Origin of the sequence: Pseudomonas sp. Pf153 (genome assembly GCF_001269775.1) — a bacterium.
GTDB lineage: Bacteria > Pseudomonadota > Gammaproteobacteria > Pseudomonadales > Pseudomonadaceae > Aquipseudomonas > Aquipseudomonas uvaldensis.
The window spans coordinates 286,877-344,547 of record NZ_LHVL01000025.1 but is presented as its reverse complement, the minus strand read 5'-3'; the positions used below and the strand labels follow the sequence as shown (position 1 = coordinate 344,547).

The 57,671-nt window shown below is 61.6% G+C and carries 31 protein-coding genes (1 of these 31 cut by a window edge); 12 read left to right on the top strand and 19 right to left on the bottom strand.

Annotation, left to right across the window (positions count from 1 at the left end; genetic code table 11):
- Positions 1 to 102: 102 nt before the first annotated feature.
- A complete protein-coding gene (locus AD666_RS16745) occupies positions 103 to 2,208 on the bottom strand; it encodes a TonB-dependent siderophore receptor (RefSeq protein ID WP_256222684.1) in 2,106 nt (701 codons plus the stop codon).
- 403 nt (positions 2,209 to 2,611) lie between these two features.
- Here AD666_RS16745 and AD666_RS16740 point away from each other — a divergent pair, with 403 nt between their 5' ends.
- From AD666_RS16740 to AD666_RS16695, 10 genes are all read left to right on the top strand, one after another.
- A complete protein-coding gene (locus AD666_RS16740) occupies positions 2,612 to 3,415 on the top strand; it encodes an ABC transporter ATP-binding protein (protein ID WP_053154155.1) in 804 nt (267 codons plus the stop codon).
- A complete protein-coding gene (locus AD666_RS16735; protein ID WP_053154152.1) occupies positions 3,412 to 4,395 on the top strand; it encodes an iron ABC transporter permease in 984 nt (327 codons plus the stop codon). Before AD666_RS16740 ends, AD666_RS16735 begins: the two co-directional genes overlap by 4 nt.
- Positions 4,392 to 5,441, top strand: a complete 1,050-nt coding sequence (locus AD666_RS16730) for an iron ABC transporter permease (protein ID WP_053154147.1) — start codon at positions 4,392 to 4,394, stop codon at positions 5,439 to 5,441. Before AD666_RS16735 ends, AD666_RS16730 begins: the two co-directional genes overlap by 4 nt.
- Positions 5,442 to 5,492: 51 nt before the next feature.
- Entirely contained in the window at positions 5,493 to 6,431 is a 939-nt protein-coding gene (locus AD666_RS16725) for an ABC transporter substrate-binding protein (RefSeq protein WP_256222683.1), read from the top strand.
- A 155-nt stretch (positions 6,432 to 6,586) separates the two neighbouring features.
- Positions 6,587 to 7,540, top strand: a complete 954-nt coding sequence (locus AD666_RS16720; protein WP_256222682.1) for a TauD/TfdA family dioxygenase — start codon at positions 6,587 to 6,589, stop codon at positions 7,538 to 7,540.
- A 70-nt stretch (positions 7,541 to 7,610) separates the two neighbouring features.
- Positions 7,611 to 12,428 (top strand): non-ribosomal peptide synthetase, encoded by a 4,818-nt coding sequence (locus AD666_RS16715; protein ID WP_053154142.1) that lies wholly within the window; start codon positions 7,611 to 7,613, stop codon positions 12,426 to 12,428.
- A 67-nt stretch (positions 12,429 to 12,495) separates the two neighbouring features.
- On the top strand, positions 12,496 to 21,960 hold the full coding sequence (locus AD666_RS16710; RefSeq protein ID WP_053154139.1) for a non-ribosomal peptide synthetase: 9,465 nt from the start codon (positions 12,496 to 12,498) through the stop codon (positions 21,958 to 21,960).
- Between the two features lie 11 nt (positions 21,961 to 21,971).
- A complete protein-coding gene (locus AD666_RS16705) occupies positions 21,972 to 30,992 on the top strand; it encodes a non-ribosomal peptide synthetase (protein WP_172679640.1) in 9,021 nt (3,006 codons plus the stop codon).
- Positions 30,992 to 34,774, top strand: a complete 3,783-nt coding sequence (locus AD666_RS16700) for an amino acid adenylation domain-containing protein (RefSeq protein ID WP_256222681.1) — start codon at positions 30,992 to 30,994, stop codon at positions 34,772 to 34,774. The genes AD666_RS16705 and AD666_RS16700 overlap by 1 nt, the downstream gene beginning before the upstream one ends.
- On the top strand, positions 34,771 to 36,414 hold the full coding sequence (locus AD666_RS16695; protein ID WP_053154130.1) for a cyclic peptide export ABC transporter: 1,644 nt from the start codon (positions 34,771 to 34,773) through the stop codon (positions 36,412 to 36,414). Before AD666_RS16700 ends, AD666_RS16695 begins: the two co-directional genes overlap by 4 nt.
- A gap of 7 nt (positions 36,415 to 36,421) precedes the next feature.
- On the opposite strand, the gene fhuF is transcribed toward AD666_RS16695, so the two are convergent.
- Entirely contained in the window at positions 36,422 to 37,159 is a 738-nt protein-coding gene (gene fhuF, locus AD666_RS16690) for a siderophore-iron reductase FhuF (protein WP_053154127.1), read from the bottom strand.
- 200 nt (positions 37,160 to 37,359) lie between these two features.
- Between fhuF and AD666_RS16685 the strand changes: the two genes are divergently transcribed.
- Together AD666_RS16685 and AD666_RS16680 are read left to right on the top strand one after the other, a co-directional pair.
- Complete coding sequence (locus tag AD666_RS16685; protein WP_053154124.1) at positions 37,360 to 37,575, top strand: MbtH family NRPS accessory protein; 216 nt, start codon at positions 37,360 to 37,362, stop codon at positions 37,573 to 37,575.
- Between the two features lie 37 nt (positions 37,576 to 37,612).
- Positions 37,613 to 39,043: a diaminobutyrate--2-oxoglutarate transaminase gene (locus tag AD666_RS16680; RefSeq protein ID WP_053154121.1), complete on the top strand. Its 1,431-nt coding sequence runs from the start codon at positions 37,613 to 37,615 to the stop codon at positions 39,041 to 39,043.
- 70 nt (positions 39,044 to 39,113) lie between these two features.
- Here the strand turns inward: AD666_RS16680 and AD666_RS16675 are convergent, their stop codons facing one another.
- The 17 genes from AD666_RS16675 to AD666_RS16595 all read right to left on the bottom strand — a co-directional run.
- The gene (locus tag AD666_RS16675; protein WP_053154120.1) at positions 39,114 to 39,506 is read right to left on the bottom strand and encodes an ester cyclase; all 393 of its coding nucleotides are present in this window, start codon (positions 39,504 to 39,506) and stop codon (positions 39,114 to 39,116) included.
- 96 nt (positions 39,507 to 39,602) lie between these two features.
- Complete coding sequence (locus AD666_RS16670; RefSeq protein WP_053154117.1) at positions 39,603 to 40,481, bottom strand: DUF6282 family protein; 879 nt, start codon at positions 40,479 to 40,481, stop codon at positions 39,603 to 39,605.
- On the bottom strand, positions 40,478 to 41,254 hold the full coding sequence (locus tag AD666_RS16665) for a hypothetical protein (RefSeq protein WP_053154114.1): 777 nt from the start codon (positions 41,252 to 41,254) through the stop codon (positions 40,478 to 40,480). The genes AD666_RS16670 and AD666_RS16665 overlap by 4 nt, the downstream gene beginning before the upstream one ends.
- A gap of 18 nt (positions 41,255 to 41,272) precedes the next feature.
- The gene (locus tag AD666_RS16660; protein ID WP_053154111.1) at positions 41,273 to 42,262 is read right to left on the bottom strand and encodes a nitronate monooxygenase family protein; all 990 of its coding nucleotides are present in this window, start codon (positions 42,260 to 42,262) and stop codon (positions 41,273 to 41,275) included.
- Between the two features lie 62 nt (positions 42,263 to 42,324).
- Complete coding sequence (locus AD666_RS16655; protein ID WP_053154108.1) at positions 42,325 to 42,693, bottom strand: antibiotic biosynthesis monooxygenase; 369 nt, start codon at positions 42,691 to 42,693, stop codon at positions 42,325 to 42,327.
- A gap of 28 nt (positions 42,694 to 42,721) precedes the next feature.
- Complete coding sequence (locus tag AD666_RS16650; RefSeq protein ID WP_082339818.1) at positions 42,722 to 43,282, bottom strand: flavin reductase family protein; 561 nt, start codon at positions 43,280 to 43,282, stop codon at positions 42,722 to 42,724.
- Positions 43,279 to 44,448 (bottom strand): LLM class flavin-dependent oxidoreductase, encoded by a 1,170-nt coding sequence (locus AD666_RS16645; protein ID WP_053154105.1) that lies wholly within the window; start codon positions 44,446 to 44,448, stop codon positions 43,279 to 43,281. Before AD666_RS16645 ends, AD666_RS16650 begins: the two co-directional genes overlap by 4 nt.
- 39 nt (positions 44,449 to 44,487) lie before the next feature.
- Positions 44,488 to 45,195 carry an RraA family protein gene (locus AD666_RS16640; protein ID WP_053154102.1) on the bottom strand — a complete coding sequence of 236 codons (708 nt, stop codon included), beginning with the start codon at positions 45,193 to 45,195 and terminating at the stop codon, positions 44,488 to 44,490.
- Entirely contained in the window at positions 45,192 to 46,382 is a 1,191-nt protein-coding gene (locus AD666_RS16635; protein ID WP_053154099.1) for an isocitrate/isopropylmalate dehydrogenase family protein, read from the bottom strand. Before AD666_RS16635 ends, AD666_RS16640 begins: the two co-directional genes overlap by 4 nt.
- Positions 46,382 to 47,404, bottom strand: coding sequence for a nucleoid-structuring protein H-NS (locus AD666_RS16630; protein ID WP_053154096.1), 1,023 nt, complete (start codon positions 47,402 to 47,404; stop codon positions 46,382 to 46,384). The genes AD666_RS16635 and AD666_RS16630 overlap by 1 nt, the downstream gene beginning before the upstream one ends.
- Positions 47,405 to 47,725: 321 nt before the next feature.
- Positions 47,726 to 48,646 carry a LysR family transcriptional regulator gene (locus AD666_RS16625; RefSeq protein ID WP_082339817.1) on the bottom strand — a complete coding sequence of 307 codons (921 nt, stop codon included), beginning with the start codon at positions 48,644 to 48,646 and terminating at the stop codon, positions 47,726 to 47,728.
- A gap of 90 nt (positions 48,647 to 48,736) precedes the next feature.
- Positions 48,737 to 49,927, bottom strand: coding sequence for an MFS transporter (locus AD666_RS16620; RefSeq protein ID WP_053154093.1), 1,191 nt, complete (start codon positions 49,925 to 49,927; stop codon positions 48,737 to 48,739).
- The gene (locus AD666_RS16615; protein WP_053154090.1) at positions 49,924 to 50,925 is read right to left on the bottom strand and encodes a zinc-dependent alcohol dehydrogenase family protein; all 1,002 of its coding nucleotides are present in this window, start codon (positions 50,923 to 50,925) and stop codon (positions 49,924 to 49,926) included. Before AD666_RS16615 ends, AD666_RS16620 begins: the two co-directional genes overlap by 4 nt.
- 78 nt (positions 50,926 to 51,003) lie before the next feature.
- Positions 51,004 to 54,177 (bottom strand): efflux RND transporter permease subunit, encoded by a 3,174-nt coding sequence (locus AD666_RS16610; RefSeq protein ID WP_053154087.1) that lies wholly within the window; start codon positions 54,175 to 54,177, stop codon positions 51,004 to 51,006.
- Positions 54,177 to 55,343, bottom strand: a complete 1,167-nt coding sequence (locus AD666_RS16605) for an efflux RND transporter periplasmic adaptor subunit (protein WP_053154086.1) — start codon at positions 55,341 to 55,343, stop codon at positions 54,177 to 54,179. The genes AD666_RS16610 and AD666_RS16605 overlap by 1 nt, the downstream gene beginning before the upstream one ends.
- A 26-nt stretch (positions 55,344 to 55,369) precedes the next feature.
- Positions 55,370 to 56,518 (bottom strand): acyltransferase, encoded by a 1,149-nt coding sequence (locus AD666_RS16600; protein ID WP_053154085.1) that lies wholly within the window; start codon positions 56,516 to 56,518, stop codon positions 55,370 to 55,372.
- 178 nt (positions 56,519 to 56,696) lie between these two features.
- A protein-coding gene (locus tag AD666_RS16595; RefSeq protein WP_371259603.1) for a serine hydrolase domain-containing protein crosses the window boundary here: on the bottom strand, positions 56,697 to 57,671 show its 3' portion. Its footprint extends 156 nt past the window's final position; the window shows 975 of its 1,131 coding nt (coding positions 157-1,131); its start codon lies beyond the right edge, outside the window; the stop codon is at positions 56,697 to 56,699.

Genomic DNA, 57,671 nt, shown 5'->3' with positions numbered 1-57,671 from the left:
TTTCAGCTATCCATGACCATGCACCACCCGTATTGGCTGTCGCGTCTGCTACCTGCTCGATACTGCCGGTTCAGGCGCATTGGTCCGACACTGGTAGGCTGGTTACCACCTGTAGTTAACGGACGTCACCAACTCACGCTCGTCACCGTAGCGGCAGATCGCAAATTCACAATAGGTGTACTTTTTGTTGGTCACGTTGTTTGCGTTGACGGAAACATCCCAGTTTTTGTCGATCTGGTAGCTGGCCATGGCATCGAACAGGGTATAGGCCGGCATCTGCGAGTCGATACCCGAGGCCTGGGTCGTTCCCTTGTAGCGAGCACCGCCACCGACCTTCAACTGCGGCAAACCGAACAAGGCGAAGTTGTAGTCTGCCCAGATGGCGGCCTGATGGTAGGGCGTGTCTTCGCTGCGCTGGCCTACTTCGCTCTGGACCTGGCTTTTGGTAATGCGTGCATCGGTGTAGGCGTAGGTCGCGATGACACTCAGTTGAGGCGTCACGTCCGTCTTGGCTTCCAGCTCCAGGCCACGGGAGCGCTGTTCGCCAATCTGCTGGGGATTGAGGCCCGCCAAGTCGCGCTTCACTACGTTTTTTTGCGTCAGCTCATAGACCGCTGCGCTCAACAGCGTGTTGCTGCCAGGGGGCTGGTAGCGGATACCGATTTCGTACTGCTTGCCTTCGGTGGGATCGAAGGTCTGGCCAGATGCTTCAGACACCGCGACGGGGAAGAACGACTCGCTGTAGCTGATATACGGCGCCAGGCCGTTATCCGCCTGGTACACAAGGCCCGCACGCCAGGTGGTGGCTTCGTTGCTTTGATGAGTCGGGTCCTGACCAGGAGCAGAAGCTTTTTGATCCTGGTTGGCCCAGTCATGTCGGCCACCGAGCAACAGCAACCAGTGATCGTCGAACTTGATCTGGTCTTGCAGGTATATGCCTGTTTGCAGGGTGTCGATTTGCGAACCACGATCACGGACTGGGCGATCGTCCACCACGACCGGCTGACCGTAGTTGTAGTCGCCGAGGTTGATAGACGGCGCGTTGCCTCGGAAGTTATGTGAATCATACGAGGCATCGTAAGTATCGGCGCCCACCAGGAAAGTGTTTTCCACACCACCGATGTTCCAACGGGTTTCAACATTGGTGTCGCTGGCCAGGGCTCTGGAGCGTTCATGTCGATCGCTGTACTGCCGACGCAGGATACCCGTATTGGCAGCGCCATTGATGGCTGTGGGGCTGGTTTGGGCCTGCAGATACTTCCATTTCACATCCGCTTCGTAGTAACGCAATTTGTTGCTGATGCGGGTGTGCTCGTCGAAGCGGTGTTCGAACTCGTAGCCGATGGCGGACATCTCGCCATTCATATCGTCGTAATCAGGCTCGCCGATGAAATCGTGGCGGCCGATGGTGAACGGGCCGTTGCCGACACCTTTGACGAGTTGGTAGGGCAGCGGGGCGGAGAAACGTGTGTCACTCTTTTGATAGAAGGACAGCAGGGTCAGCGACGTGTCATCGTTGGGGCGCCAGGTCAGGGCCGGGGCGATGTAGGTCTTGTCGTCGTTGATGTAGTCCTGCTGGGTGTCACTGTCGCGCTTGAGCATGGTCAAGCGATAGCTAAGCGTCTCGCTGTCGCCCAGGGGGCCGCTGAAGTCCGCGGTCAGTTGCTTGCGATCGTGATTGCCGTATTGCAGGCCCAACTCGTGCAGCGGTGCCTCCGTCGGGCGCTTGCTGACGCCGTTGACGAATCCACCCGGTGACAGCTGCCCGTACAGGACCGAGGCCGCGCCGCGAATCACTTCCACGCGCTCCATGCCGTAGGGTTCCTGGACGCCTTCATAGGAGTTGTTTTGCAGGCGCAAGCCGTCGCGCAGCGAGCCCCCGGTGGCGGACTCAACGTCGAAACCACGAATGCGGAACCGGTCGGACGTGCGATTGAAGCTGCTGGGCTGGCTGGTGAAACCCGGTGTGTAGCTCAGGGCGTCAGCCATGGTGTCGGATTTGCGATCACGCATTTCATCGGCGGTCACCACGGACAACGATTGTGGCGTTTCGGTAATGGCCGCGTTGGTCTTGGTGGCGCTGGTATTACGCAGTGCGACTTTGCCGGCGAGCGGAGCTGTCGGATTTTCAACGGCGGTGGCATTGATGTTGGTTTCACCCAGTTGAATGGCCGTACCTTTGTCGGAAGCCTCATCCTGTGCGGCCATCGCCTGCGCCGAGAAAATGCTCCCCAAAGCCAGCGCAAGGGTGCTCAGGTGAAAAGCTGTATGACGCGTGCCGTAACGTTTTTCGGTGCCAACTGTTGTTTTTTTTTCGAGCATCGACGAAGTCCTTGAGTTTACATTTTGCTCTTGGGGAGCCTTTTGCCCCTGATTCTGTTCTACCAGGCGGACCTTAAGGGTGGGTGTCTACTGGCCATATGTTAGCTGCAAATGATAAAGGTTTGCATTAATATTGTGAGGCTTGTAGGCAATAATTTTATTTTCGACTTATCCTGTCGCCCACTTTAATAGCCCTCAGTGGATTACCGGCGTCACACAGGACGTAGGACACTGCGGGGCAAGCTCGATAACCTATTCGGTCAGGCCTTTTGGGCGTGGAGGGACGGACATGCTGAAAGCCACCGACGTACGGCTGAGCTATGGCGAACAGCAGATTCTCAACGGGGTCAGCCTGGATATACCTGAAGGTTGTTTCACGGCATTGATCGGGGCCAATGGCTGCGGCAAGACCACACTGTTGAACGTGCTGGCGCATATGCTACGGCCAAGCGCCGGCAGTGTGCAGTTGTCGGGGAAACCACTGGGGCAGCATTCGCGTCGAGCCCTGGCGCAACGAATGGCGTTATTGCCCCAGCGCACCACATCGCCAGCCGGCATGAGTGTGCGTGAGCTGGTAATGCAGGGACGCTTCCCCTGGCAAAGCTGGTGGCGCCAATGGTCCGAGCAGGATCAACAGGCCATTGACCGCGCCATTGAGTTGGCCGGTATCGCTCCTTTGCTCGATCGCTCGTTGGCCACCCTGTCGGGGGGGCAATTGCAGCGCTGCTGGATCGCCATGACCCTGGCCCAGGATACCCCGGTGATTTTGCTGGACGAACCCACGACCTTTCTCGACATTGCCCATCAGATCACGCTGCTTGAATTGCTGGTGGATCTGCGTGACCAAGGCAAGACCATCGTGGCGGTCCTTCACGATCTGAACCAGGCCGCGCGTTATGCCGACCATCTGGTGATGATGCGCCAAGGACGCTTGGTCGCCCAGGGCGCGCCGGCCGAGGTTTTCACGCGGGAAAATCTCAAGGCCGTGTTCGATCTGGATGCGCACATCATTACTGACCCTTATTCGGGCGATCCATTGTGTGTGCCCAGGACGAATCGTATCCAGCCGCTGGCCGTGCGGGAGGCGATGTGAGTCACGGTTTGCGGTTACCGGTCTGGTTGGGTTTATTGCTGGCGATTGGCCTGACGGGATTGCTTCACCTGGCCGTCGGCGCAAAGGACATACCCTGGCATGAGGCCTGGCAGGCCTTGGTCGCCTATGCGCCAGACAATCCAGACCAGAGTGTCATTCGCGGCAGTCGCCTGCCGCGCCTGCTGGTCGCGATGCTGGTGGGCGCCAGCCTGGGGCTCGCCGGGGTCATCATGCAGGCGGTGGGCGACAACCCGCTGGCCGATCCGGGCATTCTCGGCATCAACAGCGGGGCCGCGTTATTCGTCGTGTTCGGCTTGCTGGTGATGCCGGGCAACGATATGTCGATGATTCCCTTGTTTGCATTCGCGGGCGCGTTGGTGGCTTCCATCGGCGTCCTGATGTTGGCGGGGCGGGGGCACAATCCGATTCGACTGACCTTGTCCGGGGCGATGATCGCGGCGTTATTCAGCGCGATCACCTCGATCCTGTTGCTGCTCGACCAGCAGGGGCTCGACAGTCTGCGTCGCTGGCTGACCGGTTCCATCGGCGTGACCGGGGGCTCGATGCAGGCCTGGGTCTGGCCCTATGTCTTGCTGGGCATGTGCCTGTGCCTGGTAAACGTCCGTGCTTTGAACGCCCATCGCCTGGGGCCTCAGGCCGCGGCCGGCATGGGGGTCAACCTGTTGAAGATGCGGGTGCTGGGCCTGGCCTCGGTGGTGTTGTTGTCCGGGGGCGCGGTAGCCCTGGCCGGGCCCATTGGGTTTGTCGGTCTGGTGGTGCCGCATGCGGCGCGTTTGCTGTTTGGCGATGACTACCGCCGTCTGTTATTGGCCGCCCCTTTGTTGGGAGCGTTGCTGCTGATTCTGGCGGATATCGCGGCAAGGACCGTGGTGCGCCCGTTCGAGCTCAACACCGGTATCGTGACCGCCCTGATTGGCGGCCCCATTTTTGTTGTGTTGGTATTGAGGAAGGTCCGATGATGCGAGCCGGATTGACCTTGCCCCGAACCTATCCATTGCTGCCCTGGGTGGCCAGACCGATCGACTTGATCTCCGTGCTGGTGCTGATGGCTGCCGTTGTTGCACTAGCGTCGTATGCATTGACCGTCGGCAGTTATTCATTGGACGTTGCCCAGGCATGGCAAGCATTACTGGCGCCTGAGCAGGTCGATTCGACGACGCGCAATCTACTCTGGGAGCTGCGGCTGCCCCGTGTCTTGCTGGCGATACTGGCGGGCGCCGCCATGTCCCTGGCCGGTCTGTTGATGCAGTCGTTGACACGTAATCCTCTGGCGGCGCCGGGCCTGGTGGGCGTGGAGTCGGGCGCGAGTGTCACCATGTTGCTGATTATCGTGCTCTGGCCGACGCTGCTTCCCCTGGAGCTCTATCCATTGGCTGCACTGGCCGGCGGGTTGGCGGTGGCTTTCTTCGTTGCGCTGCTGTCCTGGCGCCAGGGTATCTCGCCGTTGCGCCTGATCCTGGTGGGCGTGGGGCTTACCGCGATGCTCAGTGCGGTAGCCGATCTGTTGATTACTTACGGCAACATCGATCAGGTGGAGTCGGCCCTGATGTGGCTGGGTGGTAGTCTGCACCGGGCGGGCTGGGCCCAGGTCCGAAGCCTTGGCGCTTGGCTGATGCTGGCGGGGATGCCGTTGCTGTTCTGCCATCGCCAGTTGAACCTGTTGCAGTTGGGCGAAAAAGTCGCCCTCAGCCGCGGTCTGCATGTCAGCTGGATCATGGCCTCCTTGCTGCTGTGCAGTGTCATGTTGACGGCTGCGGCAGTGGCCAATGTCGGCACCATGACATTTGTCGGGCTGGTGGCTCCGCACCTGGCGCGACAAATGGCTGGGGATCGCCATGGCGCGTTGATCCCCTTGTCGGCCTTGGTCGGCGCGCTGCTTGTGCTGGCCGGCGACACGCTGGGGAGGGGGTTTTTACCGCCTTTGCAGTTGCCAGCGGGACTGGTGGTCGCAATCATCGGCGCGCCTTATTTGATTGTTTTGCTGGCGCGTCAGCGCAGTCGCTGAAACGCAGCGGTGTTCATTGAATTGTCTGGAGGTAAGTGCGTGCGGGAACGGGTGAAAGGTTTTTTTCGAGGTTGGGTCGGCCTGCTCTGTGTGCCGTTGGTATTGGTGGCGGTACCGGCCAGCGCCGCTGAAACCAAAGTGTTCGAAAACAGTTTTGGTCGGGTTGAGGTTCCTGTCGCTCCGCACTGCATTGTGTCTTTGCATGACTTCAGCCTGACGGCTCAGTTGCTCGAGCTGGGGATCAAGCCTTGTGGTTCGACAGGGCGCAAGAAGCTGTTCTCGGATGTGCTGTTTCGCGGAACGCAGCAGCGATTCAATACGACGGGAATCCAGTACATCGGCTCGCACCAGTCACCCGATCTGGAGGCTATCGCAGCCTTGAAACCTGACTTGATCGTGGGGTTGTCATACCACGCTGATATTAAGGACAAGCTCAGCAAGATCGCACCGGTCGTACTGCTGCCGGCACGGGAAAGCGACATCAAGACCTACGCCAAGGAGCTTGCCGACCTGGTCGGCAAGCAGCAACGCTATGAAGAAATGCTCAACGAATATCAGTGGGTTGTCGGCGAATTCAAGAAGCGCGTGAAAGACCCTTCGCGCATCACCGTTACGACGCTGGAAGTCTACAGCGATGGCTTCCAACTGATCGGTCGCGGTGGCATGGACGACGTTATCGGCGACTTTGGCCTGGGGCGTGTCGCCGCGTACCGCGAGGCGCGGCAGAACGTGCCTTACAGCCTGGAACGCATCGGCGACTTCGACAGCGATTTCATTATCGACACCTATGAAGAACTGCTCGACTCGGAGGCCAGCACAGCGGCGTTTCGCCAGTCCCCCCAGTGGCAGAATCTATTCGCAGTGAAGAATCGCCAGTTTCTGTACCTCAATCGTAGTCGTTATGCCGATACGATGCAGGGGCTGCTGGGGTCTGCCTATCTGTTGATGTCGCACATCGCTGAGCGGGAGAACGTGCTGCGGGAAAAATAATCCATTTCTGTAATACGATTGACATTAATGACAATGATTCTCTATTGCACCTGTTAGTCGTTTGTATTAGTTTGTGCTCTCGAAAAATACGCTGATCGGAATGGCGGGGGGGCTTCAATATGGAAAGTGGTTGGGTGCACGCACAGGTTCAAACCATGGATGATGTACCGGGTAACGAGCAGACCCTGCCGTTCATATTCCAGGCTCCGCTTGCCGGCGATGCCTGGCAAGCCAGTCGAGAGCGGATCCTGCAGGCAGTAGAGGCCGAGTTGCCTCGTGCCGGTGGTATTTTATTTCGCGGTTTCGCATTCAAGGGGGAGGCGGACTTCGAGGAATTCGCGCGCAGCTTCGGTCATGAGCTGCTGACCTACGACTATGCCTCTACCCCGCGCACCAAGCTCAACAACCGGGTGTATACCTCCACCGAGTACCCTGCCCACCAGGTTATCCCGCTGCACAATGAGCAGTCCTATTCGCTGAACTGGCCGATGAAGATCTGGTTTCATTGTGTGCAGGCTGCGCAGGTCGGCGGTGAAACGCCCATTGCTGACAGCCGTCTCGTCTATCAGCGAATCGACCCTGCTATCCGCCAGCGTTTTGCCGAGAAGCGCCTGATGTATGTGCGCAATTACGGCAACGGCCTGGACTTGCCTTGGCAACAGGCTTTCAGCACCGAGGATCGCTCACAGGTCGAGCAATTCTGTCGCGCCAGCAACATTGAGTTCCAGTGGAAGGACGACGGTGAGCTTTCCACTCGCCAGGTCTGCCAGGCTGTGGCTCAGCATCCGGTGACGGGTGAGTGGGTGTGGTTCAATCAGGCGCATCTATTCCATATCTCCAACCTTGCAGCGCCGGTACGCGAGACACTGATCTCCATCGTCGGCGAGCAGGGTGTGCCGCGTAACGTGTTTTATGGCGACGGCTCGCCAATTGAATTGCACGCGTTGGAGCACATTCGCGAAGTCCTGCAGCGCTGTCAGGTGAGCTTTCCGTGGCAGACGGGTGACGTCTTGATGCTCGACAACATGCTGGTTGCACACGGTCGTTCCACTTTCCAGGGGGCGCGCAAGGTCGTGGTCGCCATGGCGGAACCTGCCTCGGCAGGCTGATCGCCTCTTTCTTTCAGAAGGCCGTTGCAATGGGCGGCCTATTTCGAACAAGCACAATGAAGGACATCAAATGCTCGATCGCCTGATGCATCGCTGCTGGCTGCGTGGAATTCGCCTATCGATAGCCGAAGGTCGTTTGATCGTGACACACGGATCGTCAAGTGCACTGGATGAAGAACTCAGTGCCCAGCTCCAGGCGCACGACGCCGAAGTGCGGCAATGGCTGCAACGGCATCCCGACTATTTCGACGCCCGCCCGCTGACGGACAACGAGCAGGCGCTCTGGTTTCTCCAGCGTCTGGAGCCCGACAGCTGCGCCTACAACATTGCCTATGCCGGACGAATCAAACCACGGTTCGTTACCGAGGACTTGCCCCGGCGTCTGCAAGACGCCTGGGCAACCGTACAACAGCGCTATCCGTTGTTGTGCACGCCCTATGCCGAGCGCGACGGCGACTTGCTGCAGTGGTACCACCGCGAGCGTGTTCAGCCGTTGCAGCGTGTGGCATTGCAGAATGCGGACGCGCAAATGTTGCAGCAACGCATCACCGAGGCGGCCGATCTTCCGTTCAAGCTGGAAGACGCAGACGTCAGCCGGGTTGTCCTCTTCAGCAATGCGCGCGACGGCCATGTCGAGTACTCCGTGCTGCTGGTGATTCATCACATCGCGGCGGACCTGGCCACGTTCTACATCGTGCTCAACGAGCTGTTCGCGCTGATCAACGATCAGCCGCTGCCCGCCGTGAACCCCGATGCCTACCGCGATTATTGCAGCGACTTGCACATCCGCAGTGAAGCGGCCGAGCCCGTGGAGCTGGCATGGTGGCAGGCACAACTGACCGAAGCCCCGGCCTTGGAGCTGCCCACGGATTTCCCCTATGGCAGCAACCAGGCATTCAAGGGTGGTGAGTTGTCGGTCCGCTTTGACCCGGCCACCACGGCACGGTTTCGCGCCGTCGCCCGAGAGTGGGGGGTGACGCCCTATGTGTTGTGGTTCTCGCTGTTCCAGCAGTTTCTCGGCGTGCTGTCGGGCCAGGACGACTTCGTCCTGGGAACGCCCAGCGGTTGGCGCTTGCGCCGTGAACACGTCAACTTGCCGGGGTATCTGGTCAACCCGCTGCCCATTCGTTGCCGTCTGCGTCGGGAGTTGTCCAGCGGCGAATGGGCCAGGCAGGTCGACGCCACCGTCAAGCAAGCCCTGCAGCACCGTCATTATCCGTTCTCGCGTCTGGTCAAGCAGTTGGATCTACCGCGCCAGGCGGGCAGGGCACCGCTGTTCCAGCACATGTTCACGTTGAACAAGGAACGCATTGCGCCCTTCGAACAATATGTCGACCGCTTATTGTCGGAGCAGCGAGGCGCGGCCCACGAGTTGAACATGGTGATCATCGACGAAGAAGAGGGATTTCTATGTCGGTGGCGCTACAGCAAGGCGTTGTATCGCCACGAAACGATCGAACGCTATCGCGATCAGTTCGTCGCCCTGGCCCTGGCGGCGATCGAACGGCCCCAGGTGCCGTTTGCCGAGCTTGACTGGCTGGCGCCCGAGCAGCAGTCGTTCCTCAAAGGGGAAGACATGCCGGTTCCCTTCAGCAACGCCTGGCAGGCGTTCGCTGAACAGTGTGGGCGCAAGCCCCAGTCGATAGCCCTTCAGGATGAACAGGGTACGCTCAGCTATGCCGAGCTGGGCCGTGCCGTGGTCGCCCGTGGCGAACGTTTGCAGCAGGATTCGAGCCTGGTCGGTGAGCACATTGCCCTGTGTTTGCCGCGCAGTCGTGAGTTGGTGATGCACATGCTCGCAGCCTGGCAATGCGGCGCGACTTACCTGGCGCTCGATCCGCAGTGGCCGGCGTCGCGTTTGCAGAACATCTGCCAGGACGCCATGCCCAAGGTCTGGATCAGTGAAGGCGAGCGCCCCGAGTGGCTGCCCGAGCAGGTCCGGTGGCTGGCGCTGCCGCCCGCACCCTTGTTCAGTGAGTCGCCTTTGCGGGCTTCCCTGGCGGCCGACCTTGCGGCGTACGTGGTCTACACCTCGGGCTCCAGTGGACGGCCCAAGGGCGTTGAAGTCAGCCAGGGCAACCTGATTCATTACGTGACCGGTTGCCTTGAGCGCCTGGGCCTGCCGGACGATGCGAGCCTGGCCAGTCTGGCCAGTTGCGCGACGGACCTGGGGCACACCGCGTTGTTCGGCGCACTGCTGAGCGGTCGCTGTCTGCGCCTGCTGGACGAAGACCTGGCCTTCGATGCCGAGGAGCTGGCAGCGGTACTGGCCCGCCAACCCGTGGATCTGTTGAAGATCGTGCCGTCGCACCTCAATGCCTTGTTGATCGCCAAGGACCCGCAGCGGTTGTTGCCACGACAGTGCCTGGTGGTCGGTGGCGAAGCCTTGGGCCACGATCTGGTGACACGCTTGCGTGCGTTGAAGGCCGATTTGCGCATTGTCAACCACTATGGCCCCAGCGAAACCACGGTCGGAGTGTTGACCCATGAGGTGGATGCCGGTGGCGCCGCGCCACTGGGACGGCCGCTGCCCAACGTCCAGGTCAGCGTGCGTGGCCCTGACGGTAGCCTGTTGCCGACAGGCGTCAGCGGCGAACTGTACGTTCAAGGAGCGACCGTGGCCCTGGGTTATCTGAGTGCCAGCGACGATGACCGTGCACGTTTCGGTGAGCACGGTTATCGCACCGGTGACCGGGTACGGCTCAATCACCAGGGGCAGATGGAGTTTCTCGGCCGCCTCGATGAGCAGGTCAAGATCCGCGGTTACCGGGTGGAGCCCGCCGAAGTTGCGGCCCAATTGCGCGCCATGCCGCAGGTCAGCGACGTCAGGGTGCTGAACTGCCCGACGCCGTTGTCTGGCAATCGCCTGGTCGCCTTCCTGATTGCGCCGCCGGCCGCGCTGGCCGACATCCAGGCCGTCCTGCAACGGCAACTGCCGGATTACATGCAACCGGCGCAATGGCATTGTCTCGACGCTTTCGCCTTGTTGCCCAACGGCAAGGTCGACCGTCAGGCGTTGTTGCGCCTGGCTGAGCAAGTGACTGCGCCGGCCCATGAGGCAGGGCCGTCGGACGACCAGCCCCTGAACGCCGTGGAAACCGCGTTACTGGACATCTGGCGCGCCATGCTCGGCAACCCCGAGGTCGGGCCCGATGACAACTTCTTTGCACTGGGCGGCGATTCCATTCTCGGCTTGCAGATCATTGCCCTGGCGCGCCAGCAACAGATCCTGATGACGCCCAAGCAATTGTTCGCCGAACAGACGGTGCGTGCCCTGGCGCGAGTGGTGCAGACACCACGGCGCACCCTGGAGCTACGCCTGTTGGAGATCGCCCGGGAGATTCTCAATAACCCGGATCTGCAGGTCGACGACAACTTTTTCTCGGTCGGCGGCGACTCGATCCTGAGTTTGCAGATCATCGCCCGAGCCAAACAACAAGGCCTGCAGCTCAAGCCCAAACAGATCTTCGAATCGCCCACCGTGCGCGGTTGGGCCGAGCAGGCGGTGGACCTTGGCGCGACGATCGAGCAGCCCGCCAATCACCCGGCCGAGCCCACCACGGCGTTCGCCTTGACGCCGATTCAGGAATGGTTCTTTTCCCAGGGACAGAACCTGGCCGAACACTGGAACCAGTCGTTGCTGTTGGCCCTGGACGAGCCACTGGATCAGCAACGATTTACCCAGGCCCTGGGCACGTTGCTGGAGCGCCATGCCAGCTTGCGCCTGACCTTTGAAGCGTCCTCGCAAGGCTGGCAGCAACGCTATCAAAGCTTTTCCCAGGATCAGGTCAACGCGCTGTTGCGAGTGGAGGAAGAACCCTTGACCGAAGCCCTGCTGCAACGTTCGCAGCAGGGCTGGAACCTGGCCCAGGCACCGTTGATCCGCTGGGTGTATTTCACCCAGAGCCGGGAGTTGCTCTGCACGGCCCATCATTTGCTGGTCGATGCGGTGTCCTGGCAGGTTCTGCTGCACGAGCTGGAGAGCCTGTACCTGCAACCGGATGCGGTTCTGCCCGCCGTCACGGCAGGTTTCCATGTGTGGAGCGAGGCGTTGCAGCGCCACCGCAGTGACCCGCAGGTGCTGGCGCAGGTGGACTACTGGCGTGAGCAACTGGCGGCTGAGGGCACGGTGCCCGAACAGGTCAGTCTGTACGGTGAGAGCCGGACGCTGGAGGCACAACTGTCCGTTGAGCAGACCCAGTTGTTGTTGGGCGATTGCCATGGTGCCTACGGCACTCAAGTCCAGGATCTGCTGGTGGCTGCCCTGGCCGGGACCCTCGGGCAGTGGCAGGGACGCGAGCGAGTCACCCTGGAAATGGAAAGCCACGGTCGCAGCGGCTGGGAGCAAGGCCCCGATCTGTCCCGTTCGATCGGTTGGCACACCAGTCGCTACCCGCTGGCCATCGACACCTCGTGGGATCCCGAGCACTCGATCATCGCGGCCAAGGAAGCCCTGCGTCGCCTGCCTGAACAAGGCCTGGGCTATGGATTGCTGCGCCTCGACCCGGCCCACGGCCTGGGAACGGCCTCGCTGTTGACCTTCAATTACCTGGGACGGGTTGAGCAATGGCTCGAGGCATCCAGCCTGTGGCGATTGGCCCGGCCGATCTGCCCCGGCATGCGCGCCGACAGTACCCGTCGCACGCATCTGCTGGATGTCACCGCGCTGGTGAACGAAGGTCGGCTGCACATCGAATGGCGTTACGACCCGCAGATCCACGAGCCGGCCTTGGTCGGCAAGTTGGCCCAGCAGTTCCAGCAGCGCATTGCCGATTTGCTGGACCATTGCCTGGCGCCCACGGTGGGTCGCGCCACGGCTTCGGACTTCGCTGACTCCGGCTTGTCCGACGATGAATTCCTGGGTCTGCTCGAGCAGCTCGAGCAGTGATCAGCTCTGCGTTGCCATACATACAGGCATGCATACACGCATACATACAGGTTCGGATACCGTCAGCATGAACGACAAGGTCAAAGCTCTTTCGCGCAATATCGAAGCGATTTATCCGCTGGCACCCATGCAGCAGGGATTGTTGTTTCACAGTCTGTTGCACCCTGGCAAAGGCATGTACCTGTTGCAATACCGTCATGTCATGGTCCTGCCGAATCTCGATCTGGCGGCGTTCCGTCAGGCCTGGGCGCAGGTGGTGGAGCGCCATGAGTTGCTGCGCACTTCCTTTGTCTGGAAGCAGCAGAAGCGTCCAATGCAAGTGGTGCACAAGCAGGTCGAATTGCCGATTACCTATGAGGACTGGTCGCATCTGAGCGAAGGTGAGCAACAGGAACGCCTGGAGCACTTGCTCAGTGAAGAGCGGGCCCAGGGACTGGACTTCACCAAAGCGCCCCTGATGCGTGTCAGGCTGTATAAGTTGGCGCCCGATACCTACCAGTTCGTGCGCAGCTATCACCATATCCTGATGGATGCCTGGTGCTTCTCGATCATCATGATGGACTTCCTCAACGGCTACCGGGCCGCCCAGCAAGGTCGTCGTTTGAATCTGCCAGCGCCGCGCCCGTATCGCGATTTCATTCGTTGGCTGGAAACCCAGAAGCCGGAAGACCATCAGGCGTTCTGGCAACAACGCCTGGCGGGGTTCGACACCCCCAACGAGTTTGGCTTCGGGCATGTCGGCCGGGTTCAGGGGGCCGCGGAGCCCGTTGAAGACTGTGTCGAACATCTGGAGCTTGAGCAGACCCTCGCACTGCAAAGCGCGGCGGCCCGACACGGCATCACCCTCAACACCCTGGTGCAGGGGGCCTGGGCTTTGCTGCTGGCGCGTTACAGTGGTGATCGCGACCTGGTGTTCGGTATTACGGTCGCCGGTCGGCCGGTTCACCTGCAAGGCATGGAAAGCATTGTCGGTCTGTTCATCAACAGTTTGCCTCTGCGCTGGAACGTGCGCCCGGATGACGCGCTGGCCCCCTGGCTGAAGGCCTTGCAGACCGAGAACCTGACCCTCCGCGAACACGAAAGCGTGTCCCTGGCAGAGATCCAGCGCTGGAGCGAAGTGCAGCGCCAGGACCTATTCCAGAGTCTGTTCGTGTTCGAGAACGCGCCCATTGCCGCCGACTTGCGTCAGGGGCAACTGGATTACCTGATCAGCGACATGGCCAACCGCACCCACACCAACTACCCCATCACGGTGGTGATCGTTCCGGGTGAACGCCTGCATCTGCAATTGACCTATCAGACCGACTGGTTTCTGCGCGAAGAAATCGAGCAGATGCTGCGCCACTTCCGCACGTTGCTGCTGAACATCGGTGCGGCCCTGCACACCCACCCAGAGACACCGTTGCACCACCTGGCGATGCTCGATGAGCGTGAAATCGCGCATCAGCATCAGGTCTGGGCCGGTGGAGGACTAGCGGCCGACGAACAGTTGCTGCAACCTTTGTACATCGAGCGATTGCAGCAACAGGTTCGCCTGACGCCCGAGCGCATTGCCATGGTTCACGGCGACCGAAGCCTGACGTTCGATCAGCTGAACCGCGCCGCCAACCGTCTGGCCCGGCACCTTCGCGCCCAGGGCGTCAACGCCGGCGACTTGATCGCGGTGTTCGACGAGCGTGGTCTGGACCTGGTGGTGATGATCCTTGCCACCCTCAAGGCCGGTGCCGGTTGGCTGCCGCTTGACCCGCGCAATCCACCTCAGCGGTTGGCCCAGGTCCTGCGCCAGAGCCGTACGCCGTTGCTGGTTCACAGCGCGGGGCTGGGCGAGCTGGCGCTGGAGGCAGTGGATCTCTTGGAACAGCGTCCCAAAGCGGTGCTCTACGATCCTGCGGTATTGAGCAGCTACAACGATGAAGACCTGAACCTTGCGATCCACGACCTCTCGTTGGCCTATTGCATCTTCACGTCCGGTTCCACCGGCACGCCCAAAGGGGCCATGGTGGCGCACGCCGGCATGCTCAATAACATCCTCGGCAAATTGCCGGGGCTGGGGCTCGATGCGTCCGATGTCATTGCTCAGACCGCGCCGCAATGCTTCGACATTTCTGTCTGGCAGACCCTTGCCGGCCTGGTGCTGGGGGCACGCACCGTGATCCTCGGCGATTGCATCGTACAAGACCCCGATGCGCTGGCGTCGGCCATCGAACGGCACGGCATCAGCATCCTCGAAGCCGTGCCGTCGTTGATGCAGAGCCTGCTCGACGCCGGGCTCGAGCGCTCGCGGCTGCGCTGGGTGCTGGCTACCGGTGAGGCGCTGCCACCGGCCCTGGCGCGTCGCTGGTTCGACCGCTATCCCGCGATCCCATTGATGAACGCCTACGGGCCCGCCGAATGCTCCGATGATGTCGCGTTCCATCCGTTGCTCGAACGTCTGCCGGAACAACGGATCAACGTGCCCATCGGTCGCGCCACCCTGAACAACCGCTTGTACCTGCTCGATGCCGACCTGCAACCCATACCGGCCGGTGCGGTGGGGGAGATTTTCGTCGCCGGTGTCGGCGTCGGACGCGGCTATATGGCAGACCCGGCGCGCACGGCGGCGGTGTTCCTGCCGGACCCGATTGCCAACGATGGTTCGCGCCTCTATCGCACCGGTGACCTGGCGCGCTTCCTGCCCAACGGCGATCTTGAATACGTTGGCCGTACCGACCATCAGGTCAAGATTCGCGGGCACCGCATTGAACTGGACGAAATCGAAGCCTGCCTGAGCCATTACCCCGGCGTCCGGGAAGCGGTAGTCGTCGCCCGCGACGACCAGCAACGCGCCAAGGTGTTGGTAGCCTATGTCGTGGGCGATGCACAGCTGAGCATCGAGGCCCTGCGCGAGCATGTCCTGGGCCATCTTCCACCCTACATGACACCGGGCGCGTTTGTGTTCCTGGAGCGCTTTCCGCTCAATGGCAACGGCAAGATCGATCGCAAATCCTTGCCCGCTCCGGATTTTGCCGCGCAGAGCCAGGCCCGCTATGTTGCGCCCAGCAGCGAGCTGCAAGGCCAGATGGTCGAGGCGTGGCAAAGCGTGTTGGGGCTCGGCCAGGTGGGGGTCGAGGACAACTTCTTCGAGCTGGGCGGTCACTCGCTGCTGGCCACTCAACTGATTGGCCTGATCGGCAAACTCACTGGCAAGGATTTGCCCCTGCGCGTGGTGTTCGAGCGTCCGACCATCGCCGCCATGGCCGATTGGCTGGAAAACCAGGCTGGCACCGTAAAGGCATCGCCGACACTGTTGCCGCGTCCTGACAAACTGCCGCTGTCGTTTGCCCAGCAGCGTCTGTGGTTCCTGCAACAACTGGATCCCCACAGCCCCGCCTATAACCTGGCAGGCGCCGTTCGCTTGACCGGTGAGCTGCATATCGCCGACCTGCAGGCTGCGTTGCAGGCGGTGGTGGATCGGCACGAAGTGCTGCGTACCGGGTTTATCGAGCAAGCCGAGGGGCCGAGCCAACTGATCCTGGCCCGCTCTGAGCTTGAGCTGCCTTTGGTCGACGTGCCGAACGAAGAAGCGTTGCATGAGCTACTGCGTCAGGATGCAATGACGCCGTTCTTGCTGGAAACGGCTCCGCTGCTGCGCGCCAGGCTTTATCGGCTGGCCGCGGATGCTTTTGTCTTGTCGTTGAACTGTCATCACATCGTGGCCGATGGCTGGTCCCTGCAGTTGATCATCGATGAGATGTGCACGCAGTACCGCAACAGGCGGCAAGGGGTGGCGACAACGCTGCCGGCGCCTTCGATGCAGTACGCCGACTACGCGCTCTGGCAACACCAATGGATGAACAGCAAGGCGTGCGAACAGGAACTGGCGTTCTGGCGCGAGCAGTTGGCCGGCGAGCTGCCGGTGCTAGAACTCGCGGCTGATTTTCCCCGTCCTGCCCAGGCGAGCCAGGCCGGTGGGCGTGTTGAACGGCGCTTGTCCGACGCCCTGACGGCACGCTTGCGCGCGTTCAGTGCCCGCCACGGCTGGAGCAATTTCATCCCGATGCTGACCGCGTTCCAGTTGTTGTTGCGCAGCCGCGGCGGTGTGGACGACATTCTGATCGGCGTTCCCGTGGCCAACCGGCACCACGGGGTACTCCAGCCCCTGGTCGGCTGTTTCGTCAACACGTTGGTGTATCGCAAGAAACTGTCGGGCGAGCGTAGCCTGCTGCAGCTGATGAGCGAGCTGCAAGCGCTGTCCGTGTCGGTTCAATCCCATCAGGACCTGCCATTCGATTATTTGATCGAGCAGCTCGGCGTGGTCCGTCAGGTGAGCTACAACCCGTTGTTCCAGGCCATGTTCAACTACTTCCCGGGCAATGCCCTGGAGCGTTTCGAACTGACCGATGTGATCGCCGAGCCGTTGGATAACCGTCCGGACAGCGCGTTGTGTGATCTGCACCTTGACGTGCGGGACAGCGAACACGGCATCAATCTGAGCTTGCAATACAGCAGCGACCTGTTCCGCGAAGAGACCGCCCAGGCGATGGCCGAGCAGTACCTGGCGATGCTCGAGGCGTTGATCGAGCACCCGGAAGGGGCGTTGGGTGAACTGGCGTGGCAGTCTGCGGAACGCTCCCTGGCCCGGATCGAGGGACCCGGCGTCACGGGGCACCAGGATCTTCTCCAGGCCTTTGCGCTTCAGGTCGCTCGACAGCCTGACGCGACGGCCATACTGGCCGGTGATGAGCGCCTGAGCTACGCCCAGCTGGAGCAGGCCGCCGAGCGACTGGCGGCTGCCCTGCAGGCCCATGGCGTTGGCATCGAGGATCGTGTCGCCCTCAGCCTGCCTCGTGATGCTCGCCTGCCCATGGCGATGCTGGCGATTCTCAAGGCCGGTGCTGCCTACGTGCCGTTGGCTGAGGATACCCCGCCGGAACGTGGCCGCTACATCCTCGAGGCGGCGCAACCCAAACTGTGCCTGGGCACCGGCGCGAGCCTGGCGGTGTTGGCGCAGTGGAACAGTGGCGTGGCGTTGCTGGACATCGATGCCCTGAGCACCACCGACCGCTACAAGGCCCCGGCATTGGCGGAGGATCAGCTCGCCTACGTGTTGTATACCTCCGGCTCCACCGGTCAGCCCAAGGGCGTGGCCATCAGCCGTGGCAACCTGATGAACCTGATGCTGGCCGTGGAGCAGGCCGTGCCCATGACGGCTCGGGATCGCGTCCTGGCATTGACCACCGCGACCTTCGATATTGCCATCGTCGAATTGCTGCTGCCGCTGGCACACGGCGCCAGCATCCTGTTGGCCGACCGCGAACAGGCGCGTGATCCCCAGGCGATCGATCAACTGTTGCTGACCGGGCAGCCGACGATCATGCAGGCCACGCCCGCGACCTGGCGAATGCTGGTGGCGCATACCTCGCGCAGCTGGCAAGGCGTGCGTGCGATTTCCGGCGGAGAGGCCTTGCCCTGTGCGCTCGCCGAAGCGATTGAGGACAGGGGCGCCAGGGTCATCAACGGTTATGGGCCGACAGAAGCGACGGTCTACAGCACCTTTGAAGTGCGCAGCGGTGGCGAGAGTGCTGGTGTCGAGGTGCCGATCGGGCATCCGGTTGCCAATACCGCCGCGTATGTCCTCGATGCCGATTTGCGGCCGGTGGCCGCCGGGGTGCCCGGTGAACTGTATCTGGCCGGGGCTAACCTCGGTCGGGGTTACTTTGCGGCGGCACGACTGACCGCGGCGGCGTTCCTGCCGGATCCGTTCGTACCGGGTGCCCGCATGTACCGTACCGGCGACCGGGTTCGACGCAACGTTCATGGCAGCCTGGACTACCTGGGACGGCTGGATTTCCAGGTCAAGCTGCGCGGTTTCCGGATCGAGCTGGGTGAAATCGAAGCGCTGCTGGCGCGTATCCCTGGCGTCCGCGAAGCGGCTGTCGTGTTGCTGGGCAGCGGTGAAACCGCAAGCCTGGTGGGGTACTACGCAGGCGACGCGCTGGACGAAAACATGCTGCGCGCCGCGCTCGCCGAGCAATTGCCGGACTACATGCTGCCGAGCCAGTTCGTTCGCCTGGACACCCTGCCGTTGAGCCCGAGCGGTAAGGTCGACCGCAAGGCACTGCCGGCACCGCAACAACGCGACGGACAGCGCGGTACGCTTTCCAGCGAATGGGAGCGGGAGGTGGCCCGGCTCTGGGAGGAACTGCTGGGCTGCACCGATGTTGGCGCGCACGACAATTTCTTTGCCCTGGGCGGCCATTCGTTGCTGGCGGCGCGCCTGGTCGCGCGAATTGCCGAACAGCATGGCCGGCGCCTGCCGTTGCGCACATTGTTCGAGCAGCCGGTGCTGCGCGATTTTGCGGCGCAGGTGGCGGCGAAAAGCGTTGAAGCCGAAAGCATCCTGCGTCCTTTCAAGGAACCTTTGGCACCACTGCATTTCACTCAGCAACGCCTGTGGTTCCTGGACCGCTTGCAAGGGGATACCCAGGCCTACCACTTGTCCCTCGCCCTGCGTCTGGAAGGTACCCTGCAACCGTCGTTGCTGGAGCAGGCGCTGCGGCAACTGAGCGACCGCCAGCACAGTCTGCGGACGGTGTTCAGCGAAACGTCCGATGGGGCGCGGCAGTCTGTCGAGGCATCTACCACGGTGCCGTTGAGCTTCGAACCGCTGGAGATGGACGAACAGTCTCCGGATTTCGCGCTGAGACTGAGCCAGGAAGCACAACGTCCCTTTGACCTGTCGGCGCCGCCGCTATGGCGGGTTCGTGTGTATCAGGGCCAGGACCTCAGTGTGTTGCAGGTCACCTTGCATCACATCATCGCCGATGCCCGTTCGCTGGAAATCTTCTTCCATGAGCTGCAACTGATTTACCAGGCCTTGCTGCAAGGGCGCAGCGCCAGCCTGCCGCCACTGCCGCTGCAGTTCTCGGACATTGCCGCCAGTTGGCAGAGTCCGGCCGGGCAGGCGCGTATCGAATCGCAGCTTGAATACTGGCGGCGAACCCTGGAAGGGGAGCCACCGGTGCTGAACCTGCCCACCGACAAGCCTCGTCCCGCCGAGCAAGGCTACAACGGCCAGCGCCTTCGCTTCAGCCTGCCGGCCACGTTGGTTAAGCGTGTGCGTGACACCGCGCAACGCCACGGGCTGACGGCGTTCGCGCCACTGCTGGCCGCCTGGAACATCCTCCTGGCCAGGCACTCGGGTCAGCGTGAAATCTGGATCGGCCTGCCGGTCGCCCATCGCCACCAGGCCCACACCGACAACCTGATCGGTTACTTCGCGACCACCCAAGTGCTGCGTAGTCACATCGATGCCCAGCAGCCGGTCGAGCAATTCTGGCAACAGTTGCAAGCCACGCACCTGGCTGCACAGCAGCATGCGGACGTGCCTTTCGAACGATTGGTCGAGGCGTTGCAGGTGCGCCGCGACCTCAGCCATACACCGCTGTTCCAGGCGCTGTTCAACCTGATCCAGCGCGATGCGGCAACGGGCGAGACGCGTTTCGCGGGCCTGTCGACGCAGCGGCTGGATGTGGAAAGCGACAGCGCCCTGGTGGATATCGGCTTGCACATCGAGCAGTACGGCGATGACTGGCAATGTGTGCTGGAATACAACACCGACCTGTTCCTGGACCGCACGGCGCGACGCTATGCAGACGAATATCTGCACCTGCTCGAGGGCATGCTGAAAAACACTCAGGCGCGCCTCTGGGACATTGACCTGGCCAATACCGATCATGCCCTGGCCCTGCGCCCCTGGAACCAGACGGCCGAGGCCTTGCCCCGCGAAGCGGACCTGATTGCCCGTTTCGAGCGCCAAGTGGCATTGACACCCGAGGCGTTGGCGCTCGACTGTCAGGATCAGCAACTGAGCTATGCCCAGCTCAATGCTCTCAGTAATCGCCTGGCCCATTGGTTGCGCACACGGGGCGTCGGCACGGATGACCTGATTGCCGTGTGCTTGACCCGAGGCCCCTGGTTGCTGCCGACGTTGCTGGCCATCCACAAGGCCGGCGCGGCTTACCTGCCGTTGGATCCACAACACCCGGCGGATCGTCTGCGTTTCATCATCGAGCATGCGCATCCGGTCCTGGTGCTCAGCGAAAGCCTGTGTGGCGATGTGCTGGACGGGGTCGACAACGTCTGGCTCGACCAATTGTCGCTGGAGGCGTGCAGTGTCGAGAATCCGATGCTGGCGACCCACCCGGAGCAACGCGCCTATGTGATCTACACCTCGGGCTCGACCGGCACACCCAAAGGCGTGCAGGTCACGCGCCAGAACCTGAGCAACCTGTTGGCTGCTCTCGATCGGCAGTTGCCACTGAGCGCCGCGGATGTCTGGCTGGCCAGCACTACCTACGCGTTCGATATGTGCAAGCCGGAGCTGTTCCTGCCACTGGTCAATGGTGCGGCCATCCTGCTGGCCCGTCGCGAGCAGGTCGTCGATGGTCATCAGCTGTTTGCCTTGCTGCGCCGCGCGACCGTGTTCCAGGCCACGCCCGCCGGCTGGCAGATTCTGCTGGAAACCGCGCAGGCCGATTGGCCGCCCGTGCGCGGGCTGATCGGTGGTGAGGCGGTTGCCGCTGAGCTGGTGACCGAGCTGCGCAGCCGCGGCGTGGTGCTGATCAACGCCTATGGCCCGACCGAAACCACGGTCTGGTCGACGACGCAGGCGCTGCAAGACGTGCCGTCCGGCGTTGCCGATATCGGCTCGCCGCTGCTCAACACACGCTGTTATGTACTCGATGAAATGTTGCGGCCGGTTCCACTGGGCACCGTGGGTGAGCTGTATATCGCGGGCGCCGGGGTAACCCGTGGCTATCAGCATGCCGCCGCTACCACGGCAGCGGTCTATCTGCCCGACCCGTATGCCAATGAACCTGGCAGTCGCATGTATCGCACCGGCGACCTGGTACGCCGGCGCGATGACGGTCGACTGGCCTACGTTGGCCGCAGCGATTTCCAGGTCAAGGTGCGCGGGTTCCGCATCGAGCCCGGCGAGATCGAGTCGCTGTTGCGTCGTTATCCGGGCGTGGAGGAGGCGGTGGTAATGATCGACGCGCGCAGTCAGAGCTTGTTCGCCTGGCTGCAAGCGCCGAACCCGGTTGACTCGGCAGAGTTGCGTCGGCATCTGGAAGGCTTGTTGCCAGGCTACATGATCCCGGCGGGTTTCATCACCCAGCCACGGCTGGCCCTCAATGCCAACGGCAAGATCGACCGCAAGGCCTTGCCGGCGCCGCAACCGGTCACGATACAGGGCGTGGCGCCGCGCACTGAGTTGGAGCAGCAACTGGCCGAGATCTGGCAGGACCTCCTCGAATTGCCGCAGGTCGGGGTGTTCAACAGCTTCTTCGAACTGGGTGGGCATTCGTTGTTGGCGATGCGCTTGATGACTCAGGTCGAGAGCCGTTTCGGTATCCGGATCGAGCTGCGTAGCCTGTTTCACAACCCAACGATCGCCGGTCTTGCCGAGCAGATCGAGAAACCCCAGGGGCCGTCGACGGACCAGGCCCTGGACGAAATGCAGCGCCTGTTATCAGAGATGGAAGAGTAAGGATGAGTGCGATGACGCAACAAGCGTTCCTGGAGATTGCGCAGCGGCTGGCTTCCTTGCCCGCGGATAAGAAAAAGATCTTTCGCCAGCGCCTGGCCGAGAAAGGTATCGATAGCTGGCGTCTGCCGATCGTTCCCGCCGTGCTTGCCGAAGACGGGCGCTTGCCGTTGACGCAGGCGCAGCGGCGTTTTCTGTCGGCGGAGGCTCTGAGCAGTCGTGCGCTTTACAATCTGTGCTCGGTGCTGCGCTTCGACGGCCGCCTCGATGGCGAACGCTTGCAGCAGGCCATGCAGCAATTGACCGACCGTCACCAGATCTTGCGCACCCGTTATACGACCGACCCGAATGGACAGTTGCAGTCTCATTGCGAGCCGCAAACAGTCATTCGGCCAACCGTTGAACGATTGAGCCTGGCTGCCGGCGAGTACGAGCAGTGGTGCGCCGATGAATACGCCCGGCAATTGGCCGAACCCTTTGACCTCAGCCAGTCGGCACCATGGCGCTGGCAAGCGTTCAGCGATGCGCAGGAGCAATCGACCTGGTTGTTCTTCACCATTCATCATGTGGCCTACGACGCCTGGTCGGCCCAGCAACTGACCCTGGAACTGGCCGAGGCGTACCGGGCGCTGGCGGTGGATGAGCCTGCCCGGCAGCCCGAACTGAGCATCCAGTATGCCGACTACGCCGCTTGGGAACAGGAGTGGCTGGACAGCGAAAGCTGCCGGCAGCACGTCGATTTCTGGCGTGCACAGCTGGTCGATGCCCCCGCACCATTGACGTTGCCCCTGGATCGACCACGTCCGGCGCCCGCGCAACGCCGCCACAGCGGCGCGGTGCTGGCCCGCACGCTATCACCGCAGATGACGACAGCGGTCGAAGCGGCTATCCGTAATCATGGGGTGACGCTGTACATCTACGGCCTGACAGCTTTCAGCTGCCTGCTGTCGCGTTACAGCGGCGAGAGCGACCTGTGCCTGGGCACCTCGGTCGCGCACCGTGATCGTCCGGAGCTGGTCCCGCTGATCGGGCCTTTGCTCAACACCCTGGTGATCCGTCAGCGCCTGCACGACAACCCGGACTTCGCCAGTGCACTGCTGCGCACCCGTGACACCGTCGCCGCCGCTTTCGATCATCAGTTGCTGCCTTTTGAAAAGGTGCTTGAGAACCTGGATCGGCCACGTTCGAGTCCGTTGTTCCAGGTCATGTTCGTCCAGGTGGACCTGCCCGAAAGCCGTACCCTGACATTGCCGGGTGTCGCGGTTGAAGTCCTGGATCCGCCGCAGCGTCATGCGCGCTTCGACCTCACGTTGCGCCTGGTGCGTACCGCTGATGCGGGTCTGCGCTGCGAGTTGGAATACAGCGACGAATTGTTCGATGCGACGACCGTCGAGCAGATGCTGGACGACTTGCTGGCGATTCTCCAGGGGGCGTCCAGTCATCCCCAGCGCCGTCTGACCGAATTCCAGCTGGTTTCGCCGCCGAGTGAGGTGAGTGGTCCGGCATTGGGCGCGATGCCCTTACCGCTGGATCGGCAAGTGCTGCATTGGGCAGCGCATACGCCGACCGCGGCAGCACTGTGTAGCGTCAACGAAACCATCGACTATGCAACGCTCGGTGCCGCGAGCCGTGCGTTGGCCTCGCGACTGGCCGGGCAGGGGGTAGGTCCCGGGCAAGTGGTTGCGCTGTGCATGCCGCGTTGCGCAGAACAGTTGATGGCCACGCTGGCGTGCTGGCAACGGGGCGCGATCTGCCTGTTTCTCGACCCGGCGCAGCCGCCGCAGCGACTCGCGCAGTTATTGCAGGACAGTGGTGCGAGCCTGTGGGTGTCTTTGGCCGATGCCCCGGAAACTGGTGTCCGGATCGAGCGCCTGATACTCGGGGCCGCTGACTTGCGCGCCGTGATCTCCGAGGGCCCGGACGAGAGCCTCAGCCAGCCCGACTTGCCGGCTTATCTGATTTATACCTCCGGTTCGACCGGCCAGCCCAAAGGCGTGCTGGTCACCCACGGCAACCTGGCGCATTACGCCAGTGCGGTCGGTCAACGCCTGCAAGCGAAGCCGGGCAGCCGCTGGGCAACCTTGGCGACGGTGGCGGCGGACCTGGGGCTGACCTGCGTGTTCGCTGCGCTGAATGCCGGCGATCCGCTGATTCTGCCGCCAGCGTCGCTGACCTTCGATCCGCCAGGCTGGGCTGACTTTCTTGAGCAGCACCCGGTGGATTGCCTGAAGATCGCGCCTTCGCATTTGCGCGGGCTGCTGGAGCTGGACGATGCCCGACGTGTCTTGCCCAGGGATGTATTGGTCCTGGGCGGTGAGGGTTTCGATCACGCCTTGTTCGCACGAGTGCGCGAACTGGCACCGCAACTGCGCCTCTTCAACCACTACGGCCCTTCGGAAACCACGGTAGGAGTGATCTGCGGCGAAATCCAGTCGCTCGACTCGCTGGACCCGGGTCAGTATCTGCCCTTGGGTCAGCCGTTGGCGGACTGCCAACTGCGCATCGTCGACGGCAACGATGTGTCGGTGCCGCTGGGTGTCGCCGGGGAATTGCTGATCGGTGGCCCCCAGGTTGCCCAGGGGTATCTCGGCCAACCTGAATTGAGCGCCAAGGTATTCGGTTCCACCGCCCCAGGCCAACGCTTCTATCGCAGCGGTGACCGGGTTCGCCTGGATCGCAATGGGAACCTGGTGTTCCTCGGGCGTGGGGACGATCAGGTCAAGATCCGTGGTTTTCGCGTTGAGCCGGGCGAAGTCAGCGCCTGGCTCAAGGCTCAGCCTCAGGTTCGCGAAGGGGTAGTGCTGGCCTGCGAGGTGAAAGGGCGCATGCAACTGGTGGCGTACCTCAGTCCGTCCCTGGCGAGCGAAGCGTTGGCGAGCCTGCAAGCCGAGGCCAGACGTCAATTGCCGGAACACATGGTGCCCAGCCATTGGTCAGTGCTGGACGCGTTGCCGCTGACGGCCAATGGCAAGCTGGATCGACGCGCTTTGCCTGAGCCGGCTGAGCAAAAATCGTCCGCTGCCTCCGCTCGGCCACCCCGTGGTGCCACGGAACAGCGCCTGGCGCAGTTGTGGTGTCAGGTCCTCGGCTGCCCGCACGTCGGGCGCGAGGATGATTTTTTTGCCCTGGGCGGCGATTCGATCCTGAGCCTGCAATTGATCGGCCTGGCTTCGCGCGAAGGGCTCAAGCTGCAACCGCGGGATGTCCTGCAACACCCGACTCTGGCGGCCATGGCCCTGTGCATCGATGCTCGACAGGACCCGGTGTTGCTGACCGTACTCACGGCCTTTCGTGAATTGCTGGAGCAGCCTGGCCTGGGGCCGGACGCGGACTTCTTTGCCGAGGGCGGGGATTCGATTCTCAGCCTGCAATTGATCGCGCGTCTGCGTCAGGCCGAACTGCGCCTGATGCCCCGGCAATTGCTGGAGAACCCGACTGCCCGGCAGTTGGCCGGAGTGCTGGCCGGCGCAGCCGCGCCGAGCGTTGCACCGCAATCGGCAACCGAAGCCTCGGAGCCGCAACGTGCACTGTCCCATGCCCAGCAGCGGGTGTGGTTCATGCAGCAGCTCGAACCGACCGCGACGGCCTACAACGTCACGCAGTTGCTGGCCTTGCGCGGTGACCTGGATGTGCCTCGCCTGCAACGCACTTGCCAGACCCTGGTCTCGCGTCATGAGGCCCTGCGTTGCAGGTTCTTCGAGGCGCAAGGGCAAGTCTGGCAGCGCCTGGATGAGACGGCCTCGGTCATTTTCAATGTGCACGACCTCAATGGTCTGGATGAGTCGCAGCAGGTAGCGGCCATCGCCGACGCCGCCAAGCGCGTTTTCGACCTGGGACAGGGACCGTTGCTGGCAATCGACCTGTTCAGTGTGGCGCCAGGTGATTACCGCTTGCTCTTCAATGTGCACCACATTGCCGTGGACGGCTGGTCCATGGGTTTGCTGGTCGAGGATTTTGCGCGGCTGTATCAGGATCAGGCCACGCCCGCGTCCACTGGGTTGTTGCCGTTGATCGAAGCACAGCGGCGAGGTCTGGAAGGAGAGCAGGGCAGCCAGCTGTTGGCTTATTGGCAACAGCGCTTGCAAGGCCTGAGCAACGAGCCGCTGGAGTTGCCGGACCACTGTGCCCGCCCGGCGTTGCAAGCGTACGCCGGTGCCCGTGCCGAGTTTTTCTTCCCCAGTTCGCTGAGTCGGGCCATCGATGCCCGGGCCAGGGCAATGGGCGTCACGCCGTTCGTGCTGTATTTCGCCGCCTACCAACTGCTGCTCTGGCGTCATGCTCGGAGCAGTGATTTCGCCATCGGCTTGCCCGTGGCCGGGCGCGAATCGGCTGAGAGCCAGGCACTGGTCGGTTTGTTCGTCAACACGTTGGCGCACCGGGTACAGATCGATGCCCGGCAAAGCCTGCAATCCTTTATCCACGACCTGAATGGGCGGTTGGCCAATGACCTGGCCCATCAGGCGCTGCCGTTCGAGCACTTGCTGGACGTGCTGAACGTCGAACGTAGCCTGGACCGCACGCCGGTATTTCAGGCGATGTTCAACTATCAGGCTGACCACCGCGATTCGCGCACCCTCAGCCTGCCCGGCATCAGCGTGGAATCGTTGGCGCTGCCCGATGGCGTGGTGAGTGCCAAGTTCGACCTGACGTTCAATGTGTTCAGCCAGGGCCGTGGGGCCGATGCCCGCACCGGTCTGATCGTCGAATACGCCACCGCGTTGTTGCGCCCCGACACCAGCCAGCGACTGGCGGAGGACTACCAGAGCCTGCTCGCCAGTCTGGCCAGCCTTGACCTTCAACAGCGCTTGCTGGAAGTCCCGCTGGGTTCAGTCGCGACCCTGGACACGGCGGGCCCGTCCACGCGTTTGATGGGCGAAGCGGATTTCGTCACGCGCTTCGAAGTACAGGCCGCCGTCCATCCTGATCGTATCGCGGTGTGCTGCGCCGATCGCCGCTTGAGCTACGCCGAACTGGATGCCCAAGCCAACCGCCTGGCCCATTGGCTGCTGGCGCAGGGCGTCGGGCAAGAGTCGACGGTCGCCTTCTGCCTGCCGCGAGACGAAAGGCTACTGGTATGCCTGTTGGGCATCCAGAAGGCCGGCGCAGGCTACCTGCCGCTCGACCCTGCACATCCAGCGGCAAGGCAGGCGCAGATTCTCACTCGGGCGCGGCCGCAATTGCTGCTCTGCGACACGCTGTTCGCAGACGTGCCCGGGCACCTGCGCAGTTGCCTGTGGGCAGACCTGCCGTTGTCCCAATTCCCGACACACGCACCGGGCCTGGCGACGGCCCTCGAGCAATTGGCTTATACCCTCTACACCTCGGGCTCGACCGGACAACCCAAGGGCGTGCAGATCAGTCGAGGCAGTTTCGCCAACTTCCTGCTGGCCATGGAGCAGGCGCTGCCTCTGGATAATGTGCAACGTTATCTGGCCCTGACCACCGTGACCTTCGACATTTGCGGCCTGGAGCTGTGCCTGCCGCTGGTACGCGGCGGCACGGTGGTGCTGGCCGATGATGAGGAGCGACAGGACCCTCTGTTGCTCGCAAACCTGATTCAGGACCAGGCCGTGGATCTCATCCAGGCCACACCGGCCACCTGGGCGATGCTGTTGCAAGGCGATCGCCAGGTACTGGCCGGGCGTGTGGCCCTGGCTGGTGGTGAGGCGCTGGCGGCGGAGATGGCGAGCGAGCTCAGGCAATGCGTGGCTCACCTCGTCAACGTCTACGGCCCGACGGAGACCACAGTGTGGTCTACCCAGACGCCGATCGATGTCCTGCAAACGCCCGTTGCCCCGATTGGCCGGCCGTTGCTCAACACCCGTTGCCACGTCCTGGATGAACACCTGTGCGAAGTGCCGCCCGGCTGTGTGGGCGAGCTGTATATCGCCGGTGACGGTCTGGCACGCGGTTACGCCGGACAACCGGGATTAACCGCCGAACGCTTCATCGCCGATCCGTTCAGCCGCGAGGGCGGGCGGTTGTACCGCACCGGTGATCTGGCGCGTTGGCAACCCGATGGACAGCTGTATTACCTGGGCCGCACCGATGACCAGATCAAATTGCGCGGTTATCGCATCGAGCTGGGGGAGATCGAGGCTGTGCTCCTCAGCCATCCCGATGTATTGCAGGCGGTCGTGGCCGTGCAAGGCGAGCATCTGGCCGCCTTCTGGGTCGCCAGTAGCGCTAACCCATCTGACGAAACCGCGATCCACAGCTATTTGCAGGCCCGTTTGCCGGCCTACATGCTGCCGACGCATTTGCAGGCGCTGGAACAACTGCCCCTCAATACCAACGGCAAAGTGGATCGCAAACAACTGCCGCGGCTGCAATTGGACGTCAGCGGTACTGTCGCCGTCCAGCGTGCTCTGACGGCCAGCGAGACCCTGTTGGCCGAGGTCTGGGCGACGGTGTTGAACCGGCCGCAGATCCCTGTCGACGGGCATTTTTTCCAGTTGGGCGGACACTCACTGATGGCGGCCCAGGTGCGTGCGCGCTTGCGCGAGCAGGGCCTTGAAGTGCCCTTGCGCTGGCTGTTCGAAACGCCTGTTCTGGCGGACCTGGCGCAGCGCATCGAGGGCCTTGCGCCTCACTTGGACCTCGCTTCGTTGCAGATCCCTCGCGTCGACCGACAGATGGACCAGCCCTTGTCCTCGGCGCAGCAACGGGTCTGGTTGATGCAGCAGCTGGATCTGGCTGACAGCAGCTTCAACATGAGCAGTAACGTACGCTTGCACGGACAGCTGGACTGCCAGGCCCTGGAGCGTTCATTGCAGCGGTTGGTGGAACGCCATGCGATCTTGCGCACCACCTATCACCAGCGCGGCGGCGAGTTGTACCAGCGGATCCACGCACAGATGTCGGTGGCGTTGCAAACAATCGTGTCGAGCGCGGCGCAGTGGCCGGCCGATGCCCGCGACGTTGCACTGCGACCGTTCGACCTCGCCGGCGAGGCACCGCTGCGGGCGGTCCTGTACCGGCTCGGTGAGCAGGACCACGTGCTGCAACTGGTCATGCACCACATTGCTTCGGACGGCTGGTCCGGCGCCGTGCTGGTCGATGAACTGATCCAGGGTTACGAGGCCTACAGTGCAGGTGTGCTGCCGCCACAAGATGAACTGGCGATCCAATACGTGGACTATGCGGTATGGCAAGGTTCTGCCCCAGTACAGCAGCGTCAGCGTGAGGGCCTGGATTTCTGGCGACAGACCCTGGCCGGCATTCCCGCCCAAGTGCCGTTGCCGTTCGATTTCCCACGCCCGGAGCGCGACAGCGGCACCGGGGCGGCGCTGGACTTCCAGTTGCCGGCGGCCACGGTTGGCCGGTTGAAAGCGTTCGCGCAAGACAGCGCAACGTCACCGTTCATGCTGCTGCTGACGTGTTATGCCGCCGTGCTGCAGCGCGAAACCCAAGGGCGCGACCTGGTCATCGGGACGGACGTGGCCAACCGCGAGCATCCTGCCACCGAGTCGTTGATCGGCTTCTTCGTCAATCTGCTGGCCTTGCGTATCCGCCTGCAACCGGAGCTGAGTTTCCGTGAGCAAGCGCAGCAGGTCCGGGAAGTGTGCCTGCAAGCGTTCGCCTGGCAGGACACGCCGTTCGAGCGTGTCGTCGAATGCCTGGAGCTGCCACGGGTGGCGAATGTCCACCCGCTGTTGCAAACCTTGTTCGTGCTCGACAACACGCCGCGCCAACAACGCCAACTAGGCAACTTGCAGGTCGAGCCACTGACTGGCGAGCAGCACCATTCCAAGTTCGACATGGCCCTGTTCGCCAGCGAAGACGGCGACGCGATCAATCTGCGCTGGGTGTATCGCACCAGCCTGTTTCGCCGGGCCACGGTCGAACGCCTGCGCGATGCTTTCCAATCGCTGCTGGACATGGCCCTTGGCGCGCCAGATAACCCAATCGATACCCTGATCAAGACTCCAGGAGGAGCTGCCGCAATGTCCACGGACAATCCGCTGCAACGCAAAATGAGCAAATTGGGCAAGATGCGCCAGAGCGGGTCGCCTGTCACTCGCGAGCCCTTCGAAGCCCGACCGCTGCGCGAAGGCTCGAAGTTCCCCTTGTCGATTCAACTGCGTGACCGCGAACTGACGCCGGCCATCTGGGCCGAAGCCAACCGCGAGAAGGTCGAGAACTGGCTGCTCGACCACGGTGGCATTGTCTTTCGTGGCTTCGATCTGCCGACGCCGGCGGCTTTCGAAGCGTTCTGCCAGGCCCTTTGCCCTCAGCTGTATGGTCAATATGGCGACCTGCCGAAGGAAGAGGGTGGCAAGAACATCTACAAATCCACACCCTATCCCAAGGACCGGATGATCCTGTTCCACAACGAGAGTGCCCATCAGCATCGCTGGCCGCGTCGGCAGTGGTTTTACTGCCAGATCCCGGCCACGTCGGGGGGCGCGACCCCGATTGTCGACAGTCGCCAGGTCTACCGGGAACTGCCGGCCTGGCTGCAAGCGAACCTGCGGCGCAAACAACTGATGTATGTGCGTAATTTCAGTACCAGCCTGGACGTCAGCTGGCAGCATTTCTTCCAGACCGAAGAGCGGGCCGACGTCGAACGGATCTGCCGTGAAAGCAACATCGAGTTCCAGTGGCGCGGAGCCAACGACCTGCACACCCGTCAGGTGTGCCCGGCGGTCATCCTGCACCCGCTGACCGGCGAGGAGAGTTTCTTCAATCAGATCCAGCTCTATCACCCGGCCTTTCTCGATGCTGACGTGCGCGAACAGTTCCTGCGCGACGGTGAAGCTTCGATGCCCCGGCAGGTGTTCTACGGTGACGGGTCCGAACTTGAACCGCAGGCTATCGAGGCCATCAACACGGCCTACGAGCGTTGTGCCGTGCGTTTCGATTGGCAGCAGGGGGATGTGGTCATGCTCGATAACATGATGGCGGCACACGCCCGGGACCCGTTCGAGGGCGAGCGCAAGATTGTGGTGGCCATGGGGGAGATCTATGGTCGTGACCAGGTGATGGCTGCGCCGGCGCAGACTGAAGAGACACACGCAGAGTTGGAATTATGATGGACCTCGGACTCACGCTTTCACCCCAGCAAAAACAATTGGCCCAGGCCAACCCGCAAGCCTGGCGCTGGGTTCGGATGCAAATGACGGGCGTGCCCGAAGGCATCGTCGAACAGCGCCTGCGTGATTGCCTGCGGCAGCATCAAGCGTTGCGCCTGCGCTACCAGCGTCCGGTTGGCGCCACGGGCTTGCGCCAGCGTGTTGTCGAGCCCTTCGAGCTGCGCCTGGACTGGCGTCAGGGGCGCTCGGGTGACACGCAGAATGAGCAAACGTGGCTGCGCGACGCTCAGCAGCATTGCCTGACCGAACAGCCCGATGTATTGGCCTGGTTGCTCGACGATTGGCTGCTCCTGGCGGTCCCGGTGTATTCGCTGGATCAGCGCAGCCTGATCCAGTTGCAGGCGCACTTGCTGGGGCGCGCCGTGCCATTGGACGCCGAACCCATGCAGTATGGCGAATACGTCGAATGGATCAACGGCCTGCAACTGGATGAAGATGCCGAGCAGGGCGTGCAGTTCTGGCGTAACCAGGCCTTGCAGGACGTGCCGGGCATGCGTTTGATCGAACGTTATGGGGTCGCCAGCGGCCAGCATGCCGTGGTCCGGCTGACGCTTGCGCCGACGCTGCCGGTGGCGTTGAACGCCCTGGCCGAGCGCGAAGGCCTGGCGGTCGAGCCGCTGGTCCTGGCCGCCTGGGGAGCATTGCTGGGCAGACTCAATGGGCAGCCGCACGGCCAGTTGGGTTTGCAGCATGACCCTCGTGACGACTATGAAGAGCTATCGGGCGCCTTCGGGCTGTTCGAGCAGACCCTGCCGATGACGGTGCGGATGTCGGAGCACAGCACCTGGATCAACCTGGCACGGCCGTTGGCACGGCAACTGGAAAACGCGGTGGCCTGGCAGGAATATGTGGGCCAGGCCCAGTTGCTGCCCGACTGGCGCGCCAGCTTCCAGGCCGGGCTGCGTATCGTGCATACACCGTCGCTGCAAGGCGTACAGGTCTTGTCCTTCGACACCCCGGTCGAACTGCAATTGCAGCTGACACTCGATGCCCGGGGCAGCGCAGAGCTGATGCTGGCCTACGATGGTGGCCTGTACCGTGACAACCAGATGCAAGTGTTGCTCAAGCGCTTCGGCCATTGGCTCGAGCAATTGATGCAGTCACCCAATGAGCTCATCCAGCGCGTCGATTGCCACTTGCCCGAGGAACTGTCGGCGTCGCCGATCCGTCCCGCCCTGGTGCCGGATCTCGATATCGTCGCCACCGTGCGCGAACACGCGCGGACACAACCGGATCGGCCGGCGCTGCGCTATGCCGAGCAAATATTCTCCTATGCCGAACTCGATGCCCTGAGCGATCGTGTTGCCGGCAGCCTGCATCAGGCCGGCGTCGGCCGTGAGCAGGTGGTCGGCCTGTACTTGCCGCGTGGGGCGCAGATGTTGATCGCGATGCTGGCCTGCTTCAAGGTCGGCGCGGCCTATCTGCCCCTGGATCCGCAGCAACCACCCCTGCGTCTGGCCGGCATTCTCGAGGATGCTCAACCCGCACTGTTGCTGCATCTGGAAGGGCTGCTGCCCGAGACCTCGGTCGATACGCTGTGCTGGTCGCAGGCATGCGTCGGGCCAGTGTTCGATACGCCGGTGCAGGGCGCCGCGCAAGATCTGGCCTACGTGCTTTATACCTCGGGCACCAGCGGCAAGCCCAAGGGCGTGCAGATCGAACAAGGTCAGTTGCGCCATTACGTCACGCAGGTGACCCGCGCGCTGCAGTTGCCCGAAGGCGGGCATTATGGCCTGGTCTCCTCGCTGCTGGCGGACCTTGGCAATACTGTGCTGTTTCCGGCCTGGTTGCAGGGCGGTTGCGTGCATGTGCTGGAACAATCCACCGTGACGGATGCGCGGGCCTTCGCCGAGGAGCTGGAGCGCCACCCGTTGGACGTGCTCAAGATCGTCCCTTCGCACCTTGAAGCCCTGATGGGCGAACATGCGGCCGAGGCTGTTCTTCCACGTCGCGTTCTGGTCCTGGGCGGGGAGCCGATCAGTGAGCATTTGCTCAGTCGTCTGGCCCAAGCGAAACCAGCCTGTCGCTTGTACAACCATTACGGTCCTACGGAGACCACCGTGGGGGTGTTGTGGCGGGCGATCGATATCGACCAGGGCGTGAGTGGCAGTGCCTTGAATCAAGTCTTGGGCGATAACCGTATCCATCTGCTCGACGAGCAGCAACGACCGGTGCCACCTGGCCAGGCCGGGGAGTTGTGCATCAGCGGGGCCAGTGTCGGGCGCGGTTATGTGGGCGGTGTCGGCGGCAGTGCCTTCGGTGTCGATCCAGACGGCAGCCGCCTGTATCGCACCGGCGACCTTGCCTTGCGCCAGGCCGATGGTGCGCTGCGCGTGCTCGGACGCAACGATCAGCAGGTGAAAATCCGCGGGTTCCGCCTGGAGCTGGCGGAAGTGGAACAGGCGTTGTTGGCCCAGCCGGGGGTATTGCAGGCCGCTGTCTTGCTGGAGGGTGAAGCCGACCATGCCCGCTTGCTGGCGTTCGTGGTCAGGGACGAGGTCGTGTTGCAGACCACCGATCATCTGGGGGCCGCCCTGGCTCGCCAGTTACCGGACTACATGTTGCCCAGTGCCATCCTTGCGCTCAAGACCCTGCCCCTGAACAGCAATGGCAAGCTGGATCGCAAGAGCCTGCTCGAACGCGCCAGGCAGCGCTTGCAGAGCACCCGCGTAGCACCTGCAGGTGAGCTGGAAACGGCCATCCTGGCCATCTGGTGCGAGGTGCTCGGCGTTGACGAGCTGGGCGTGACCGACCACTTCTTCAATGTCGGCGGACATTCCCTGGCCGCGATCAAAGTGGTCTCGCTGATTCGCGAGCGGCTGTCCCTCGAGTTGCCGACCAACCTGCTGTTCGAACGGCATACTGTGCGTGACCTGGTCCGAGGGCTGGACAACCACGACAGCGCCGGCCCCTGGAAGGTCTTGCAGGACGCGGATGAGCATGCGCCGGCCTTGCTGCTGGTGCATGGCGCACAAGGGCATCTGCAAGCGTATCAGCCGCTGGTGGACAACCTCGAAGGCAACGTCGCGGTCTTTGGCCTGGCCGCCCTGGAAAACGGTTGGGGCGAGGGCGACATGGATGCGTTGTTGCAGCAATACGTGGCGAGCATCCCCGTTCAGCTGAAACAACGCCCGTTGGTGCTGCTGGGTTGGAGCCTGGCGTCGCGACTGGCGTTGCTGCTGATCCCCGCTCTTCAAGCCAATGGCTTCAGCGTCGAGGGGCTCGTGGTACTCGACCACGATGCGCAGCGCAGCCTGGCCGGCGAAGGCGATGAGGCGGGGCAGTTGATCGCCGATTTCGCTTTCTACTGCCGCAGCCACGCCCAACCCATGGGCGAGTCGCTGCGTGAGCGTTTGACGGGCCTGTTGGCCGGTCATGACTACGCCGAGGGGGTTGCCCGGCTGCTCGACGATGCCCAGGTGCGAGCACACCTGCAATGGGACGCCGCCGATGCGGATTTGCTCAAGCTATTGGCGCAGTATCGGGCGATCAAGATGCGCTTGTATGAACAGGCGTTGCCCATCGTCGACGTACCGCTATGGCTCTGGCGCGGCAATGCCCATGCCGATTTGCGGGCCTCGTGGCAGGCGTATACTCGGCACGCTGTTCATCAGTGGACGCTGGACGTGGGCCATCACGAGATGCTCGGGGAGCCGCGACTGGTCGAAAGCCTGCTGCCTTTACTGTTGGAAACCTCTGCCAAGGTGGTGTCTGCCCCATGATCCTATTGAAAGAACTGCTGCATGACGCTCGATGGCGCATTCTGCTGGCGATTCTGAGCAGCGCCTTGAGCGCGGCCACCAGTATCGGCCTGATCGGCTACATCAACCGCAGCCTGGAGCACGGTCTGGACGATATCGGCCGCGGCTTGTTGCTGTTCGGTGGCTTGCTGATCCTGCTGTTCCTCAGTGGTATCACGTCGCAATGGTTGCTGGTGCAGATCGGGCACCGCCTGGTTTACCAATTGCGCCTGCGGCTGGTGGGCAAGGTGTTGGGCACCGCACTCGAACGCATCGAGCGGCTGGGCAGCCCGCGTATCTACAACGCCCTGACCAAGGACGTTACCACCGTCGCCACGGCGTTCAAGCAGCTGCCGATCTCCCTGTACAACGGCCTGTTGCTACTGGCTGGGCTTGCCTACATGGCGTGGCTGAGCGTGCCGTTCTTTTTCCTGACCCTCGGTGTGATTGCTCTGGGGGTGGGGCTCGATGTGTTGCTCGGGCGCAAGGTCAAGGCCTTGATGCAGGCGGTACGCCGACAGGATGACCAGTTGACCGAGCAATTCGAGGCTGCCATTCAGGGCCGCTGCGAGTTGGGCCTGAGCCGGGAGCGCCGGCACCTGCTCTATGAGCATAAGCTTGAACCCATCGCCCGGGCCTCGCTGGATGCGTCGGTACGTGCCGACACCCTGTGGGCGGTGAACCTGAACTGGACGACACTGCTGGTGTTCGTGCTCATCGGCACGCTGTTCTTTCTCGGCCAGGGGCTTGGGTTGCTCAGCCAACAGGTGGTGGTGGGCTACGTGCTGGCGATCATGTTTCTGCGCACGCCGATCTCGATGATCCTGGATGCCATTCCCGCAGTCATTCGCGGCCATGTCGCCTTGCAGGCCATCGATGCCCTGGCATTGGGCGAGACGGTGCAGTTCAAGACCCCTGCACAAGCGGCAGAACCCTTCGGCGAGTTACGCCTGTCAAACGTGCGCTATCGCTATCCCGGGCAGAGTGACGAGTTCGCGTTCGAGCTGGGGCCGATCGATCTGTCGATTCGTCGCGGGGAGTTGATCTTCATTGTCGGTGGCAATGGCAGTGGTAAGTCGACTTTGGCCAAGCTGCTGACGGGACTCTACGTGCCCACTTCGGGGAAGGTTTCGCTCAATGGCGTGGTGCTCGATGCCAGCACCAGCGAGTGGCATCGCGAGCATTTCGCGGCCATTTTTGCCGACTTCTATCTGTTCGCCGATGTGCTGGGCGAGGCGGGCAACCATGAAGGCCTCGAAGCTCGGGTGGATCACTACCTCGACCGCCTGGGACTGGCCCACAAAGTCCAGTTCGCCGCCGGGCGTCTGTCGACCACGGCACTGTCCCAGGGCCAGCGCAAGCGCCTGGCGCTGTTGTTGCTGATGATGGAAGGCCGGGAAGTGTTCCTGCTGGACGAATGGGCGGCAGATCAGGATCCGGTGTTCCGTCATGTGTTTTACAACGAGCTGCTGCCGGAATTGAAGGCGGCCGGCAAGACGGTGATCGCAATCACCCATGATGACCGTTATTTCGACGTGGCCGACCGGGTCTATCGTCTCGATTACGGTCGTCTGGTGGACTATGACCGAACGGCGGAAAACCCGTTCCAACTGGCAAAGTAAGGGGCCGTCAGACGGACCGCTCCTGCTCCTTGCACTCATCGAGGGGGCAACTGCTGCAATAGCCGACGCCAGGCAGGCGATAGCGAATGCAGCAGATGCGCCTGAGGCGCTGCGGCTCGTCCTCGCCGATTTCCTGGTAATGCACGGGGGCGAACAAGGGGTTGCGTCGCCCGTTGGGGCGCAGGCGAGCGTTCAGGATCTCTCTGGCCGGTGCGGTGCTGTGGGCGTTGGCCAGCGGGTGCAGGTCGATACGGCTGGTGACGAACTCAAAGGTATTGCCGGCATTGCTCCAGAACAGTCGGGGCGATGCCCGGGAGGCACTGACCAGGGTTTCGATGACGGGCTCCAGATGGTCCTCGATCAGGGTATGGAATCTTTCGAAGGCGGTGCCGGGAGGCAGGGGGTGGCCGGCATGGGACAAGTGCAATGCCTGCGGTCTGGCGTCGTTACCCAGTTGGATTCCAGTGTCGCCGAGCGCCAGTGGCAGGTCCCAGTGCTGGAGCAGGTTGGCGGCCATCACCGGTGCCAGGAACGTGCTGAAGTACCACTTGGACCACAGTGAAACCAGGGCCAGGCGCTCATCGGTCTTGTACCGCGTCTGCAACTCGTCGACGAAAGCGTTGAAATGCCCGGGCTGGAAGAATCTGTCGCCCGGTACGTCCGTTCGAGGATGGCTGCGCAGTTGCAGCTTTTCACCATGGTCGGCCAGCGGACCGGTGAACAGCGGGGCAAGGCTGGGAATCATCGACTCATCCGTGGACCGCGTATTGAGAGCGGTTATCGTTCAGAAGGGCTCGAAGTATAAACAGGGCGTTGCGGTCTTGCGACTGTTCATCGTCGAGAAGAATTTTGAGAAACAGGCGAATATTTTAAAAATATTAATGAGAATCGATACCATTAGTATTGTATCGTAGAACCCTCCCGTCATACCCCAAGGAGCAAGCAATGAGTTTGGACAGCCCGGATACCCGTTTTCTGGTTGTAGTCAACGAGCAGGAGCAATACTCAATCTGGCCGGATTATCGAAGTGTTCCCGATGGCTGGCGCGCGCTCGACGTCAAAGGCAGCAAGCAAGAGTGCCTGGACCATATCGAAAAGGTCTGGACCGACATGCGCCCGCTGAGCTTGCGCCAGGCCATGCAGGAACAAGGACAGGGCTGATCGCCCGCGACAGAGTTTCTTCACTCAGGGATTCAATATGGAAAGCGTCCAGCCCCGTCTATCTTCCAGCGCAACCTTCACACTGGAACAGTTTCGCCAGCAAGCGCCGCGTGAACTCAACACCAACCCGTACCTGCAACGCCAGGCCGCCCGTGAGTCGAATGCGCGGTCTTACCCGCGGCGTATTCCGTTGGCGCTGCAAGAGGCCCATGGCCTCTATGTCCGCGATACCCAGGGGCAACTGTTCATGGATTGCCTGGCAGGGGCGGGGACGCTGGCGCTGGGGCACAATCACCCGGTCGCCATTGCGGCCATGCGGCAAACGCTCGACTCGGGTTTGCCCTTGCATACCCTGGATCTCACGACACCGGTCAAGGATCGTTTCGTCGAAGACCTGTTCGATGCGCTGCCGGAAAACTTTGCCCGTCATGGGCGCATCCAGTTTTGCGGTCCGACCGGTGCCGATGGCATCGAGGCGGCATTGAAACTGGCCAGGACGGCCACCGGACGTAAACCGATCCTGTCGTTCTCCGGCGGCTATCATGGCATGACGCTTGGCACATTGAGCCTGATGGGCAACCTGGGGCCGAAGCAGGCACTGGGCTCGATGATGGCTGACGTGCAGTTCCTGCCGTATCCCTACGACTACCGTTGCCCGTTCGGCATCGGCGGCGAAGCCGGTATCGATGCAGGCCTGCATTTTATCGAGCAGTTGCTCGGCGACCCGGAGTCGGGTGTATTGCCTCCCGCGGCCGTGGTGGTCGAAGTCGTGCAGGGCGAGGGCGGAGTGATCGCGGCGCCGATCCGCTGGCTCCAGGGCCTGCGCCAATTGACCCGCAAGTTTGGTGTGGCCCTGATCATCGATGAAGTGCAGACCGGCCTGGGTCGTACCGGCAAGCTGTTCGCTTTCGAGCACGCGGATATCGAGCCGGACATCCTCGTGCTGTCCAAAGCCATCGGAGGAGGATTGCCGTTGGCCGTGATGGTGTACCGCGAAGAACTCGATACCTGGAAACCAGGCGCCCATGCCGGCACATTCCGCGGCAATCAGATGGCGATGGCGGCGGGGGCGGCGACGCTGCGCCACATCATCAGTGAAAACTTGCCAGGGCACGCCGATGTCATGGGGCAACGACTGATGGCGCATCTGCGTCGGTTGCAAGGCGATTACGCGTGCCTGGGCGATGTGCGTGGCCGAGGCCTGATGGTGGGGGTGGAGATCGTCAGCGATAAGCCGAGTGATACTCGCGTACCGGCTGCGGATACGGCCCTGGCCCAGGCCATCCAGCGTCAGTGCCTGCGTCTGGGAGTCATTCTGGAGCTGGGAGGGCGCCATGGGGCCGTTGTGCGATTCCTGCCGCCGTTGGTTATCCAGCCTGAGGAAGTTGACGTATTGGTCGAGCGCTTCCGGGTTGCCTTGGTCAATGCTCTGGAAGAGGTCAAGGGAAGGGCGCTGCACATTGCGTGAAGCAGGGCGCTAACGCCTGAAGCAATGCCCCGACTTGTCGGGGCATTGCTTTTCAGCCCCGAGGCCCGCGCTACGCTGATTGGAGCTGAGCTTCGATTGCGTCCTTGTCGATGACCGACCAGACCTCGTGGATCCTGCCGTCCTTGAACGCGTAGAAGACGTTTTCCGCGAACGAAATTCTTTTTCCATCCACCGTAAGGCCCATGAATTCCCGAATTGGCGTGCAGTTGAATACCAGGCGAGCCGCTACCTTGGGAGGATCGATCACCAGGAATTCCATTGCAAAGTGCAAGTCAGGGATATCCCGATAGTTCGCTTCCAGCATGCTCCGATAGCCATACAGGCCTAACGGTCTTGCGTTGTGAACCACATCCTCGTGCACAAAATGGCCCAGGCTTTCCCAATCCTGTGCATTCAGGCAGGCAAGGTAGTCGCTATAAAGATCGGCAAGATTCAAGGGCATGGGAACGTTTCTCCGCTATGTGTCTGTTCGCAGAGCTTAGTCACACTGTGCCGAGTCATATCATTGCCCGAGCCATGGCGTCTATAGAGCGTCGGTTTATGCGCTCGACGGCTCAAGCTGCAACAGTTCCCGCGCATTCGCCAGGCTGACCTGCTGCGTTCGCTCACTGCCTAATCCCATTCGCTCGAACCACAGCAAGCTGTCTACCTGCCATTGTTCGATATCAGGCTGCGAAGTCTGGCCCAGGTCGGAACTGTAGAGCGCCCTGGGTACGTCGTGTAGAACCTTGCTGAAGTCTTCCCATGGCTGATAGCCGAGCAGATAGGTCAGGGCGGTTTGTTCGGTGTACACCATGGGCGCTTGCGCCAGTTCCAGCAGGGCGCTGGCGTCCAACCCGGTCAAGGGATTCGCCGGCTGGTTGAGCATCAATCTGGGCACATCCAACCGCACGGCTGCGTCTATCAACAAACGGACTTCCTGAGCGTCGGCATGGCCGGTGGAGATGACGATCGGGTAGTCCCGGGCCATTCGCAGTACATCCAGGGTCTGTGGGTTCAATTTCCCCTCCTGGCTGACTGTCAGCGGCCGGATCGGGTATTGATCCAGAATCCAATGACCGCTGTTGCGCTTGAGGCGGGACTGGTGGGTGCGGCCCGTGACGGTGGGAAGGTGGACGATCAGCCGGGCTTCGCTGTCCCCGTGATGGCACAGCGAACGCTGCACTACCCTGAAATCGATACCGCCGGCGATTTCGTTGAGCACCACAGAGCCTGAGACCGGAAGCCCTTCCTGCCGGGCCTCCCAGGCTTGCGCAGCGCTGCAGCCCAGGTGATTCTTCAGTACCACCCAGCCGTTCAACGAGCGGTAGCGACGACCCGCCTCCATCACGCCGTGGCGCCGCAGGTAGGCGTCGGGACCTGCGTGATAATGCACGTCGATAAAGGCAGCCTCGAGCAAACGCCGTGGGTGGTTCATGCGGCCACCTCCAGGTCGATACCCAAGTGGTCGCGCACGGTGCGCATGACCAATGCGGGCGCGTCGAGCAATGGGCGCATGCCGCCGTCGGGGATGGATAACCGATAGTGGCGTGCCTGCTCGTTGACATGCACATTGATACCTCGCACGAGCTGTGACTGTTCGCCATAGACGGTCAATAACGCACCGGCAAAGCTGTGGCTGGCTTGCCGCAGGTCGAGGCGATTGAGCAGCCGGAAACCCAAGTGCAGGCGTCTGGCCTGGAGTGCGGCGCTGGCCTGGTCGATGTCGATTGGTGCGCTGGGGCGTATCCGGGTCGCCGGTTGTACGAGTTGATCGAGCAGTTGGAGCGCTTGCTCGAGCTCGCCGAGCAGCGCCAGATCAGCCATTCTTCCCAGTCGACCGTCAAGAATTCCATCCGCCAGGGCAGGCGAGGACAGCAACAGCACGTTGCTGACATGGGGCGCGAGACTGCTGCCCAGCAGTGCCTGGACGACTGCGCCACCCAGGGCCGAGCCCACCAGCAGATCGATCTGGCCCAGGCCGGACAACACTGGCTGCCAACGTTTGGAAAAATCCTCGAGCGATTCGTTTTCGTCGGCCAGTAGCGATAACGTGTCGAATATAACCACCCGGTAACCCGCTTTTACCAGTGGGGCGATCATGGGGTTGAAGAACTGTCCTTCATCCCAAACAGGCATGACCGGCGACATCACCACCGCCAGTTGATTGCCATCGCCCCATTGGCTGCTGACTGCATTGGACGTTTGCATAATCTTTCTCCCGGGTGATCAGGCGATTTTGTCGAGAGCCAACAGTTGCTGGCTGTTGCGCAAGATCCGCGTGGTTTCGCTCAACAGGTCGTGGACGATCTGGCGGGCGGGTTTGATGTCCCCCACCAGATCCAGAACTTCACCTGCCCAGATCGCCCGCTGGTCGAGGTCGTCCGCGAGGACAGCCCTGGCGTAGTCCTGGCGGATCGAGTCCGGCGCCTCTCGCAGCGCCTCGTCGCGGCCCAGCCAAGCTTGCGAAAATTGGTTCGCAATGGCCCGCCCGCTATAGTGTTCAGGCCATTCGATGCCGCGCACCAGATCGAAAATTCGCGTGCGCACCGTGTCCGACGTACAGGATTCGATCAGGCGCTTCTTGAACGCGTTCGAGGGCAGGGCCTCCTCGGACGCGAGGAAACGTGTGCCTAGCATGACCCCGTCGGCCCCCAGCATCAGGGCTGCCGCCATGCCACGCCCATCTGCGATGCCTCCGGCTGCAATCAGCGGAATCTTGTCGCCGATCAGATCCTGCACGGCGGGCAACAGGGGCATCAGGCCGCGACGCAAGCTGTGTCCGCCGGCCTCGGCACCTTGGACGATCAACGCATCGGCGCCGGCGTCCAGGGCCGCACGGGCCTGGTCCAGTTCATGGATTTGCACGATGGCTTTCGCGCCAGCCCGATGGATGATTGGCACGAATGCCGACGGATCGCCAAATGACAATGCGACAGTGCTTGGTCCGTATTCCAGGGCCAAGTCCAGCAGCGCCATGTTTCGGGCCACGGTGAACATCACCAGGCCAACGCCCCATGGCTGCTTCAGTTCCCGCATGGGCGCCAGCTCGGTGCGCATCCACTGCTCGTCGCCATAGCTGGCGCCTACCAGCCCCAACCCTCCGGCTTTGGAAACCGCGGTGGCCAGCCTTGCCCCCGAGGCCCCGCCCATCGGCGCGAGGACGATAGGGTGGGAAATATTGAAGCGTTGTGTGAGGCGCGTGGTGAGATCAGCCATATCGATACTCCTTTTCTTTGGCGGGCGGGCCGGTGCGGGCCTGCCCGTTCTGGCTTTTGGATTCACTCAGCGATGAGTGCCGCGGTCAGCGCCTGGGGGATGTAATCGCTCACCTGGTAAAGGTGGAACTCCCAGGTCCCGGTGTCCTTGAGCCCTGAGTAACGCGACATGAATGACTCGTCGTGAAACAACGAGTCGAAGGCGTCCTTGCTGCTCCATTGCGCCTGGTTGATGACCGTTTTCCCATCGAGGCTTTTATACAGTCGGCTCCATTGGAAGGCCGGGTAGGTTTGCGCCACGTACCGGACGGTATCGCGGAGGACGGCGAGGGCGGCATCTTGCTGGCCTGGGTTCACATGGACGACGTTCACCAGAAAAATGGCCTGGTCTTCATCCGATGCGGGCACCTGGAATTGTTCGATCTGAGTCATGAGTCATTCTCCTCGGGATGGGGGCGGGTCATTGCGTCAGTCGGGCGGATCTCGCCGGGCTGCCGTTTTCCCAAAGCAATGGATTGATAGGCTCGGCGAACCGGACTGCGTCGACGCGGCCGATGATGACGTCGTGAGTGCCGTAGCCGAGGCGTTTGTCCAGAGTGCAGATAAGGCTCGACTGTGCATCCACCAGGCAGGGCAAGCCCTGGATGTCTTCCCATTGACCATGGGCGAAACGTTCGGGGCCTTTGACCTGGCCGGCGAACACCGGTACCAGGGCACTATGGGCCGCGCTAAGCAGGTTGACGCTAAAGCGTCCGGACAGCATGAGCGGGCTGTGCAGGCTGGCGGAGCGGTTGATGCAAATCAGTAGCGCGGGAGGCGCGGTGCTGACGGAGATCACCGCAGTCGCGACCATGCCCACCGGCGCATCGCCGTCGCGGCTGGCAATGATCGCTACGCTTGACGTCAGCCTGCGCATGGCGTTCTTGAACTGATCCGCCAATTCTCCGGCATCGACGTCGGTGGCGACCGGCAAGACCGTAACGTTGCCCGAAGCACTGCGGGCCTGAGAATATCTGCTCATGCCACGGCCTCCATGATCCTGCCAGGTTTGTGCGGCGCGCGTTGGCCGGCTTGCTCCATCAGCGGCAACACGTCCTTGACGAAGCGCTGAAGCCCGCTGTGGTAATCCAGCCAGGTCAGGTTGATGCCGTCCACGCCCAGGTCGGACCAGCGCTGCATCTGGTCCACGATCATCCGGGAGGTGCCTACCAACGGCACGCCAGCAAACCCGGCCTTGAAATGGAAGCGGAAACGCTCGGCATCGGCGGCATCCTTGAACATGCCGCTTTGCACGCCGATCTCGCGGGTCACGTTATCCAGCGCGGCGTCGTCGCCATGTTGGGTCACGTAGTAGTCGAGCTGCTGGTGTGCCTGATCCAGAGTGTCTTCGTGAACGACATAGGCGTAGACCCAGATCTGCAGCTCCCGACCATGTTCCAGGCGCGCCAGGTCGCGATAGGCCTTGATCTGCGCGCGGATGGTGTCGTCGTCATCTTCGTGCTTGAGGATCAGGAACGCCGCATCGCAATGCTGGGCACAGAATTGGCGGCCCCTGGGAGAGCCGCCGGCGTTCATCAGGAACGGCCGGTTGATCGGTTTGGGTTCGGCGTAGCCTTGCTTGACGTTGAAGAACTCGCCTTCATAGTCAAAGTACCCGTTGGCCTCCCATGCTGCCTTGGCGATTGCGATCCACTCATCGGCATGGTCGTAGCGTTTGTCATGGTCGCGCTGGTGACCATTGAACATGCCCATTTCCTGGCCGAACCAACCGCAGATCATGTTCAAGCCGAAACGGCCACCGCTGATGTGATCGATGGTCGCTGCCTGCTTGGCGGCAAACAAGGGATGGACCGTGGATAAGTGCGACGTGGTGAATAGCGCGATCTGTTCGGTGACCGATGCGAGGCCGGCGGCCCAAGTGTAGGTTTCGTAGGAAACGCCCATCGGATTGCTGGCGCCTTCCCATCCGCGCCAACGGCCCACGGGCAACAAAAGCTCAAGGCCAGCGCGATCGGCCAGGGTGGCGATCGCCAGGTTGCTTTGCCAATCAGCCGCTCGGTGGCGCTCCGGCGCGGTGGTCAATGTGCAGCCGCCTTCAATGTTGAAACCGAACACACCGAGTTTGATTTTGTTCTGGCTGTCGCGCACCGGATTGGGCTTGCGAATGGACACGTTTGTGGTGGTCATGTCATGAGTACTCTTTCAAAGGAATGGAATAGGCGCAGCTCAGACGTTGGCTTGCTTTTCCCTGGATGACAGCCAGGGCTGGTCATAGCGGTGCAGGGCGCGGGCCTGTTCCAGGGTCAGGCCCTCGCTGACGCTCTGGATGATGTCCTTCTCGGTCTGCTCGACGGCTTGGGCGCGTTGGATGACCTCTTCGACCTTCTCGGCAGGTATTGCCAGGCAGCCGCTGCTGTCGCAGATCACCAGGTCACCCGGATTGACCGTGACCCCGGATATCTGTACGGGTACCTGGGTTGCCTTGAGCTGCACTCGGTTTTTTGCCGACTGCATGAAGCGGGCACGACTGAACAGCGGGTAGTTCAGGCGTCGGACCGTGTCGATATCCCGTGCGGCACCGTCGATCAGCGTGCCGCGAATGCCCCGGCTTATCGCGACGTGGGTCAGGATGTCGCCCCAGGTTGTGCAGTCGGTGCGCCCAGGGTTGCTGGAAACAATGACCGCGTCGGGCGGTACCTCATCGATGTAGTTGGCAGCGGTTCTGAAGCCGTTTCTTTCCTGCACAGGCTCGTACAACACCGTGTAGGCGAAGCCCACGCAGCGGGTTCCCGGTACCTGCTGGTTGAGCCCTGCCAGGCCCCCGGCCAGCCCCAGGCTATCGAGTGCATCCGACAGACTGGCGGTGTCGAGTATCTCGCAGGCTTTGAGCAGCGCATCGTTGTCTTGCACGGTGTGAGAGATGATCGCGTTCATGCGTGGGCTCCTTTTTCCAGGGCGTGCTTGTCCAAGTTTCCGAACTGCCGGGATGTCGGTCCGTCAAGCCGCGCCGCCCATTCGAGGGTTTGCTTGACGATGTCTGCCGCCATTTCGAAGGTACTGGCCGTTCCTCCCAGGTCGTAGGTGCGGCAGTCACTGCGCGCGACCTGGGCAACGGCGTTGCGAGTCGCCTGGGCGGCATGCACGTACCCGAGGTGTTCAAGCATCAGCGCGACTGACAGGAACATCGCGCTCGGGTTGGCCCGATGCAGCCCTGCGTAGGCGGGCGCGCTGCCATGCACCGGTTCGAAGTAGGCTCCCTGGACCCCGATGTTCGCGCTGGGTGCCAGGCCCAGGCCACCCATGACTCCGGCCCCAAGGTCGGAAAGAATGTCGCCGAACATGTTTTCGGCCACGATCACTCCGAAGCGCTCGGGCCGTCGGACCATCCACAGCGCAACGGCGTCGACGTTATCGATGTTGCATTGGATGTCGGGAAAATCCGCGGCAACCGACTCCAGGATCTCTCGGGCAAACGCGCCGCTGTACCGCAGGACGTTAGGTTTATCCGCCAGCGTGACGCGGTCATAGCCTTGCCGGCGCGCGTGCTCGAAGGCAAAGCGGAACAGCCGTGAAAGCCCTGCGCGGGTTTGCAGGCGCACCGTCATCGTGGCATCGGTGCAGCTCTCTCGCGTCCACGGCGCTCCATTGCGTTCGCGCTCAGCCAGTATCGGCTCGAAGGCTGGCGGAATGCTTGCAAAGTCCAGCCCCGCATAAAGGCCCTCGGTGTTCTCTCTGATCACCGAAAAACGATAACGGTTATTGCCCAATACATCGGTAACAGGGCGTACGTTGGCAAATAACCCGAGCTGCTGGCGAAGTTGGATTACCGGCGAGACGTAGACTCTCCCCGTGCCCCTGAGTGTTGACGAAAGTTCTGCTTCTGCTTCGCGAAGTGGTTTGCTGGTAATCGCACCCAACAACGTTGCGTGACTATTCTTTATCAAGTCCCAGGTTTTATCGGGAATACAATTTCCTTCTTTTTGCCAGCAGCTCCAACCAATATCCCCAAACGTGAGATCGAGGGGAAGTTCAAGGGCTTCGAATAACGGCAGTACCGCCTCGGTGACTTCGACACCAATGCCGTCGCCTGCCAATACACATACTTGATGGCGCTGGCTCATTAGCGGACGCCTCCACTTGCAAGCGAAGGCGACAACGTTGTCGGCAATGGCTTGATGGTTCTTTCAGGCTTGCGGCTACCTTGTTCATGCAATATCTGCAGGGCGTGGAAAGTTGACGCAGGGTTGTGCGTTCTGATCACGTCGTCCAAGCGGTGCTGAACATCGAAAGGCATGTTGTAAGTGCCCATCATGACATCCGTCAGCGACAATGGAAGGCTGCTGGCCGGGACGGTATCGGCAGTGAGCTGGGATAAATGCAGGGCGCTTACCAGGTCATAGTCATTGCGAATACCGGCACGGTGCAGGTACGCGACAAACACTCCCAGGTGCAGGTTGCCGGCTCCCTTGCCCATGCCGCAGATGGACGCATCGATGTATTCCGCCCCGGCATCCATGGCGGCGATCGAGTTGGAAAGCGCCAGGGACAAGTTGTTGTGGGCATGAAACCCCAGGGGAATCAGGACCCGACTGGATATTCGTGCGATCAGCCGGTCGACATCGGCCGGAATCATATTGCCATTGGAGTCCGCGAACACCAGCAAGTCTGCCCCGGCGTTTTCCGCACGCAAGCTCATGTCGGAAATTTCTGCGGGGCCCAGGGTCGTGACATGAGTGATATTAGCGCTGACCTGAAAGCCATAGGTCTTGGCTAGCCGCACGGTGGCCAACCCGTCTTCCAGGCGGTCTCGGCGCAGGCAAACCCTGATCATTGACACGCCATGCTCCTGGAGCACTTGAAAGTCACCGGCGCCGACATTGTGCGGATGCACCATGACGCACAAGTCGATCCGCCCTGCGGCGGCGGCGTGGACAGCGCTCAGGTAGCGACCGTCGACAGCGCTGGTGAGGCCATGTTCGTGCTTGCGTACGAACGAACCATTGCGGTAACCGATTTCGCAATAAGGAATGCCGGCTTCGATCATTTGAGAAATTGCAGATTGGGCGTAATCAACAGTGAAATTGAAATCATTACGGTACCCACCGTCTCGCAGCGTGACATCGATAATCTTTATCTGGCTCATGAGTGCAATCCCTTTATCATGTTTTCGAAGGCACGCAAGTGTGCCGTTTTTACTTCGAGTAAACAGAGGCAATCAGGAGTAGCAATGTCTTGCGCAGCCGCATACGCATAACGATCTGCCAGTAAAGGCAGTGTTATTTATCGTATGGGCAGGGGGATTATTATTATAGGTGTGTAGCGGGTGTGGCTGGGTGCGAGGTCTGGTTAAGGTGAAAGCGTGTTTGCCTGACCTGGTTTGATACTGGACAATGTCTTATAGGTTGTAAACAGGTTGTTTTTAACACCGGCTGTTAAAAATTTCCCAATGCTGTCGAACCTTTTATTAACGATGCTCTTGTGCAAAGCAATGTATGAGGAAATCCATCATTGCACGTATTCCCGGGGCCGTTCGCATGTCGCGATGGACCACCAGCCATAGTTCGGCATGTAACGGCTTCTCTTCGATTGGAACCCTTTGCAAACCGCCGGGGGCATCGGCCATGAAGACCGGCAGCAACGCGATACCAGCCCCCGCCCTGGCCGCTTCGGCCTGCACGTCGAAAGATTTGACCCTCAGAACGACGGGCCGCTGGCCTGCGGCATTTTCCAGCCAGATGCGCTGGGGGGAGGGTTCCTGTTCATCGTCATGGGCAATGAATTCATAGGTTGAGGCGGTGCGGTTCTGAAGATAGGACGGTGCAGCAAAGAAACCGAAGTCCAGGGTGCCGATCTTGCGTATGACCAGATCCGTCTCGGTCGGTCGTCCGACGCTGATCGCGATGTCCGCTTCGCGCCTGGCCATGGAGGCCATGCGCGGGTTGGAGAGGATCCGCACATTGACGTCAGGGCATTGCCCCCTTAACCGACCGAGATGGGGCGCTATGAAATGCGTCGTCAGGTGGGGCGGCGAGCTAAGGGTTATGTCGGCGACTTTATCGGTACGTATCGCGCAGACCGCGCGACTCAACGCGCAGGCCGTTTCCTGCATGCGGTTACCCAGCTGGGCGATCCGTTCGCCGTTTTCGGTCAACTCGTATCGGTGGCTGCGTCGGTCCACCAGGCGTATTTTCAATGCTGTTTCAAGGGCAGCTATCCGTCGTGAAACGGTAGCGTGTTCGACGTTCAATGAACGCGCTGCGGCGGCCAGGGAGCGTATTCTCGCGAAGGCGATGAAGTACCGAAGGTTTTCCCAATCGAACTGGGTACTGTCCACAGGGAAATCGACGGCCTGCGTGGCTATGAGTGAGGTGCTGCTAACATCCATATCGTGACTCCGTCCGAGTGGTTCCGATCGATAGAAACTCCGCTGAATTCGATAAAGACCGTGGCTCGCCACGGTCTCCGATGAATGACTTTAGTGCAAAACCGCTTGGGTTTCCGGCGCAAGTCCCGGATGTCGTGCCCCATACACAAGCACCTTGGTCGCGATCGTCGTGGCTGCCAGCGCGCAGAAGACCAAGCCGCTGACAATGGTGCCTTCCATGCCCATGCGTGCGAGGAACCATCCGCCCGCTGTCGCGCCAAGCGTTACCCCCAGATTGATGAACGAAATGTAGAGACCTGTCACGAATTCGGGAGCCTCCGGGGCTTCGGAGGTCAGCCAGACCTGGGTGACGATCAGGCCGCTGGTATGGGTGGCTCCCCACAGCACAACGATCAAGATCATTGGCAAGATGGCCGCACTGGCGAAAAAGTGAAGGATCAGGTACGCCGCGCCCAGCATGACCGGGTGCATCAGCGTGGTGCCCACCTTGTTTCTTGACAGCAAGCGGCCTGCCAGCAGATTACCGGCCACTCCGCCCACGCCGAACAGGATCAGCATCGCACTGATCACTTCACCACTCATGCCGGCTTCACGGGACAGGTATTCGGCGCTGTAGGAATACACCGAAAACATCGCACCGAAAATCAGTGTGGAGGCCAGGATATTGAGCCACAGCGTCGGTTTGCGCAGGATGGCCAGCTGTTCCCCATAAGGCGTCCGCTGTCCGGCAAAGGTATCGGGTAACCGGGCGATGATGCCCAGGCCGGCAATCACGTTGACCGCTGTGCAGAACAGAAAAGCGGCTTCGTAGGAAAAACGCGCAGCGATCCAGGTTGTGATAGGTACGCCGAGCACCATGCCCATGCTGGTGCCGACAAACGCCTTGGCCGTCGCCTGCGTCGCCTGCTCCTTGGGATAAAGAGACACCACGGCGACAAACGCCAGAGAGAAATACACCGGATGGAAGAACGCCGGGATGATCCGCAGGATCGCGAGTGATCCGTAATTGGGCGCATAAGCCGACAGGGCGCTGGAACCGGCGAAGATGAACAACGACAGGGTCAGGATTCGCTTGCGGTTGTAACGCGAGAACCACAGCACCATGAAGGGGCCGAACACGGCGATGATCAAGGCGAACAGGCCCACCAGATAACCCGCTTCGGAGGCGCTGACGCTGTAGCGTTCGATGATCACCGGCAGAATACCGACCACGCCGAACTCAATGGTGTAGACACCGAACAAACCCAGGGCAATGAAGAACAACGGGTTGAACAGTTTCATGGCCTGTCCTCCAGGGTCACGATGACTTTGCCGAACTGCTCGCCGGCCTCCAGGTATTGGTGGGCCTGGACTATTTCCTCGAAGGCAAACGTCCTGGCGATCACCGGAAACAGGCTGCCGTCCACCAGACCGCTGGATACGAATGCCTTGCCCTGGGCAAACAGGACGGGATCGTTGACGACTTCGTGCAGCAGGTAGCCCCGCAGCGTGAGACTTTTTCCCAACACGGTGAAAAGCGGAAAGGGCGAGGGCTCGTTGCTCAGGGCTCCATATTCGATGATGATGCCGCCGCGGCGGGTGGCATCCGCCAAATGCTCGATACCCGGTCCGCCGACAGGATCGAAGACGACCCGGACGCCATCACCGGCGGTGATGTGCTCGACGCGCGCTGCCAGATCTTCTTTGTCGCTGACGATTACATGGACTGCACCGGCCGCCAGCAGTTTGCGCACCTTCTCCTCGCCACGGGTCACCGCGATAGGGATGGCTCCTACTCGGTTGGCGATCTGGATGGCGGCCAGGCCGACGCTGCTCGAAGCCGCGGTGATGAGAACGAAGTCCCCCGCGACCAGTCCCGCCACGGGCAACAATGCGCCCCAGGCCGTAAGATATTGCATCCAGACTCCTGCGGCCTGTTCCATGCTGAGCGTGTCGGGATGCCGGACCAGCATCGCCGACGGGACTACCGCCTGCTCGGCATAGGTCCCCCATCGAGCGATGCTGGAAGGGGGGACCAGGCTGACTGGGTCACCTATTTCGAAGTCGTGCACGGCGTTGCCCACGGCTTCGACAACACCGGCTGCTTCATACCCCAGTCGGCTGGGAAACTCGGCCTGTTCAAGGTATTGGCCGCGCCTGAACATCGATTCGGCGCGGTTGAGGCCGATGGCTTTTACGCGGATGAGGACCTCATCGGGGCCTGGCTGGGCGACTGGTAAATCCTCGATCCGTAGAACCTCTGGATCACCATATTCATGGAACCGAACGACACGTGTCATGGCTTTTCTCGCAAGGATTGGGAACGTTTGCAGTCTAGAGGCGCGTCCAATGCAGAAAAACGCGCTGGAGTTCCGGTGTTAACGGATATATGTGTCCGCAATGGGAATTGGTTGGCGCTGGGGTAGCCGGCGGCCGACGCTGCGAACCAGTACGTAGAACAGCGGTGTGAAGAGCAGTCCGAATGCAGTCACGCCCAACATGCCGAAGAACACAGCGACGCCCATTGCCTGGCGCATCTCTGCTCCGGCACCGGTTGAAATCACCAGGGGAACGACGCCCATGACAAAGGCAATCGAGGTCATCAGGATTGGTCGAAGTCTCAGCTTGCTGGCCTCCCAGGCGGCGTCCATCGGGGTATGTCCCTGGCGTTCCAGTTCCCTGGCAAACTCGACGATCAGGATGGCGTTCTTCGACGCCAGGCCCACCAGCACCATCAGGCCGATCTGGGTGAAGATGTTGTTATCGCCTCCGGTCAGCCAGACGCCCGCCAACGCCGAGAGCACACCCATCGGCACGATCAGGATCACAGCCAGCGGCAACAAAAGGCTTTCGTACAGTGCCGCCAGTACCAGGAAAACCAGCAACGTGCTGACCGCCAGTACCCAACCGGTTGCGTCACCGGCCAGCCGCTGCTGGTAAGTCAGGTCTGTCCATTCCATGCGTATACCTTGAGGCAGGGTCTGCCGGGCGATGCGCTCGATGGCCGCCTCCGCCTGGCCCGAGGAGTAACCAGGGGCAGGCGCGCCGTTGACGTCCGCCGCTGTAAAGGCGTTGTAATGCACGACCATTTCCGGCCCGTAACCGGGATCGACCGATAACAACGTCGACAGGGGAACCATGTCGCCGTATGCATTGCGTACCTTCAAGCGCGTGATGTCTTCGGGATTGGCCCTGAACGGCGCATCGGCCTGTGCCCGAACCTGGTAGACACGCCCGAAAAGATTGAAGTCGTTGACGTACAAAGATCCCAGGTAAATCTGCAGGGTTTCGAACACATCGGTCACCGAAACGCCGAGCTGCTTGGCTTTGACCCGGTCGAGATCGACATCCAGTTGGGGCACGTTGATCTGGTAACTGGAGAACAGCGGCCCCAGTTCCGGCGCTTTGGCAGCCTCGGTCATGAAGGCTTTGACTGCGCTGTCGAGGGCGACATAGCCCAGGCTCGCCCGGTCCTCGATCTGCAATTTGAAACCGCCAAGCGTTCCCAGGCCCAGGACCGGTGGCGGCGGGAAGACTGCCGTGAAGGACTGCGAAATCCTGCCGAATTCGCCATTGAGGTCGGCTGCTATCCGGTTCGCCCCCAGCGCCTCGCCGGAGCGTTCGGCAAAGGGTTTGAGGATCACGAAAATGATTCCCGAGCTCGAGGAATTCATCAGGCCGTTGACGGACATGCCAGGAAACTCGAGCGTATGGGCAACGCCAGGATGCTTGAGTGCGATGTCGTTCATCTGCTGGATGACCTGCTCGGTGCGGTCCAGCGAGGCTCCGGCAGGCAATTGGGCGAAACCCACCAGGAATTCCTTGTCTTGTGCCGGGACGAACCCCGTTGGCAACGTGTGGCTGAGCCATGCGCAGGCACACAGCAGAACGCCGAATAACGCGAACGTCCTGCCCTTGTGCGCCAAGACACCGCGTACGCCGGCGCCATAGCGGTTCTCGGCCTGCTTGAACCGGCGATTGAAACCCTTGAAAAAACGCCCCATGACCTTGTCGATGCCACGCTCCAGCGGATCCTTCGGTGCGCCATGTGGCTTGAGCAGCAGCGCACAGAGGGCGGGAGAAAGCGTCAACGAGTTGAACGCCGAAATCACCGTGGAAATGGCAATGGTCAAAGCGAATTGGCGGTAGAACCCACCGGAGAGACCGGGCATGAACGCCAACGGAATGAACACACAAACCAGCGTCAGGGTGATGGCTATGATTGGTTTGCTGACTTCTGCCATCGCCTGGTGAGTCGCCTGGCGAGGTGACAGTCCCTGGCTAATCGTGCGTTCGACGTTTTCCACGACCACGATCGCATCATCCACGACGATGCCGATCGCCAATACCAGGCCGAACAATGACAACGCGTTGATTGAGAAACCGAACGCCAGCAGGAACGCCAGTGTGCCAACGATGGATATCGGCACGGCCAACAGGGGAATGACAGAGGCCCGCCACGTCTGCAGGAACACGATGACCACCAGCACGACCAGCACGATGGCTTCGAATAGGGTGCTGATGACCGCATCGATGCTGGAGCGAACGAACTGGGTCGGGTCGAAGACGATTTTGTAATCGACGCCGGCCGGCATATCGGCCTTGGCTTGAGCCATGATTTCCCGGGCACGGGTAGAGATATTCAGTGCGTTGCCGCCCGCCATCTGGAAGACGCCGAAGCCCACCGCCGGTTGTCCGTCCACCAGTGAGCGAAGCGCGTAGGTCGAAGCCGCCAATTCGATCCGGGCCACATCGCGCAAGTACGTTACGCCTCCATCCGGCACCGTTTTGACGACGATGTTGCCGAATTCCTCTTCGGTTTTCAGGCGACCCTGGGCATTGACCGAGAGCTGCAGCGGGACGCCAGGACGCATGGGTGAAGCGCCTATGACGCCGGCCGCGACCTGGATGTTCTGTTCCCGGATGGCCTGGACCACCTCGCCGGCGGTGAGACCTCGCTGTACCACGCTGTCGGGGTCGATCCAGATGCGCATGGCATAATCGCCGCCGCCCCAGATGCGCACTTCGCCGACACCGGGAATACGTTCGAGCTGGCTCTTGATGTTCAGCACGCCATAGTTGCGCAGGTAATTGGCGTCGTATTCGTTTTTGGGCGACACCAGATGAATCGCCAGGGTCTGGGTCGATGATGATTTGCTGGTGGTCACTCCAAGGTTCAGTACATCGGCTGGCAGGCGCGGCAGGGCTTCGGATACCCGGTTTTGCACCAGTTGCTGAGCCTTGTCCGGGTCCGTGCCCAAGGCGAACGTCACGTTGATCGCCAACGTACCGTCGCTGTTGGCTTGGGATTGCATGTACAGCATGCCTTCCACACCGTTGATGCGCTCTTCAAGGGGCGCGGCGACACTTTCAGCCACCACTTTGGGGTTGGCGCCTGGGTATTGAGCATTCACCACGATCAACGGCGGCACGACATCGGGATACTCCGACACCGGAAGTCGCGTGAGTGAGAGAATGCCGGCCAGCAGTACAAGGGCGCTGAGGACACCGGAAAAAATCGGACGGTCGATGAAGAATCCGGACATGTTCATCATTGTTGCGCCTGTGGTTGTGACGGCGCGCGTACCGGAGCAACCTGGGTGCCCGGCGTCGCCAGGTGCAAGGAACTGACGACAACCTGTTCCTCGGGTTCGATCCCCTGGTCAATGACACGTAGCGCGCCCTGGCGTATCCCTGGCTTGACTTGGCGGTACTGAACGCGGCCCTCTGAATCGACCACCAGGACGTATTTTTTGTCCTGGTCGGTGCCGATGGCGCTGTCGTCAACCAGGGTAGCGGGGCGGCTGGCGCTGCCTGGCAGCAGAACCCTGGCAAACAGGCCCGGGCGCAGCTCGCCGTTGCTGTTGTCGAAACTGGCTCTGACCCGGATAGTGGCTGACCGGGTATCCAGGCGATTATCCAGGGAGCTCAGGTTGCCTTTGCGTGGATAACCCTCTTCATGGGCCAAGCCGAGCATGACCGGTACCGGATCGGCCGCCGGGCGGTTGCCCAGGTAGCGCAGGAAGGTTTGCTCGTCCACATCGAAGTCAGCGTAGATCGGTGAGATCGACACCAGATTTGTCAGGGCCGTGGAGCGTTCCCCCACGTCGACGATATTGCCCGGTGTCACTTCTACCCGTGAAGCTCGACCGTCGAACGGCGCGAGGATGCGGGTGTGCTCCAGGTCGAGTCGGGCCAACTCGACCCTGGCCTGGGCTTCATTGACCCTGGCCTGGGCTTCGTTGGCGCTCTGTATGCGCTTGTCCAGGTCGGTTTTTGCGATGGCATTGCTGGTGATCAAATGCTCGTAGCGCTGCAGCTCTTTCTGGGCGAACAGACTCATCGACCTGGCTGCCACCAGCGCGGCCTGGGCTTGTTGCAGCGTGGCGGCATAGGGGCGCGGATCGATCTCGAACATCAGGTCGCCTTTGCGCAGCAGCGCGCCGTCCTTGAAGTGGACGCTGATGAGCGTACCGGCCACTAAAGGCTTGATGACCACGGTGTCGGTGGCGACCAGGCGACCGGTATAGCTCTGCCAGTCAACGACGTCACGTGTGACGGCACTCATCACTTGCACTTGGGGCAGCGGCGCGGAGGCGGTTGTAGCCTGGGCAACCGGCGACCGCGTGCCGATTGCCAGGCCGGCTAGTGCCACCAGCACCAATACCCCTAGTGCCCAAGCGGGCACGCCGGTCAACCTGCGAATAAACAATGACATGGCAAGCATCCTTTCTAATGGAAAAATCAGACTTGAGGGACACTCAATGGCCGTTCGATCGGCTTGGCCCTGCCCCAGCGCCGCATGGCGGGCCGCTCGACGAACGCAAATAGCAGCCAGCCACCCAGGAGCGACAGGCAGAACGTGGCCGCGAGAATGAGAGACGCCGGTACAACAGCAAAACGTTGCCCGTCCAACAGCGACGTCACGCACATCATGATCAGCAGGTGGATCATGTAGAACCCGAACGAAATCTCCCCCAACCAGACCATCAGCGGATGGCGAAACCAGGATTTGCGTTGCGCAACATCGGCGGCAGCCAGGCTGGTAATCAGTAAGGCAATCGGAATGACGGTGGTGAGTGACAGGCTGTAGATGAAGGGCACTTCTCCTGCGAGGAAGTACGCCACCGTCGCCAATGTCAGGGCCGGTGCGACCGGGATGGCAACCCAGCGTCCCGTCATCAGAATCCGCGCCATCAGCATGCCGAGAACGAATTCGAACAGACGAAGTGGCGGAAAGTAATACGCCAACCACCACTGGTTCAGGGAGATCGGGTATTCGGCGATATGGGGCGCATCGTTGACAAACTCGGCGATGAGCCAGTGAGTTGCAGCCATTGCGCAGACGGTCAGGCCGGCGGTCAACCAGAGTCGGTCCGCTGGAACCTTCCACAACGCGCGTAAGAGAAACGGGAACGCCAGGTAGAAAACCAATTCACAGCACAAGGACCAGGAGGGCCCATTGACACTGAGGAAGACCGACATGTCCGGCACCCAGGCGTGGATCAGCAACAAGTTGGGCAACCAGGCGCCGAGGGCCGTCAGCGGTACGGCGAACGCGATCATTGCCAGGATGAAGGTCACCAGATGGTTGGGGTAGATCTTGACCAGGCGTCGACGCCAGAATGCCCCGAGCGTATCGTTCCTGCGGGCCGACCAAGTGATGACGAAACCACTGAGCACGAAAAAAAACGAGACCCCAAGCCAGCCGCCCACGCTGAACAAGCGCTGAAAGCCGGCGACGATGTGCTGGTCGGCAAAAGGATTGAACCCGATGATGTTCGTCAGTGAGGCATGAAAGAGGAACACCAGGGCGGCGGCGACAAACCGAAATCCCGTCAGAGAGTCGAGGCGCACGTTGGCATGGCTGTGGTACAGGCGTGAATGCGTCATGAGTCGATACCTTTCAATAAAGATCCGTGGCACTGTCGAAGGCCGAAGTGCCGGGCCAATTCCATGGGGCAGATCGCCAAAACAAAGCTGAACAACTCAAACTGCATTCGCATGAAGGCCGGCTTTCAAGCCGGTCTTTTCATGATGTCTCCTTATCGCATCGCAAGGCATGCGTCATTCAAGCGCCATACACGGCATTGCACAGATCGACGGTGAACTGCCCGAACATCCCCTCGAACGCGGTATTTGTGAACGCGACCACCGAGATCTGCTGCGCCGGATCGACAAACCAGGAATGACCAAAAGCCCCACCCAGGCGCCAGGTACCGACGGACTCCGGGGTTTGTGCCGCCGGCGGGTCAGTCAACACGGTGAACCCCAGGCCGAAACCGCGGCCAGGCCAGTTGGCGAGCTCCAGCTGGCCGGTCTGGACGGTTCCCATCTCTTTCGCCAGGTTTGCCGGCATGAGAGGGCCACCCCCCTGGCGCAATGTTTCGAGCAAGGTCAGGAATTCTTCGGCGGAGCCGATCATCCCGGAGCCCCCGGAATGGTAGGCGCTGCTGTCGAGGGCCCGGTCCGCATCCATCCGGATGCCTGCGGTGTTCTCGAAAACCTCGATCACTTCGACGCCATTCATGCGACGAGGCGCGGGATCGGCATTGAGATAGGCGGCCGTCAGGCGGGAGGTGTCGATAACATTGAAACGGGTATCGGTCAGGCCGAGCGGCTCGCACACCAGTTGATTGATCGCATCGGCCAGACTGCTCTCGCATACCCTGGCGATGAGCGCGCCCAACACGTCGGTGGCAATTGAATACCCCCAATCGGTACCAGGGCGATAGAGCAGCGGCGCGGTTGCCAGTCGCCGGATGTTCTCCTCCAGGGTGAGCGGCGCGTTTTCCAGACCGTCGCACACACCGGCACGCGCGTAGGCACCGCCACCCTGGGCTTCGAGAAAACCGTAGCCCAGGCCGGCCGTATGGCTCAGCAATTGGCGTACGCTGATCGGCGTTCGGGTGCCATCCGCCAGGGTTGGCTGGAACTCCGGTAGCCAGCGGGCGATAGGATCATCCAGGCCAATGCGACCTTGGGCCACCAAGGCCAGGGCGGCGGCGCAGGTAATCGGTTTGGTAACCGAAGAGAGCCGGAACAA

Bases quoted from the DNA above. Each gene is read 5' to 3' on its own strand.
- AD666_RS16745 (WP_256222684.1), bottom strand. From the start codon at position 2,208: ATGGCCGCACAGGATGAGGCTTCCGACAAAGGTACGGCCATTCAACTG.
- AD666_RS16740 (WP_053154155.1), top strand. From the start codon at position 2,612: ATGCTGAAAGCCACCGACGTACGGCTGAGCTATGGCGAACAGCAGATT.
- AD666_RS16730 (WP_053154147.1), top strand. From the start codon at position 4,392: ATGATGCGAGCCGGATTGACCTTGCCCCGAACCTATCCATTGCTGCCC.
- AD666_RS16720 (WP_256222682.1), top strand. From the start codon at position 6,587: ATGGATGATGTACCGGGTAACGAGCAGACCCTGCCGTTCATATTCCAG.
- AD666_RS16715 (WP_053154142.1), top strand. From the start codon at position 7,611: ATGCTCGATCGCCTGATGCATCGCTGCTGGCTGCGTGGAATTCGCCTA.
- AD666_RS16710 (WP_053154139.1), top strand. From the start codon at position 12,496: ATGAACGACAAGGTCAAAGCTCTTTCGCGCAATATCGAAGCGATTTAT.
- AD666_RS16705 (WP_172679640.1), top strand. From the start codon at position 21,972: ATGACGCAACAAGCGTTCCTGGAGATTGCGCAGCGGCTGGCTTCCTTG.
- AD666_RS16700 (WP_256222681.1), top strand. From the start codon at position 30,992: ATGGACCTCGGACTCACGCTTTCACCCCAGCAAAAACAATTGGCCCAG.
- AD666_RS16695 (WP_053154130.1), top strand. From the start codon at position 34,771: ATGATCCTATTGAAAGAACTGCTGCATGACGCTCGATGGCGCATTCTG.
- fhuF (WP_053154127.1), bottom strand. From the start codon at position 37,159: ATGATTCCCAGCCTTGCCCCGCTGTTCACCGGTCCGCTGGCCGACCAT.
- AD666_RS16685 (WP_053154124.1), top strand. From the start codon at position 37,360: ATGAGTTTGGACAGCCCGGATACCCGTTTTCTGGTTGTAGTCAACGAG.
- AD666_RS16680 (WP_053154121.1), top strand. From the start codon at position 37,613: ATGGAAAGCGTCCAGCCCCGTCTATCTTCCAGCGCAACCTTCACACTG.
- AD666_RS16675 (WP_053154120.1), bottom strand. From the start codon at position 39,506: ATGCCCTTGAATCTTGCCGATCTTTATAGCGACTACCTTGCCTGCCTG.
- AD666_RS16670 (WP_053154117.1), bottom strand. From the start codon at position 40,481: ATGAACCACCCACGGCGTTTGCTCGAGGCTGCCTTTATCGACGTGCAT.
- AD666_RS16665 (WP_053154114.1), bottom strand. From the start codon at position 41,254: ATGCAAACGTCCAATGCAGTCAGCAGCCAATGGGGCGATGGCAATCAA.
- AD666_RS16660 (WP_053154111.1), bottom strand. From the start codon at position 42,262: ATGGCTGATCTCACCACGCGCCTCACACAACGCTTCAATATTTCCCAC.
- AD666_RS16655 (WP_053154108.1), bottom strand. From the start codon at position 42,693: ATGACTCAGATCGAACAATTCCAGGTGCCCGCATCGGATGAAGACCAG.
- AD666_RS16650 (WP_082339818.1), bottom strand. From the start codon at position 43,282: ATGAGCAGATATTCTCAGGCCCGCAGTGCTTCGGGCAACGTTACGGTC.
- AD666_RS16645 (WP_053154105.1), bottom strand. From the start codon at position 44,448: ATGACCACCACAAACGTGTCCATTCGCAAGCCCAATCCGGTGCGCGAC.
- AD666_RS16640 (WP_053154102.1), bottom strand. From the start codon at position 45,195: ATGAACGCGATCATCTCTCACACCGTGCAAGACAACGATGCGCTGCTC.
- AD666_RS16635 (WP_053154099.1), bottom strand. From the start codon at position 46,382: ATGAGCCAGCGCCATCAAGTATGTGTATTGGCAGGCGACGGCATTGGT.
- AD666_RS16630 (WP_053154096.1), bottom strand. From the start codon at position 47,404: ATGAGCCAGATAAAGATTATCGATGTCACGCTGCGAGACGGTGGGTAC.
- AD666_RS16625 (WP_082339817.1), bottom strand. From the start codon at position 48,646: ATGGATGTTAGCAGCACCTCACTCATAGCCACGCAGGCCGTCGATTTC.
- AD666_RS16620 (WP_053154093.1), bottom strand. From the start codon at position 49,927: ATGAAACTGTTCAACCCGTTGTTCTTCATTGCCCTGGGTTTGTTCGGT.
- AD666_RS16615 (WP_053154090.1), bottom strand. From the start codon at position 50,925: ATGACACGTGTCGTTCGGTTCCATGAATATGGTGATCCAGAGGTTCTA.
- AD666_RS16610 (WP_053154087.1), bottom strand. From the start codon at position 54,177: ATGAACATGTCCGGATTCTTCATCGACCGTCCGATTTTTTCCGGTGTC.
- AD666_RS16605 (WP_053154086.1), bottom strand. From the start codon at position 55,343: ATGTCATTGTTTATTCGCAGGTTGACCGGCGTGCCCGCTTGGGCACTA.
- AD666_RS16600 (WP_053154085.1), bottom strand. From the start codon at position 56,518: ATGACGCATTCACGCCTGTACCACAGCCATGCCAACGTGCGCCTCGAC.